The 55,651-nt window shown below is 67.9% G+C and carries 54 protein-coding genes; 14 read left to right on the top strand and 40 right to left on the bottom strand.

Annotated features, from left to right (window positions below):
* Positions 1–246: 246 nt before the first annotated feature.
* Positions 247–1,773 carry a fumarate hydratase gene (locus AC07M8_RS01725; RefSeq protein ID WP_495172727.1) on the bottom strand — a complete coding sequence of 509 codons (1,527 nt, stop codon included), beginning with the start codon at positions 1,771–1,773 and terminating at the stop codon, positions 247–249.
* A gap of 607 nt (positions 1,774–2,380) precedes the next feature.
* On the opposite strand from AC07M8_RS01725, the gene AC07M8_RS01720 reads away from it, so the two are divergent.
* The 3 genes from AC07M8_RS01720 (at position 2,381) to AC07M8_RS01710 (ending at position 8,237) form a co-directional block, all read left to right on the top strand.
* Positions 2,381–5,023 carry an EAL domain-containing protein gene (locus tag AC07M8_RS01720; protein WP_495172726.1) on the top strand — a complete coding sequence of 881 codons (2,643 nt, stop codon included), beginning with the start codon at positions 2,381–2,383 and terminating at the stop codon, positions 5,021–5,023.
* Between the two features lie 207 nt (positions 5,024–5,230).
* Complete coding sequence (locus AC07M8_RS01715) at positions 5,231–5,926, top strand: PAS domain-containing protein (protein WP_495172725.1); 696 nt, start codon at positions 5,231–5,233, stop codon at positions 5,924–5,926.
* A gap of 388 nt (positions 5,927–6,314) precedes the next feature.
* On the top strand, positions 6,315–8,237 hold the full coding sequence (locus tag AC07M8_RS01710) for a ribonucleoside-diphosphate reductase subunit alpha (protein WP_495172724.1): 1,923 nt from the start codon (positions 6,315–6,317) through the stop codon (positions 8,235–8,237).
* Positions 8,238–8,500: 263 nt separating this feature from the next.
* On the opposite strand, the gene AC07M8_RS01705 is transcribed toward AC07M8_RS01710, so the two are convergent.
* On the bottom strand, positions 8,501–8,752 hold the full coding sequence (locus tag AC07M8_RS01705; RefSeq protein WP_495172723.1) for a DUF2171 domain-containing protein: 252 nt from the start codon (positions 8,750–8,752) through the stop codon (positions 8,501–8,503).
* A 101-nt stretch (positions 8,753–8,853) separates the two neighbouring features.
* Between AC07M8_RS01705 and AC07M8_RS01700 the strand changes: the two genes are divergently transcribed.
* The 6 genes from AC07M8_RS01700 to AC07M8_RS01675 all read left to right on the top strand — a co-directional run bounded on the left by AC07M8_RS01700 (position 8,854) and on the right by AC07M8_RS01675 (position 12,497).
* Positions 8,854–9,054, top strand: coding sequence for a hypothetical protein (locus AC07M8_RS01700; protein WP_495172722.1), 201 nt, complete (start codon positions 8,854–8,856; stop codon positions 9,052–9,054).
* Positions 9,051–9,290 carry a hypothetical protein gene (locus tag AC07M8_RS01695; protein ID WP_495172721.1) on the top strand — a complete coding sequence of 80 codons (240 nt, stop codon included), beginning with the start codon at positions 9,051–9,053 and terminating at the stop codon, positions 9,288–9,290. Before AC07M8_RS01700 ends, AC07M8_RS01695 begins: the two co-directional genes overlap by 4 nt.
* A gap of 17 nt (positions 9,291–9,307) precedes the next feature.
* Entirely contained in the window at positions 9,308–10,363 is a 1,056-nt protein-coding gene (locus AC07M8_RS01690) for a ribonucleotide-diphosphate reductase subunit beta (RefSeq protein WP_495172720.1), read from the top strand.
* A gap of 544 nt (positions 10,364–10,907) precedes the next feature.
* Entirely contained in the window at positions 10,908–11,351 is a 444-nt protein-coding gene (locus AC07M8_RS01685) for a hypothetical protein (RefSeq protein ID WP_495172719.1), read from the top strand.
* A 295-nt stretch (positions 11,352–11,646) separates the two neighbouring features.
* Positions 11,647–11,868: a hypothetical protein gene (locus AC07M8_RS01680; protein WP_495172718.1), complete on the top strand. Its 222-nt coding sequence runs from the start codon at positions 11,647–11,649 to the stop codon at positions 11,866–11,868.
* Between the two features lie 68 nt (positions 11,869–11,936).
* Complete coding sequence (locus tag AC07M8_RS01675) at positions 11,937–12,497, top strand: hypothetical protein (protein ID WP_495172717.1); 561 nt, start codon at positions 11,937–11,939, stop codon at positions 12,495–12,497.
* 227 nt (positions 12,498–12,724) lie between these two features.
* On the opposite strand, the gene AC07M8_RS01670 is transcribed toward AC07M8_RS01675, so the two are convergent.
* The 5 genes from AC07M8_RS01670 to AC07M8_RS01650 form a co-directional block, all read right to left on the bottom strand.
* A complete protein-coding gene (locus AC07M8_RS01670) occupies positions 12,725–13,075 on the bottom strand; it encodes an HNH endonuclease family protein (RefSeq protein WP_267397383.1) in 351 nt (116 codons plus the stop codon).
* 144 nt (positions 13,076–13,219) lie between these two features.
* Positions 13,220–13,882 (bottom strand): outer membrane protein, encoded by a 663-nt coding sequence (locus AC07M8_RS01665; RefSeq protein ID WP_495172716.1) that lies wholly within the window; start codon positions 13,880–13,882, stop codon positions 13,220–13,222.
* A 258-nt stretch (positions 13,883–14,140) separates the two neighbouring features.
* A complete protein-coding gene (locus AC07M8_RS01660) occupies positions 14,141–14,845 on the bottom strand; it encodes a hypothetical protein (RefSeq protein WP_495172715.1) in 705 nt (234 codons plus the stop codon).
* 110 nt (positions 14,846–14,955) lie between these two features.
* Positions 14,956–15,309, bottom strand: coding sequence for a DNA primase (locus AC07M8_RS01655; protein WP_495172714.1), 354 nt, complete (start codon positions 15,307–15,309; stop codon positions 14,956–14,958).
* Positions 15,310–15,382: 73 nt separating this feature from the next.
* Complete coding sequence (locus AC07M8_RS01650; RefSeq protein ID WP_495172713.1) at positions 15,383–16,618, bottom strand: multidrug effflux MFS transporter; 1,236 nt, start codon at positions 16,616–16,618, stop codon at positions 15,383–15,385.
* Positions 16,619–16,723: 105 nt separating this feature from the next.
* Between AC07M8_RS01650 and AC07M8_RS01645 the strand changes: the two genes are divergently transcribed.
* Entirely contained in the window at positions 16,724–17,206 is a 483-nt protein-coding gene (locus AC07M8_RS01645; protein WP_495172712.1) for a hypothetical protein, read from the top strand.
* On the opposite strand, the gene AC07M8_RS01640 is transcribed toward AC07M8_RS01645, so the two are convergent.
* Positions 17,203–17,664, bottom strand: a complete 462-nt coding sequence (locus tag AC07M8_RS01640) for a peroxiredoxin (protein ID WP_495172711.1) — start codon at positions 17,662–17,664, stop codon at positions 17,203–17,205. The genes AC07M8_RS01645 and AC07M8_RS01640 overlap by 4 nt on opposite strands.
* Positions 17,664–20,351, bottom strand: coding sequence for a bifunctional [glutamine synthetase] adenylyltransferase/[glutamine synthetase]-adenylyl-L-tyrosine phosphorylase (locus AC07M8_RS01635; protein ID WP_495172710.1), 2,688 nt, complete (start codon positions 20,349–20,351; stop codon positions 17,664–17,666). The genes AC07M8_RS01640 and AC07M8_RS01635 overlap by 1 nt, the downstream gene beginning before the upstream one ends.
* 81 nt (positions 20,352–20,432) lie before the next feature.
* On the opposite strand from AC07M8_RS01635, the gene AC07M8_RS01630 reads away from it, so the two are divergent.
* Positions 20,433–20,603, top strand: a complete 171-nt coding sequence (locus AC07M8_RS01630) for a hypothetical protein (protein ID WP_495172709.1) — start codon at positions 20,433–20,435, stop codon at positions 20,601–20,603.
* 60 nt (positions 20,604–20,663) lie between these two features.
* Here AC07M8_RS01630 and AC07M8_RS01625 read toward each other — a convergent pair whose 3' ends face one another.
* The 3 genes from AC07M8_RS01625 to AC07M8_RS01615 form a co-directional block, all read right to left on the bottom strand.
* Complete coding sequence (locus tag AC07M8_RS01625) at positions 20,664–21,314, bottom strand: sigma-70 family RNA polymerase sigma factor (protein ID WP_267397367.1); 651 nt, start codon at positions 21,312–21,314, stop codon at positions 20,664–20,666.
* Between the two features lie 98 nt (positions 21,315–21,412).
* Positions 21,413–21,550, bottom strand: a complete 138-nt coding sequence (locus tag AC07M8_RS01620; protein ID WP_495172708.1) for a hypothetical protein — start codon at positions 21,548–21,550, stop codon at positions 21,413–21,415.
* A 46-nt stretch (positions 21,551–21,596) separates the two neighbouring features.
* A complete protein-coding gene (locus AC07M8_RS01615) occupies positions 21,597–22,403 on the bottom strand; it encodes a response regulator (RefSeq protein WP_495172707.1) in 807 nt (268 codons plus the stop codon).
* Positions 22,404–22,678: 275 nt separating this feature from the next.
* On the opposite strand from AC07M8_RS01615, the gene AC07M8_RS01610 reads away from it, so the two are divergent.
* From AC07M8_RS01610 to AC07M8_RS01600, 3 genes are all read left to right on the top strand, one after another.
* Positions 22,679–22,846 carry a NepR family anti-sigma factor gene (locus AC07M8_RS01610; RefSeq protein WP_267397364.1) on the top strand — a complete coding sequence of 56 codons (168 nt, stop codon included), beginning with the start codon at positions 22,679–22,681 and terminating at the stop codon, positions 22,844–22,846.
* 74 nt (positions 22,847–22,920) lie between these two features.
* Positions 22,921–24,468 carry a sensor histidine kinase gene (locus AC07M8_RS01605; RefSeq protein WP_495172706.1) on the top strand — a complete coding sequence of 516 codons (1,548 nt, stop codon included), beginning with the start codon at positions 22,921–22,923 and terminating at the stop codon, positions 24,466–24,468.
* A 286-nt stretch (positions 24,469–24,754) separates the two neighbouring features.
* The gene (locus AC07M8_RS01600; RefSeq protein WP_267397691.1) at positions 24,755–24,889 is read left to right on the top strand and encodes an entericidin A/B family lipoprotein; all 135 of its coding nucleotides are present in this window, start codon (positions 24,755–24,757) and stop codon (positions 24,887–24,889) included.
* Between the two features lie 114 nt (positions 24,890–25,003).
* Here the strand turns inward: AC07M8_RS01600 and tatC are convergent, their stop codons facing one another.
* From tatC to AC07M8_RS01460, 28 genes are all read right to left on the bottom strand, one after another.
* Positions 25,004–25,783 carry a twin-arginine translocase subunit TatC gene (gene tatC / locus AC07M8_RS01595; RefSeq protein ID WP_495172705.1) on the bottom strand — a complete coding sequence of 260 codons (780 nt, stop codon included), beginning with the start codon at positions 25,781–25,783 and terminating at the stop codon, positions 25,004–25,006.
* The gene (gene tatB, locus AC07M8_RS01590; protein WP_495172704.1) at positions 25,780–26,226 is read right to left on the bottom strand and encodes a Sec-independent protein translocase protein TatB; all 447 of its coding nucleotides are present in this window, start codon (positions 26,224–26,226) and stop codon (positions 25,780–25,782) included. Before tatB ends, tatC begins: the two co-directional genes overlap by 4 nt.
* A gap of 28 nt (positions 26,227–26,254) precedes the next feature.
* Positions 26,255–26,491 carry a Sec-independent protein translocase subunit TatA gene (locus AC07M8_RS01585; protein ID WP_267397696.1) on the bottom strand — a complete coding sequence of 79 codons (237 nt, stop codon included), beginning with the start codon at positions 26,489–26,491 and terminating at the stop codon, positions 26,255–26,257.
* Between the two features lie 27 nt (positions 26,492–26,518).
* Entirely contained in the window at positions 26,519–27,106 is a 588-nt protein-coding gene (scpB, locus tag AC07M8_RS01580; protein ID WP_495172703.1) for an SMC-Scp complex subunit ScpB, read from the bottom strand.
* Complete coding sequence (locus AC07M8_RS01575) at positions 27,103–27,831, bottom strand: segregation and condensation protein A (protein ID WP_495172702.1); 729 nt, start codon at positions 27,829–27,831, stop codon at positions 27,103–27,105. The genes scpB and AC07M8_RS01575 overlap by 4 nt, the downstream gene beginning before the upstream one ends.
* A gap of 189 nt (positions 27,832–28,020) precedes the next feature.
* Positions 28,021–29,022, bottom strand: coding sequence for a beta-N-acetylhexosaminidase (gene nagZ / locus AC07M8_RS01570; protein ID WP_495172701.1), 1,002 nt, complete (start codon positions 29,020–29,022; stop codon positions 28,021–28,023).
* 80 nt (positions 29,023–29,102) lie between these two features.
* A complete protein-coding gene (locus tag AC07M8_RS01565; RefSeq protein WP_495172700.1) occupies positions 29,103–29,822 on the bottom strand; it encodes an SPOR domain-containing protein in 720 nt (239 codons plus the stop codon).
* The gene (argS, locus tag AC07M8_RS01560) at positions 29,822–31,546 is read right to left on the bottom strand and encodes an arginine--tRNA ligase (protein WP_495172699.1); all 1,725 of its coding nucleotides are present in this window, start codon (positions 31,544–31,546) and stop codon (positions 29,822–29,824) included. The genes AC07M8_RS01565 and argS overlap by 1 nt, the downstream gene beginning before the upstream one ends.
* 157 nt (positions 31,547–31,703) lie before the next feature.
* The gene (locus AC07M8_RS01555; RefSeq protein WP_495172698.1) at positions 31,704–32,870 is read right to left on the bottom strand and encodes a deoxyguanosinetriphosphate triphosphohydrolase; all 1,167 of its coding nucleotides are present in this window, start codon (positions 32,868–32,870) and stop codon (positions 31,704–31,706) included.
* Entirely contained in the window at positions 32,867–34,909 is a 2,043-nt protein-coding gene (locus AC07M8_RS01550) for an SPOR domain-containing protein (RefSeq protein ID WP_495172697.1), read from the bottom strand. The genes AC07M8_RS01555 and AC07M8_RS01550 overlap by 4 nt, the downstream gene beginning before the upstream one ends.
* A gap of 162 nt (positions 34,910–35,071) precedes the next feature.
* Positions 35,072–36,637: a cell division protein FtsZ gene (ftsZ, locus tag AC07M8_RS01545; RefSeq protein ID WP_495172696.1), complete on the bottom strand. Its 1,566-nt coding sequence runs from the start codon at positions 36,635–36,637 to the stop codon at positions 35,072–35,074.
* Between the two features lie 111 nt (positions 36,638–36,748).
* Positions 36,749–38,011 carry a cell division protein FtsA gene (gene ftsA / locus AC07M8_RS01540; protein ID WP_267397293.1) on the bottom strand — a complete coding sequence of 421 codons (1,263 nt, stop codon included), beginning with the start codon at positions 38,009–38,011 and terminating at the stop codon, positions 36,749–36,751.
* A complete protein-coding gene (locus AC07M8_RS01535; RefSeq protein WP_495172695.1) occupies positions 38,011–38,940 on the bottom strand; it encodes a cell division protein FtsQ/DivIB in 930 nt (309 codons plus the stop codon). The genes ftsA and AC07M8_RS01535 overlap by 1 nt, the downstream gene beginning before the upstream one ends.
* On the bottom strand, positions 38,937–39,860 hold the full coding sequence (locus AC07M8_RS01530) for a D-alanine--D-alanine ligase (RefSeq protein WP_495173127.1): 924 nt from the start codon (positions 39,858–39,860) through the stop codon (positions 38,937–38,939). The genes AC07M8_RS01535 and AC07M8_RS01530 overlap by 4 nt, the downstream gene beginning before the upstream one ends.
* Positions 39,861–39,968: 108 nt before the next feature.
* Positions 39,969–40,916 carry a UDP-N-acetylmuramate dehydrogenase gene (murB, locus tag AC07M8_RS01525; protein WP_495172694.1) on the bottom strand — a complete coding sequence of 316 codons (948 nt, stop codon included), beginning with the start codon at positions 40,914–40,916 and terminating at the stop codon, positions 39,969–39,971.
* The gene (murC, locus tag AC07M8_RS01520; protein WP_495172693.1) at positions 40,865–42,292 is read right to left on the bottom strand and encodes a UDP-N-acetylmuramate--L-alanine ligase; all 1,428 of its coding nucleotides are present in this window, start codon (positions 42,290–42,292) and stop codon (positions 40,865–40,867) included. The genes murB and murC overlap by 52 nt, the downstream gene beginning before the upstream one ends.
* Positions 42,289–43,455: an undecaprenyldiphospho-muramoylpentapeptide beta-N-acetylglucosaminyltransferase gene (gene murG, locus AC07M8_RS01515; RefSeq protein ID WP_495172692.1), complete on the bottom strand. Its 1,167-nt coding sequence runs from the start codon at positions 43,453–43,455 to the stop codon at positions 42,289–42,291. The genes murC and murG overlap by 4 nt, the downstream gene beginning before the upstream one ends.
* On the bottom strand, positions 43,440–44,672 hold the full coding sequence (locus AC07M8_RS01510) for an FtsW/RodA/SpoVE family cell cycle protein (protein WP_495172691.1): 1,233 nt from the start codon (positions 44,670–44,672) through the stop codon (positions 43,440–43,442). Before AC07M8_RS01510 ends, murG begins: the two co-directional genes overlap by 16 nt.
* Complete coding sequence (gene murD, locus AC07M8_RS01505; RefSeq protein ID WP_495172690.1) at positions 44,669–45,964, bottom strand: UDP-N-acetylmuramoyl-L-alanine--D-glutamate ligase; 1,296 nt, start codon at positions 45,962–45,964, stop codon at positions 44,669–44,671. The genes AC07M8_RS01510 and murD overlap by 4 nt, the downstream gene beginning before the upstream one ends.
* On the bottom strand, positions 45,961–47,031 hold the full coding sequence (mraY, locus tag AC07M8_RS01500) for a phospho-N-acetylmuramoyl-pentapeptide-transferase (RefSeq protein ID WP_495172689.1): 1,071 nt from the start codon (positions 47,029–47,031) through the stop codon (positions 45,961–45,963). The genes murD and mraY overlap by 4 nt, the downstream gene beginning before the upstream one ends.
* A complete protein-coding gene (locus AC07M8_RS01495) occupies positions 47,032–48,402 on the bottom strand; it encodes a UDP-N-acetylmuramoyl-tripeptide--D-alanyl-D-alanine ligase (RefSeq protein WP_495172688.1) in 1,371 nt (456 codons plus the stop codon).
* 28 nt (positions 48,403–48,430) lie between these two features.
* The gene (locus tag AC07M8_RS01490) at positions 48,431–49,858 is read right to left on the bottom strand and encodes a UDP-N-acetylmuramoyl-L-alanyl-D-glutamate--2,6-diaminopimelate ligase (RefSeq protein ID WP_495173126.1); all 1,428 of its coding nucleotides are present in this window, start codon (positions 49,856–49,858) and stop codon (positions 48,431–48,433) included.
* A gap of 10 nt (positions 49,859–49,868) precedes the next feature.
* Positions 49,869–51,584, bottom strand: a complete 1,716-nt coding sequence (locus tag AC07M8_RS01485; RefSeq protein ID WP_495172687.1) for a peptidoglycan D,D-transpeptidase FtsI family protein — start codon at positions 51,582–51,584, stop codon at positions 49,869–49,871.
* Positions 51,581–52,204, bottom strand: coding sequence for a hypothetical protein (locus tag AC07M8_RS01480; RefSeq protein ID WP_495172686.1), 624 nt, complete (start codon positions 52,202–52,204; stop codon positions 51,581–51,583). The genes AC07M8_RS01485 and AC07M8_RS01480 overlap by 4 nt, the downstream gene beginning before the upstream one ends.
* Entirely contained in the window at positions 52,201–53,166 is a 966-nt protein-coding gene (rsmH, locus tag AC07M8_RS01475; RefSeq protein WP_495172685.1) for a 16S rRNA (cytosine(1402)-N(4))-methyltransferase RsmH, read from the bottom strand. Before rsmH ends, AC07M8_RS01480 begins: the two co-directional genes overlap by 4 nt.
* Entirely contained in the window at positions 53,163–53,663 is a 501-nt protein-coding gene (locus AC07M8_RS01470; RefSeq protein ID WP_495172684.1) for a division/cell wall cluster transcriptional repressor MraZ, read from the bottom strand. Before AC07M8_RS01470 ends, rsmH begins: the two co-directional genes overlap by 4 nt.
* A 294-nt stretch (positions 53,664–53,957) precedes the next feature.
* A complete protein-coding gene (locus AC07M8_RS01465) occupies positions 53,958–54,230 on the bottom strand; it encodes a hypothetical protein (RefSeq protein ID WP_267397313.1) in 273 nt (90 codons plus the stop codon).
* A 151-nt stretch (positions 54,231–54,381) separates the two neighbouring features.
* Positions 54,382–55,380, bottom strand: a complete 999-nt coding sequence (locus AC07M8_RS01460; protein WP_495172683.1) for a cysteine synthase A — start codon at positions 55,378–55,380, stop codon at positions 54,382–54,384.
* Between the last annotated feature and the right edge of the window lie 271 nt (positions 55,381–55,651).

Below are 55,651 nucleotides of genomic sequence, written 5' to 3'. Positions count from 1 at the left end.
GGGGTCGGTTCAGTTCGTTCGGGGGACGCGCCGCTAAGTCCGCCGGGTTGGCGCGGAGGGTATCTTCCCTCAATCAACGCGTGAACTCACAGGACAAGCGGTCCGCATGGTCCTCCGGGCTGGAGCTCTCCGGCCGCTGACCATGTTAGGGGGTTGTCGAGCTGCCGACAGGCGCTCGGCAACCTCTTTTCATATCTGGCGCTGGCGCCGCCGCTCGATAGCTCCAGCGACGGCAACCGGCCGGGGTCACGCCCCGACCAGCAAGCCTTCCCGCGCGATCTTCTCGCGCCACACCAGCGGCGCGAGCTGGTGTACGTTCTGCCCCGCGGCATCCACCGCCACCGTCACCGGGAAGTCGCTCACCTCGAATTCGTAGATCGCCTCCATGCCGAGATCGGCAAAGCCGACCACGCGGCTGCCCTTGATCGCGCGCGCGACCAGATAGGCGGCGCCGCCCACCGCCATCAGATAGGCGGACTTCGCCTCGGCGATCGCCTCGGTCGCCGCCGGCCCGCGCTCGGCCTTGCCGACCATCGCCAGCAGCCCCTGGTCGAGCATCATCCGCGTGAACTTGTCCATCCGCGTCGCCGTGGTCGGCCCCGCCGGCCCGACCACTTCCTCGCCGACCGGATCGACCGGCCCGACATAATAGATCACCCGGCCCTTGAACTCGACCGGCAGCTCTTCGCCACGCGCGAGCATGTCGGCGATGCGCTTGTGCGCCGCATCGCGCCCGGTGAGCATCTTGCCGTTCAGCAGCAGCCGGTCGCCATGCTTCCAGCCCTGCACCACCTCGGGCGTCAGCGTGTCGAGATCGACCCGAATCGCCGCCTTGTCGGGTGTCCAATTTACGTCGGGCCATTCCTCGAGCCGCGGCGCCTCGAGATAGGCCGGGCCGGAGCCATCCAAGGCGAAATGCGCATGCCGGGTCGCGGCGCAATTGGGGATCATCGCCACCGGTTTGGAGGCGGCATGGGTCGGCCAGTCGACGATCTTGACGTCGAGAATGGTGGAGAGTCCGCCGAGCCCCTGCGCACCGATGCCCAGCGCATTGACCTTGTCGAAGATCTCGATGCGCAACGCCTCCAGGTCGTTCTTCGGGCCGCGCTGCTTCAGCTGCGCCATGTCGATCGGGCCCATCAGCGATTCCTTGGCGAGCAGCATCGCCTTTTCCGCGGTGCCGCCGATGCCGATGCCGAGCATGCCCGGCGGGCACCAGCCCGCGCCCATCTGCGGGATCATCTCGAGCACCCAGTCGACGATCGAGTCGCTCGGGTTCATCATCTTGAACTTGGACTTGTTCTCCGAGCCGCCGCCTTTGGCCGCGACATCGATCGACACCGTGGTGCCCGGCACCATCTCGACGTGGAGCACGCTCGGCGTGTTGTCGCGGGTATTGCGGCGGGTAAACGCCGGATCGGCGAGGATCGAGGCGCGCAGCTTGTTTTCCGGATGCAGATAGGCGCGGCGCACGCCCTCGTCGACGACCTCCTGCAGGCTGCGGCTGCCGTCCGCGAACCGGCAATCCTGGCCCCATTTGATGAATATGGTGACGATGCCGGTGTCCTGGCAAATCGGCCGATGCCCCTCGGCGCACATCCGGCTGTTGGTGAGGATCTGCGCGATCGCGTCCTTCGCCGCCGGGCTCTGCTCGGCCTGATACGCGGTGCCGAGTGCACGGATGTAATCCATCGGATGATAGTAGCTGATGAACTGCAGCGCGTCGGCGACGCTTTCGATCAGATCGGCTTCGCGGATGATGACGGTGGACAAGCGACGGACTCCTTTGCCGAGCGCCTCTACCGCAGCAGGCCGCGGACCGCCAACCCTGCCACCGGCGGGACATGCTTAACGCCGACGTGGCGGACTACGGTAGCGCCGGCGTTCGTCCGGTAAGGGTCGGTTAGCCCTCTTCCACCCTGCCCTGCCGGGCGACGCCATCCAGCAGTCCCGGCGCATAGCTCCATGTCGACGTCCAGCTGAGCGATAGAGCCTGCGGCTGCCGCCGCGGGATCTCGCTTGTGATCGGCCAAACCGCCACGCCGCACCCGCCGCCGGTGAACAACTAGCGGTTTGCGCTCGCCATGCTTTTACCAAGATGCATCAAGCAGTATTTGAGACATCAAATTTCTTTAAGCTGCGTAAGCGGATGGTCGCCTACGCCAAGCTTGATCGATCGCCAGCATCAACGCCGCTGTGGCCGGCGCCGGATGCGTAGGACGGGCGCCACCGATGATTGGCTGATCACCTCTCTCCGGCGATGGCGATCGTCGCCTGGCTACGCCCGCGCTCGCCACTGACATGGCACTGCAGATTTCATGGTTCATTAACCACGAGATTGAACCATTTTAGCAATCATACCGTCGCTACCGTCCGCGCCATGCCTGCCGCTGCCGATCACCTGGATACCGACCCCGCTGCGGGAATGGGCATGGCGCGGCTGCTCGGCCTCCGCCACGAGATCGCCGAGGAAGTCGCCCATGCGCATGCGGTGCGGCTCGACGCTGCCGGGGGCATGTGGCCGTTCGCGATGGCGGCGCAGGCGATTGCCTGCGCGGTGCTGGTCGGTTCGGCGATTGCCGGCGGGATGGGCGGCTTTGCCGGGGCGATGGCGATCCATGTCGGCTTTCTCGTCGCCTTGTCCGCTACCGCCTACGGCTTCCTCGTCCTCCCCGCAGCGCGCCACTGGCCCGCGCACGACCGCACCCGCGGGCTGGCGCTCTGCGCCACCGGCATTGCCGCGGCACTGCTGTCGTTGCTGTGGGCGTCGACCCGCTTCGCCATGGGCCCCACCCAGCTCGGCTGCTTCGTGGCCGTCGCCGGCGCGATCGGCATCACTTCGCTGACCATCCACCAGGTCCGAGCCGCCACGCTTGGCTTCGCGCTCGGGCTGGTGATCATGCTCGCCATCCTGTCCAACGGTTGGCTGCCGAGCAGCATCGCCCTATTCTTCTTCCTTGGGCTCGCCGTCGCGACCCTGCGCCTCGCCCGCCACGACATCGGCGCGGTGATGATCCGCAACCGCGAGACGAGCGACGGCAAGCTCGCCGCCAAGATGATCGCCGAATTCGAGGGCCAGGGCACCGGCTGGTTCTGGGAGGCCGATCGCCAGGGCCGCCTCACCTATCTCTCCGCCAAGGTCGCCGCCGAGCTCGCCCAGACCGGCCCGCATCCGCTTGGCCGGACGATCACCGACATCTTCCGCATGGACAGCGCTGCGCCGGGCACCGAGCGTACGCTGGCCTTCCACATGTCATCGCGCACCTCGTTCCACGATTATTCGGTATGCGCCGCCTGTGATGCGGACACCGAACGCTGGTGGTCGATTTCCGGCCGCCCGGTGGTCGACGATCTCGGCCGCTTCCAGGGCTTCATCGGTTCGGGCACCGATCTCACCGAAAAGCGCAAGTCCGAAGCCGAAATCACCCGCCTGGCGCTGTTCGACAGCCTTACTGGCCTCGCCAACCGCCAGCGCATGCGGATCAGCCTCGACAAGACGCTGCTCCACCAGGTCGGTCCCTATCGCCCGGCGAGCCTGTTCCTGCTCGATCTCGATCGCTTCAAGGCGGTCAACGATACGCTCGGCCACCAGGCCGGCGATGCCTTGCTCAAGCAGGTCGCCCAGCGGCTCCAGCGCGGCGTCGGCGAGACGGGGCTGGTCGGGCGGATCGGCGGCGACGAATTCCAGGTGCTGCTCCCCGGGATCGACGCGCGCGATACGCTGTCAACCCTCGCCCGCGACCTCATCGCCTCGCTATCGCAGCCCTATTTCGTCAGCGGCGCCTCGGTCTCGATCGGCTGCTCGATCGGCATCGCCATCGCGCCGCGCCACGGCGAGGATGCGGAGACGCTGATCCGCAACGCCGATCTCGCGCTCTACGCCGCCAAGGCCGAGGGGCGCGGCGTCCATTGCTTCTTCTCGGACGAGATGCTCGCCGGCGCCAAGAGCCGCAAGCAGTTGGAAGACGACATCCGCACCGCGCTCGCGGATGGCAGCTTCCATCTCGTCTACCAGCCGGTGGTCTCCACCCGCGATACCGAGATCGTCGGCTATGAGGCGCTGCTGCGCTGGGATCATCCGACGCGGGGCCCCGTATCGCCATCCGATTTCATCCCGGTCGCCGAGGAATGCGGGATGATCGAGGCGCTCGGCGAATGGGCCCTGCGCACCGCGTGCCACGAGGCGGCGAGCTGGCCGCGCGCGGTGCGGGTCGCGGTCAACGTCTCGCCGATCCAGTTCGCCAATCCGGCGCTGCCGGCGCTGGTCACGTCGGCGCTCGCCAGCGCCGGCCTGCCGCCACGCCGGCTGGAGCTCGAGATCACCGAGGGTGTGTTCCTCGACGAGACGCAATCATCCGACGCGATGTTCAAGGCGCTTAAGGGCATCGGCGTCCGCCTCGCGCTCGACGATTTCGGCACCGGCTATTCCAGCCTCGGCTATCTGCGCACCGCGCCGTTCGACAAGATCAAGATCGACCAGTCCTTCGTGCGCGGTGCCGCCCAGCCAGGCAACCGCAACGCCGCGATCATCAAGGCGATCGTCACCCTCGCCGATACGCTCGATATGGAGACTACCGCCGAAGGCGTCGAGATCCAGGACGAGATCGATCTGGTTCGCGCGCTGGGGTGCAGCCATATCCAAGGCTTCGTCTATGGCCGCGGCATTCGCGCCGAGGCCGTCGCCGCGCAGCTCGGCGGGGATGGCACCGTGGCCGCCACCGGCCACAAGATCAGCCGCGCGCCGCGCACCAAGATGCTGCGCTCGGCGCGGATCACGATCGGTGACGCCGAGGGCGACGTGCGCATTCGCGACATTTCGGCAACCGGCGCGATGATCGACGGCATCGCGATCGACGGTAATGCCGCCGGGCTCGACGTCCAGATCGAGCTGCTCGAGAACCAGATGTTCTCGGCGCGGATCGCCTGGGCGGCGGGCGGCCGCGCGGGGCTGGAGTTTGCGGAGGGCTTCAATCTCGAGCGCCTCAATCAGCAACCCGGCCGGATCATGCGCCGGGCCAGCTGAACCCGATTCCGGCGACGCCGGCAGCATGCTCCCGCGATTGTCAAATGCCGTCTAAGTTCGTCTTAATCGGCGATGAATTGCAGATCGGTACTTGATCCAATTTGGATTCTGGTATTCCCTTGTTGCAGCCATGGGAGTGGCCTCGACAATCGCTCACCGACCTCGGCGTCGTCGGTGGGCACGACAGGTTGGCAAGTGAGGGCTGAAATGGACAAGACGTCGCGGGTCGAGATCGACAGTCGCGGGACGATCGTTCGAGTGGACCCATCCTTTTGCGCGATGATGCGCGATACGCCCGATCGCCTGATCGGCACCCCTATGCTGATCCTCACCGCGCCTGCCGATCACGTCAAATGCACCTCGTTGTTCGTGCGGCTGGTCGATCAGGGTGTCGCCTTCGCCACGGTCAAGCGACTGATCCGCCGTGACATGTCGCACATCTGGATCTTCAGCCGCGGCGAGGAGACGGCGGGGGAGAATGGCGAGCGCCGCTTCACGCTGTCGATCCGCGAAAGCGCGGCGCCGGTGCCGCGGCGCGATCCGGGCAAGCTGCTCCACGCCACTCGCTTCATGATCGCGGCCCGCCGCCAACGCCGAGCGATCTTTTCAAGCCCGCTGTTCACCGATCACGCCTGGGACATGATCAGCCTCGCCTATGTCGCCGAGGCCGAGGGCACGGTGCTGACCGTGGCCGATCTCGCTGCCGAAACCGGCCTCACCACCGCCAGCCTGTTGCGCTGGGTCCAGGCCTTGCGCGCCGAGGAGCTGCTCGAGGTCGAAGGCGACGATCGCGCCGCGCAGGATATGTCGATCCGGCTATCGGCCCTGGGTCATCGCAAGTTCGAGGAGCATATCGGCAAGCTGGTGAACTGGGAGCCGGACAAGGACGTGCTCGTCAGCTGATCGCCACCCCCAGCCGCTGGTGGCCGCGACGCCGGTCGTCGCGACCGCCACAAAATATTTTCGTTCCCGCCCCGTTCTCTTGCGGATCGCGTAAGCCGCAGAAGTCCGCGCGTCGCCCGGCGTGCTGCGCGGCCTGGGTCGGCGTCACCCCTGCCCGGCACCTGCCCAGTCGCATTAACTTCTTGCGGCCCGCGCGGCTTTGCCACAATTTGTAGCGGTAGAACTCGGGAGTGAGCCCTACTGCTGGTAAGAACAGGCTGCACCCCGGTGGCGCGGCAGCGAACGATGCGCGCATGGCGCTGAAAATGTTCGCATTTTGTTCTGCACCAATGGTAGCATCGGGCCCGCCGCCGATTCGAACGGACCGGGAACGAAGTGGAGCGTTTCGATGGATTTCAGGGATATGCAGGACAGCGCCATGAACACTGATACGATCGACGCCTCCGCGGCGCCCGCCTCCACCGCCGCCGCGCCCGAGCATGACAGCAAGGCAATCCGCCCGCAGCCCTATCCGGTCGAGGTTGATCACAGCCGCGACGCGCTGCTCACCGATTTCGGCAAGGATACGCTCAACGATCGCTATTTGCTGCCTGGCGAGAACTATCAGGACCTCTTCGTCCGCGTCGCCTCCGCCTACGCCGACAACGCCGCCCACGCGCAGCGGCTTTATGACTATATTTCAAAGCTTTGGTTCATGCCGGCGACCCCGGTGCTGTCGAACGGCGGCACCGGCCGCGGCCTGCCGATCTCCTGCTACCTCAATTCGGTGCCCGACAGCCTCAACGGCATCGTCGACACCTGGAACGAGAATGTCTGGCTCGCCTCGCGCGGCGGCGGCATCGGCACCTATTGGGGCAACGTCCGCGGCATCGGCGAGCCGGTCGGGCTCAACGGCAAGACCAGCGGCATCATCCCCTTTGTCCGGGTCATGGACAGCCTGACGCTCGCGATCAGCCAGGGTTCGCTGCGCCGCGGGTCGGCAGCCTGTTATCTCGACATCTCGCACCCCGAGATCGAGGAATTCCTCGAGATCCGCAAACCCAGCGGCGACTTCAACCGCAAGGCCTTGAACCTCCACCACGGCGTGCTGCTCACCGATGCCTTTATGGAGGCCGTCCGCGATGGCGCCGAGTGGAACCTGCTCAGCCCCAAGGACGGCGCGGTCCGCGCCACGCTCGACGCGCGCTCGCTGTTCCAGAAGCTCGTCGAGACCCGCCTGCAGACCGGCGAGCCCTACATCGTCTTCGCCGATCACGTGAACAAGGCGATGCCGGCGCACCATCGCGAGCTCGGCCTCAAGGTGTCGACCTCCAACCTCTGCTCCGAAATCACCCTGCCGACGGGGCGCGATCATCTCGGCAACGATCGCACCGCGGTCTGCTGCCTGTCATCGCTCAACCTCGAGACCTGGGATCAGTGGAAGGACGACAAGCTGTTCATCGAGGACGTGATGCGCTTCCTCGACAATGTCCTCCAGGATTATATCGATCGCCACGAGCCGGGCATGGAGCGCGCCGCTTACTCCGCTGGCCGCGAGCGCTCGGTGGGCCTCGGCGTGATGGGCTTCCACTCCTTCCTCCAGGCGCGCGGGCTGCCGTTCGAGGGCGCGATGGCCAAGTCGTGGAACCTCAGGATGTTCAAGCACATCAGCGCGCAGGCCAACCAGGCGTCGATGACGCTCGCCGCCGAGCGCGGGCCGTGCCCCGATGCCGCCGACGTCGGCGCGATGGAGCGGTTCAGCTGCAAGATGGCGATCGCGCCGACCGCGTCGATCTCGATCATCTGCGGCGGCACCTCGGCGTGCATCGAGCCGATCCCCGCCAACATCTACACTCACAAGACGCTGTCGGGCAGCTTCTCGGTCAAGAACCCGTATCTCGAGAAGCTGCTCAACGAGAAGAGCAAGAACTCGGATGCGGTGTGGAACTCGATCCTCGAGCAGGGCGGCTCGGTCCAGCACCTCGACGTCCTCTCGGCCGAGGAAAAGGATTGCTACAAGACCAGCTTCGAGATCGACCAGCGCTGGCTGCTCGAGCTCGCCGGCGATCGCACCCCGTTCATCGACCAGGCGCAGTCGCTCAACCTGTTCATCCCCGCCGATGTCGAGAAATGGGACCTGCTGATGCTCCACTTCCGCGCCTGGGAGCTCGGCATCAAGTCGCTCTATTACCTGCGGTCGAAGTCGGTCCAGCGCGCCGGTTTCGCCGGCTCAGAGGGCCAGGGTGGTGTCGAGGCCGATAACACCCTCGCCGCGCCGAGCTTCGCGATGGGCGAGAGCACCGATTACGACGAGTGCCTGGCCTGCCAGTAAGATGAGGCCCCGGCCCCTCTCCCTTCCGGGAGAGGGCGGGAGCCGCGCCGCGGCGGAAGGATGAGGGGAGGTTGGGAAGAATGGCCACGCGACGGCAACTGCCCGCCGGCTCCGTCATCCGCGCGCGCGCTGGTGGCAACGCCGCCATCACCGTGACCGTCCCCAACGCAAAAGGGCTGCCGATGACCGGCAGCCCCCTCACTCTACCCCGGCCGGCGGCCGCGGGTCGCTCCCTCCCCCACCAGGGGAGAGGGAGGAGCGGATCACTCCGCTTCTTCGAACATGTCCACGGCGTTCTGCGCGGTGGCCGAGAGGCGCACGGTGTCGCCCTCGACTTCAGCGACCAGGCCGGCCGGGAGGTAGTGGTGCTTGCCGCCCTGGCCGTCTTCGGTCGACGGGCTGTCGTTCTTGGTGAGCTTGATGCGCTCGCCGTCGAGATGATCGACGGTGCCGACATGGACGCCGTCGGCGCCGATAACCTTCATATGCTCCTTGATGGCGCTGTGATCGTGCATGCTATGTCTCCTGTGATGGGGTCGGGGGTGAAACGAGCCCGCGCCCGAATGGATGCATCGCCCGGTCGCGGCGCGTCAACATCGTGGGCGAAGGCGGCGTGATGACGCTCCAGGTCGCGATCATGGCCGCGGTCGCCGCGGTCTTCACCCTCGCCGGGGCGTGGCTGCTGCTCGAGCTGCGCCGCCCCCAGGCGCCGGCGCGCGTCTATGTCTACCGCATGGTCGGGATCATGGCGCTCGCTGCCGGCGTGGTGCTCGGCTTTTCCGCCGCCGCCCTGCAGCAATGGAGCATCGAATCATGACCAACGGCGGCATCCTTCTCGTCGTCGGCGTCTTCCTCTGTGTCAGCGAGGTCGGCATGGGCGCCTATATCGCCGCCAACGCCGAGCGGTTCGTCGGCACCTCGGACAAGTCGCCGCAGTCGCTGCGCAAGGTCGCCCGCGTCATGATGGCCGGCGGCCCGGTCATCCTCCTCGTCTTCGCCGCGCTCGCCTTCGGGCTGGTGCCGGCCGCCACCATCACCCCCATCACCCTGTAAGTCCCCGGAGTAACCCCATGTCCCTCCTCGAAGCCCGCAAGCAGTATAAGCCGTTCGAATATCCCTGGGCGTTCGAATTCTGGAAGCGCCAGCAGCAGCTCCACTGGCTGCCGGAGGAAGTGCCGCTCGGCGAGGATTGCCGCGACTGGGCGCAGAAGCTGTCGGATCACGAGCGCAACCTGCTCACCCAGATCTTCCGCTTCTTCACCCAGGCCGATGTCGAGGTGCAGGATTGCTACCACGAGAAATACGGCCGCGTGTTCAAGCCGACCGAGGTCAAGATGATGCTGACCGCGTTCAGCAACATGGAGACGGTGCACATCGCCGCCTACAGCCACCTGCTCGACACCATCGGCATGCCCGAGAGCGAATATGGCGCCTTCCTCGAATATGCCGAGATGAAGGAAAAGCATGATTACATGCAGAACTTCGGCGTCGACAATGATCAAGACATTGCCCGCACGCTGGCGATGTTCGGCGGCTTCACCGAGGGCGTCCAGCTCTTCGCCAGCTTCGCGATGCTGATGAACTTCCCGCGCTTCAACAAGATGAAGGGCATGGGCCAGATCGTCACCTGGTCGATCCGCGACGAGAGCCTGCATTGCGAGGGCATCATCAAGATGTTCCACACCTTCTGCCACGAGCGCCAGTGCCTCACCAAGGCGGTGAAGGACGACATCGCCGACGTCTGCCAGACGACGATCCGCCTCGAGGACAATTTCATCGACCTCGCGTTCGAGATGGGCCCGGTCAACGGCATGACCCCCAAGGAGATCAAGAAGTACATCCGCTACATCGCCGACTGGCGGATGGGGCAATTGGGCCTCAAGCCGATCTACATGATCGACGAGCACCCCCTGCCCTGGCTGGCGCCGATGCTCAACGGCGTCGAGCACGCCAATTTCTTCGAACAGCGCGCCACCGAATATTCCAAGGCCGCGACTAAGGGCCAGTGGAACGACGTCTGGTCGTCGTTCGACCAGCGCCAGAAGGCCAAGGTGATCAAGCCGGCGAACGAGGAACTGCGCGAGAGCGGGGATATGTTCTCGGCGGCTGGGGTGGCGGCGGAGTAACGCTCCAGTAGTATCGTAAAAGGATTTAAACTCTGCGCGACCTTGCTCAGCTAGCCGCCTCTCCAAATGGAGCCCTGCTTAACCAGCTTGTTGGACTAGCAGGGCTTCTACTGGCCATCATCGGCTTTGGAATTACGCTGTGGCAAATTCGCAGTATCAGGACAGTTGCCGACGCTCAACGGGACGCCATAACTGGACTTAGCTTCCGCTTATCACAACTTGATGTCATAGCGGAATGCACGAAGGCGGAAGGCGCTTTGGGTGAACTTAAAAAGCATGTACTAACAGGCGGCTCGGACATTCCAATTGCAGTATTTCATGACTTAGCGACTGCGTTCGTCAACATCTCAGAAGGCTCAACAGGAATTTCCCATGACCTAAGAATAAGGATAAGGTCTGCTATTTCCAATATTAACAAGCTCGCCGCCCCGACGTCACGCCAACGAATGGAAGATAGACCAGCAGGTAAACAACTGGCAACCGTACGGGAATACCATGGCTTAATCGTTGCGATACGCGCGCAGGTTCATGAGGGTCATTCATTATGAGCACCACATTTGAAAAACTTCGTGGGCTTGTCGAAACGCTATATATTAATACCGAAAGCGGGAAGATTGATTGGAGCTTATCCAACGATAAAAATTACGTATGGACAAGTATTGGTGGATTTAGAGTTGAATTGACCGAAGAGTCCGCTAACTTCGAAACGGATATACGCATTACCGTTTATAATGAGGCAGGCGATCAGGTAGACACATTTTCTGATAGCTACTTTCGCGGCCAAAGTCCATCAAAAATTAGCCTAAACAACTACTTTTCGGTAATGGCAACTCTTCTTGAGATGGCAAAGCGTCAAGCAAGTGGCGCTGACGCGGCCATCGATGTCATATTGAAGTCACTTGGAGGAACACCAATTTTCAATAGTCCGAAACCTGCGGGGTTCACGGCTGGATCTGAAATGGATTTGGACGATGATGTTCCATTCTAAGACGAAGCCACTTGTTCCATCATGTCGCCTCGAACTCACGGCGGCGTGTCTCTGCAGCTGGCGAATTAAGGCCGGCACGCTACCTCAAACAGCAGCATAGCGCCCGGTTCGAGGAGCTTTACTTGCCCTTCCAGCGCTTCGCGCCCCTCCTGCTACGAGCGGGAAGAGAAGCCGCAGACGGCGACGAGTAAGAACAGGGCAGCGGAGCCGGCGACAAAGCCCGGGTCTGACACCGCTTCCCTCTTAACCCTCTCCCGCAACACCCCTGCAACCGCCGCCATGCCATGCCCGCCCCATGCTCCCCTCCCCCCGCATCTTCCGCAGCCGCTGGACGGCGCTGATCTGGGCCGGCGGGATCGTCTGGGCCGCGGTGGACATCGCCGGCTCCTCATCCACCAAGCCCGCCGGCAACCACACCGCAGCGGTGCAGAACGGGCAGACCGGCCTCACCGATCCGCTCGGCGACCCGGTCGACGCTGCCGATCTCAAGACCATCGCCAATCTGGTCGATCAATAAAGCGCTGTCCTACACGAACCGATATGGTTACGTGGTGCGGCTCCATCTCACGTCAGAGGAGCCTTGCCATGCCACACGCCAAGCCTGCAGACCCCCTCGCCGACTATCGTCCCGTCAGCCTCGCGCCGCGCCGCGACGGCTGGACCGCCGAGCGCCAGCGCCTTTTCCTCCAGACGCTCGCCGAAACCGGCTGCATCTCCACCGCCTGCGACGAGGTCGACATGACCCCGCGCTCGGCCTATCGGCTGCGCGCCCATCCCAATGGCGCGCTGTTCGCGCGCGCCTGGGATGCGGCCTTGCTGATCGCCACCGGACGGCTGATGACACTCGCGTTCGAGCGCGCGATCAACGGCATCCCCAAATCGATCTGGCGCGACGGCAAGCTGGTCTCCGAGACCCGCCAGCCCTCCGAGCGGCTGATGATGTTCCTGCTCACCCACCTCATGCCCGATCGCTTCGGCGGCCAGCCGATGATGAACCGCCGCGGCGATCATCGCGTCGCCAGCGCCACCGCACAGCTGCCGGGCGCGCTGGAGAAACTCGCCGACGTCGCGCCGGCGCTCTGCCCCAGCGAGGATCTGTGCGCGTCCGATTACGAAGCGCAGCCGCCGGCGAACGAAGTCGCCTGAGCTCGCCGGGTAGGTGAGACTTTCGTGTGACCTTCGGCAGATTTCCGCGGTTTTCGGCGTCACGCAACAGGGGAGTGATCCTCACCCAACCGTTCGCCCTGAGCCTGTCGAAGGGCCTGAGACTCACCGCGCTTCGACAAGCTCAGCACGAACGGATCGGTACGGCTGACCGACTGGAGCTCTGGTCCACACACTGGCCACAACATGGGGTCGAGCTTTGCCCCGCCCTAGCGCTCCCGCCCCGCACGGCTGGTCGGCGCATGAAAATCGGCCGGCTTGTCGGCGATCCAGGCGAGGAACCGCGCCATCGCCGGCTGCGCGCGGAGCACCGCCGGGTCGGCGAGCGTCCGCGCCAGGTCGACGTTGGCGAACAGCGCGTGGATGGTGCGGTGGCAGATCGGATGGACCGGCGCGGTGATCCGGCCGCCCTGCGACTTGGGGACGAGATGATGCCACTCAACCCGCGCGCCGAGCGGCCGCTCGCACAAGGCGCACACCGCATCGTTTGCCGCCGCGCGCCGTGCGGCGAGCGCCTCGGCCTCGGCCAATCCCGCCTTGCGTTTCACCCGTCCTGCCATCGCCACCGATGTAGGAAAGCTGTCGCGGTTTGCGACCGCCCTGCGCACCCGCCAACCGACCGCCTCGGCATTCCGGTCACGAAAAAGGGGCGGGAAACGGCCCGCAGCCGCCTCCCGCCCCTCAACGTTCTCAGCCGGTTGGGCTTAGAAGTGGGTCACCAGGCCCGCCATCGGGCGGAAGCTGTGTGCGCTGCCGAAGGTCGAAACCTCGGTGCGGATACGGAAGCCCGAACGACCGGTGATGCCGCCGAGACCGATGTCCTTGGGGCCGAACTCGGCGCCGATGCCATAGGTCACGTCGTTATAGTCAGGGCTGTCCTTGCCGAAGCGGTCGAAGTTGACCCACTGGTAGCCGACCTTGCCGTAGAACAGGCCGCTGTCGCCAGCGCGGAAGCCGAAGCGGCCCGCGGCGCCATATTCCCAGTCGATGTCGCCCGACACGCTCTTGGCCACATTGCCTTCGGCGCCGACGAACACCGGCCCGAGCGGGACGTTGAAGCCGACGATGCCCTGCACCAGCGCGCCATCGAGCTTATAGCCGCGACGGATCGTGCCGTTGGCGTTCACCGCCTGCGGGATGCCGGCGGGGTTGCGCTCGTTGTCGAACTGCTCCCAGCCGCCCATCACGGCGACATAGGGATCGATGCCGAATGCACGGCTGCCGTCCGGCGCCTTGGGAGCATCGTCCATGCGCTGCGAGCTGTCGCTCTGCGCGGTGGTGGCGTCGGTCGAGGACATGTCCTGCGCATAAGCGGGGACGGCAAAGGCCACGGCTGCAACGGCAGCCGCGAGGGTGAGCTTACGCATGATGTATTGAACCTTGTATTGCCTAAACGCGGGCGGCGTCGGCGTTACTCGCTGCCAGCCCAGGTCCGCTCTAACTGCGGGTGCGGGCCTTTGTTGCATTGCGAAGACAATGACAAGGGAACAATCACGCGGGTGTGGCCAAAGAGCAACGGTTGCTGTCCGCCCCATGAACGAACCGTGGCGACACCATGGCGATCGTGCGGCAGATGCTGCCATGCTGATGGCGTCAGGCCTTGTTGTCAGCCTTTCTCAACGGGTTCAATGTTGATCCGCAGCGGTGTTCGACGCTGCGACGGCATCCGCCGTCTCCGTCTGCGAGCCCGCAGGCTTGCCGACCGCAGCCAGATCGGCCGATTGGATCGCCCAACCATGATCAGCTGGATCGGGGGTGTCGATGCCGTTTGCGACGCGGTGCAGCACGATCGGACCGGCGAGCGCGAGCCGCCGGCCGGTCTTCAGCCGCGCGGCCACGCGTACCGGCACGGTGATGTAGCGTTGCCCTGCCCCGGCATCCGCATCGAACGGTATACCGACGCTGAGCTGGTAGCGCGCATAACCGGCGAAGCTCGCGGCGAAGGCGGCGAGGCTCATCCCGGAGGCGCGGCCGTGGCCCTGCCACATCGCCCAGGCGGCGCGATAATCGCCGGCGGCGATCGCCGCGCCATAACGCCGCACCAGCGCTGCGGCATCGGCCGGGCCGGGCTCAATGGGCTGAGTGGTCGCCGGCGCGGATTCGGCCGCACTTGGCGTGCCGGATGGCGCGACAGCGGGGGCTGGTGCCGCTGCCGCGCGATCGCGCCGCGCCGCCGCCGCGCCGCGCTGATCGGCATCGCTGGCGGCGGCATAGCGCGCGACCGTCGCCTCGGCCTGGTTGGCAGCCCCGGCCAGATCGGGCGCGTTATCGGGGCCGCCGCCGCCCGAGCAGGCGGCCAGGCCGAGCAGGGAAAGCAGGACGCCACGCATCCCGCTGCTTCTCGAAGAATGGACCATGCCGTGCACCCCGGCACCACGCCGATCGCCCGCCGTCGGCAGGCGTGCCGGCACCGGCGTTCGCCTGCGGCGGACCCAGGGGATCAGGGCTTCAACGCGACATCGTCGGCGTCGTCGAGGTCCTCATCGTCATCGTCGTCCTCAGCGTCGTCATCGTCGAAGCCGTCCTGGGCATCGTCTTCGTCGATATCGTCCTCGTCCATGGTCACCGTCGGGTCGCTTTCGCCCACCTCTTCGGAATCCATGTCGAGATCGTCGATATTCTCGTCCTCGCCGTCGTCGTCGCCGAGGTCGGGATCGAGATCAGTCAATACCAGCCCATCGGTCGGGCCGTTGCGCGTCGCCTCGAGGATCTCGGCGCGCTGGCTCTCGTCATAGCCTTCCTCGTCATACCCGTCGTCGCCGGGGCCGTGGCCCGTCACCTGATGTCCGCCCATGATCGCCTCCTGATTGGCCGCTGTGTTGATCAAGTGCGAACGGCGGGCGCGGGCGCAGGTTCCGCCGCGGCGGTTACTGGGGTCGGTAGAGCCGCCCCCGCTCGGTCACCGCGACCAGCCCGAGCGCGCACAGCCCGGCGATCAGGAAGCCCGCGGCAAGCGGCGCGGTGCTGCCGTCATAGGCCTGGCCGATCACCACGCCGATGATCGCGCCGAAGGTCACGCTGGTAAAGCCCTGGACGCTCGAGGCGGTGCCGGCGATCGCGCCCATATTCTCCATCGCCATCGACGAGAAGTTGGAGGTGGCCAGGCCAAAGCAACCCATCGTCACCGCCTGCAGCGCCACGAAGGTCCACAGCGACTCATACCCGCCCAGCGCCACCGCGAGGTGGAGCCCGCTCATCACGATCAGCACGGTCAGCGCGCTGTGGCTGATCAGCCGGGTGCCGAGCCGCATCACCAGCCGGGCGTTGGCTAGGTTCGCCGCCGCCATCAGCGAGGCGGTCACCGCGAACATCACCGCCAGCAGCCGCGGCCGGCCAAAGGTGTCGAACATGATCTGCTGGATCGAGTTGAGATAGCCGTACAGCGCCCCCATCAACATGGTCGAGGCGAGCATGTAGCCCACCGACCAGCGATCGGTCAGCGTCGTCCGCCACCCGTTGACGATCCGGGCCGGCGACAGCGGCAGCACCCGCTCGGCGGTCAGCGTCTCGGGCATCCGCAGGAAAAACCAGGTCCACACCGCCAGCGTGATCCCGGCGATCGTCCAGAAGATCCCCCGCCAATTGGCGAACAGCAGCACCGTCTGCCCGAAAGCGGGGGCGAGCACGGGGACGATCATGAACACCATGAACGCGATCGACATCACCCGCGCCATCGCCCGGCCGTGGTAGCAATCCCGCACCAGCGCCACCGTCGCCACCCGCGTCGCCGCGACAAATGCGCCGCCGATCACCCGCGCGGTGAGCAGCAGCACGAAGCTACCCGACAGCGCCGCGGCGACATTGGCGATGGCGTAGCCACCGAGCGACCACAGCAGCACCGTGCGCCGGCCGTAGCGATCCGCCAGCGGGCCGTGGACGAGTTGCGCGACACCGAATCCGAGCACGAAGGCGGTGACGATGAACTGCCGTTTGTTCTCCAGATCGATTCCCAGCGCATGGCCCATCGCCGGCAGTGCCGGCAGCATCGAATCGATGCCGAGCGCGCCGAGCGACATCAGCGAGGCGACCAGCGCGACGAACTCGGCAAAGCCAATCGGCGCGCCGGGTGGCTCGGGGGAGGTAGTGGCAGGCACAACGGTCATGCCGACCGCCCTAGCCGGTCGAGCCGAGCTTCGGCACCCCGCTTGATCATCGGCATGGCCATGCTACACTGTATTGCCTCCACAACACACAAGCGGGATCCTGCCATGCGCCACTTGCTCCTCGTTGCCGCCGCCGCGCTGCCGCTCGCCGCCTGCCATCAGCCGGAGCAGGGCACATCGGTGACGATCAACACCGATGACGGCAACACCCTCGCCGCGGTCGATGGCACCTCCGGCGACGTCAAGTTCGACATCCCGGGCTTCGCCGGGCAGATCAAGCTGCCCAAGATCCAGCTCGATGCCAGCGACTTCGACCTTAACGGCGTCCGCCTCTATCCCGGCTCGACGATCGATGGCGTCAACGTTGCCAGCGGCAAGGATGACGGCGTCACCATCGCCTTCACCAGCCCGGCCACTGCAGACCAGGTCCGCGGCTGGTTTCAGGAGCGGCTCGGCAAGGTCGGCTTCACCGTGGCGCAGGACGGCGACGACCTGGTCGGCACCACCGACGAGCACAAGCCGTTTCGCCTTACCCTCGCCAACCAGGGCAGCGGCCACGCCAAGGGCAAGATAGTGCTAGGCAGCTAAGCCGGCAAATCTTGGGCGACGTCGAGGACCGCCTGGGCATGCCCGGCCACCCTCACCTTGCGCCAGGCCCGCACCAGCGTGCCGTCGGTGCCGAACAGGAAGGTCGCTCGCTCCAGCCCCATATAGGTGCGGCCGTACAGCTGCTTCTCGCCCCACACGCCAAACGCCTCGGCTGCCGCGCCGCTCTCGTCGCTCGCGAGCGTCACGCCGAGGTCATGCTTGGCGACGAACTTGGCGTGGCTCGCGGGCGAATCCTTGGACAACCCCAGCACCGTCGCTCCAGCTGCTGCGAAATCGGCAGCGAGCGCGGTGAAATCCTGCGCTTCACGGGTGCAGCCGCTCGTGTCGTCCTTGGGGTAGAAATAGATCACCGCCGGGGTCGGCAGATCGCGCAGGCGCAGCGGACTGCCGTCCTGCGCGGTCACCACCACATCCGGCATTGCGGCACCCTGATCCATCAATTCGCTCCAACCATCTGCTGCCAGGCGCGGCTAACCTCGTCTCGGGTCCGCGACAAGGCAGCCATCACCGCCGGCCAGTCCTCCAGCTTCAACGCGCGGGCGATCAACGCCTGGGTGGCGGGCGGCGGCACGGCGGTGTCGGGCGCGACCAGCCGCACCACCACCAGCAGCCGCGTCAGCAGGTCATGAGCCCCACCGAGCGTCACCGACATCAGCCCCGCCGCCGCGAGTTGCTCGATCGCGCGGCCAAGGTTCGGGTCGAGGCCGGTCCGGTGAACGAGTTGCGCGACGTGAACGGCGAATTCGAGATCCACCAATCCGCCCGGCAACAGCTTGGCATCGAGCGGCCCGGTGGGTGGCTTGTGCGCGGCCATCTCGGCGCGCATCGCGATCGCATCGGCGGCGATGTCGCGTGGCGGGCGATCGCCCGAGAGAACCGCGTTGATGACCGCGGTCACCGCCTCTCGCGCCGCGACCGTTCCGAACACCACCCGCGCGCGGGTCAGCGCCATATGCTCCCAGGTCCAGGCGCCCTCGCGCTGATAGCGGGCGAAGGAGTCCGTCGAGACGACGAGCGGCCCCTGGCTGCCCGACGGACGCAGCCGCGTGTCTACCGCGTAGAGCGGCCCCGCCGCCGTCGCCACCGACAATGCAGCGGTGATCCGCTGGGCGAGCCGGGTATAGTAAAGCGTCGCGCCGAGTGGCTTGGCGCCATCGGACTCGGCGATGAAATCGCCGGTGAACAGATAGACGAGATCGAGGTCGGACGCGTGGGTGAGCACCCCGCCGCCCATCCGGCCATAAGCGAGGATCACCAACTCGCTATCCGGCACCCGGCCGTGCTGGCGCGCGAACTCGTCGGCCGTGGCCGCCGCGAGCACGTCGATCGCCGCCTCGGCGACCCGCGCGTGGCCTGCCGCTACCGCCAGCGGATCGGCGGCGCCCGCGACGATCTGCGTGCCGAGTGCGAACCGCTTGTCGCCCACCACGCGGCGAACATGATCGAGCCGCGCCTGATAATCGACCGCTTCGCCGCCGCGCATCTCGTCGGCAAGGGCCGCGATCTCCCCCATCGGCTCCAGCGCGCTCGCGTCGATCAGGCTATCCAGCAGCGCGGGCTGTCGGCCCAGCGCATCGGCGAGCGGCGCGGCGTGGCTCAAGATCTGCGCGAGCCAGCTTGCCAGTCCCGGCCGCGCCTCGAGCAACCGGAAGATGTTGATCGCGCTGGACAGCCGGCTGAGCACCGCATCGAGCCGGAGCAGCGCTGCGCCGGGATCGGGCGCCGCGGCGAGCGCGGGCATCAAGACCGGCAGCACGGCCTCCAGCGCCTCGCGGGCTGGCGCACTGCGCAATGCCGGATAGGTGCCGCCACGCCAGGTCGCGATCCGCTGCGCGGCCGCCGCACCATCGGTGAACCCCGCCTGTTGCAGCCGTTCGGCAAGAAGGTCGGTGGCGAGCGGCATCGTCCCGTTCTCGTCACGCTCCTCCCCCTCATCCAAACCATCGTAGAGCCGCGCTACCGCTGCGACGGGCGGCGCGAGCAGCGCGATCAACGCGGTACCGTCGGCAACCCCGTGCAGGCGGGCGACCTGATCGAGCGCGTCGCCCGACGGAAGGCTGTGGGTCTGGCGATCGTCGATCATCTGCACGCGATGCTCGATCGTCCGTAGCAGCGCATAAGCGTGACTCAGGGTCGCGGCGTCGCCGGGATCGATCCATCCGGCACTCGCCAGCGCCGCCAGCGCGTCCCGCGTCGCCGGCGCGCGCAGGGCAGGTTCGCGACCACCGTGGATCAACTGATGGATTTGCGCGAAGAACTCGATTTCGCGGATACCCCCGCGACCGCGCTTGAGATCAAACCCGGCGCCGAGCCTCTGCCCCTTGGCATAGTGATCGCGAATCCGGCGGGTAAGGTCGCGGATCTCGGCCATGGTGCCGAAGTCGAGCGCGCGACGCCATACGAACGGCTGGATGGCACCGAGGAAGTAGCTGCCGAGCTTGAGATCCCCGGCAGCAGCCCGCGCGCGGATGAACGCCGCACGTTCCCAGGTCAGCGCCTGCGATTCGTAATAACTGATCGCGGCCTCCACCGGGAGCACGATCGGCGTCACCTCGGGCGATGGCCGCAGGCGCAGGTCCACCCGCAGCACATAGCCGTCGGCATCACGCGCCTGAAGCAGCTCGACTACCCGGCGGCCGATCCGCACCGCGGCCTCTTCGGGCTCCTCTCGCGATCGTCGCGGCAAGGTCGCCGGATCGAACACCAGGATCGGATCGATGTCGGACGAATAATTGAGTTCTCGGCTGCCCTGCTTGCCGAGCGCGATCGCCGCCAGGCCCTTCGGTTCGGCATCGGGTGACCGCTCGAGGATGGCGGTGCGGATCGCCTCGCCGAGCGCACGATCGGCGAAGTCGCTGAGCGCCGCGGTGACCGCGGTAAGATCGAGCAGGCCGGCAAGATCGCCGATCGCCACGGTCAAGGCCAGCGCTCGCCGTTGCAGGCGCAGCCGCCGCGCCGCCGGCATCGCAGCCTCCGCGCTGTTTGCGGCAAGATCGAGCGAGCCGGCGCTCAGTTGCGCAGCGATGGCGGGCTCACGATCAAGCAGCATCGACAGGAAAGGTGCATAGGCCCGCGCCCGCTCGAGCGCCTGGCCGATCCGCGCCGCTTCACCGGTGATGATCATGCCGCCTCCTGCTCAGGCAGCCTAGCTGACCGCGAACCGTCATGCGACGAAACGTTTCGTCCTATCGATCGTTCTGACCGCATGACCAACAACGCGTACATCGAGGGACAGCCCCGCCGCGGCGACTTCGTCGTCCGCCAGCCCCGCCGCACCGATGTGATGGGCCACACCCTGCGCGGGGTATTCGGTGACCTGCCGACGCCGGCAGACATGCTCGCGCTGCTGAAGCGTCTGGAACGGGTCACCCACTGACCGAACGGTAAAGGTGATCGGCGGAGCTGGCGTAACACCGGCTCGACCAATCGTCCGTGTTCAGTGACCGCGGCTCAATTCGTCGACTTCGCCCATGATCGTGTCGAGCGCGGTCTTGCTCGCATCCACCTCATGATCGCGGCGTGACGGCAACGATCCATCGCTGAGAATCGTCTCCAGCGCAACCCGGCCGCGGGCAACCCGGCTCTTGATCGTGCCGACCGCCACCTGGCAGATGTCGGCCGCTTCTTCATAGGCGAAGCCACCGGCGCCGACCAGGATCAGGGCCTCGCGCTGCGGCTGCGGCAGATGCATCAGCGCCCGCTGCATGTCGCCGAGTTCGACGTGGCGATCCTGGCTCGCCGGCGCCGCGAGGATACGATCGGCGACCAGATCGTCCCACTCGCCCTTGAACCGCGCGCGGCGCATCTGCGAGAGATACAGATTGCGCAGGATGATGAAGGTCCAGGCCCGCATGTTGGTACCGGCCTGGAAGCGCTGGCGCGCCGCCCATGCCTTGAGCAACGTCTCCTGCACGAGATCGTCAGCGAGATCGCGGCTGCCCGACAGCGAGCGGCCGAAAGCGCGGAGGTGGGGAATGACTTGCGCCAGCTGCTTTTTGAACTCGGGATCGGACAGCGCGACATGCTCTACGGGCGCAGCGGGCGTCTCGTCTTCGTCGTCGTAATCAAGCGGAGCGGGCTGAGTCATGCAAATCCGTTCGAGACCGGGGACATTAGCGTACCGCCTGCAAGCAGACATAGGACGACCCAGGTATAATTTCCAGTGAAGCGGGCAGAAACCCTGCGTTACCTGAGGATCAGGAACGCGAAGATGACGATGACCAGCACGAGCGACACGCCGAGGATGTAGCGGGTCATCCCCGGCGTTGCGCCGGCACGGGCTTCGGTGGTGCTCAGGTGCACCGTGTCATCGGGGTCAGCCATGGCCCCTTAAACGACCGAAACCCGTTTTGGGTCCGTAACCGTTCGCTTACATCGTTGCGGGGATGGTGCTTTCATCGAAGAACAAGGCCTGGCTGATCGCCGCCTTCACCGTCGAGCGCTGGAACGGCTTGGTGATGAGGAAGGTCGGCTCGGGCCGTTCGCCGGTGAGCAGCCGCTCGGGGAAGGCGGTGATGAAGATCACCGGTACCTCGAACTCGGCAAGGATGTCCTTGACCGCGTCGATGCCCGAGCTGTCATCGGCCAGCTGGATGTCGGCGAGCACCAGGCCGGGCCGGTCTTCCATCGCGAGCGCGACCGCTTCGTCGCGGGTCACGGCGACGCCGGTCACTTCATGGCCGAGGTCGCGGACGATCGTCTCGATATCCATCGCGATGATCGGCTCGTCCTCGATGATCAGCACGCGGGCGCGGGTCTGCTTCTCGATCTCGGCCAGCGCCTCGGACACCAGGGTCTCGACCTCGCTGGTGTCGACCTGGATCAGATAGGCGGCATCCTCGGGCGTAAACCCTTCCATCGCGGTCAGCAGCAGCGCCTGGCGCGACAGCGGCGTCATCCGCGCGAGCCGGGCACGGGCCACCGCCTCGCTGCTGTCGGCATCGCTCGCCGACGTCTGCTCTTCGCCGTCCGAGTTTGCCGACGACCAGATGCCCTGGAACATGCGGTAGAGGCCCAGCCGCGGATCGACATCGCGCGGGAACTGGTCGGGCGCGGCAACGATCGCCTCCAGCGTCGCCCGAACATATTTGTCGCCCTGAATCTGGCTGCCGGTAAGGGCACGGCCATAGCGCCGCAGGAAGGGAAGATGCGGTGCGAGTTGCTGTCCAAGCGACATGGGTCGTGTAAACTCCTGATGACCGGCTTATCGCCGGGCGGGCGCCCCATCTGCGCAGGGGCCCGCTTCATTGCAATGCGGTTTGTCGAATAACCCACCCGCCCCCACGGACATGCGGAATTTTCGCGCGGAGGTGGAACCATCGACAGCCAATTTGGTTTCACCGGCACTTCTATGCCAATGCACCGCCCATTATCGGCGGCGCGAAGCGTGCATGGTCGGTTATGTGTTGTTGCGTTTGATTGCCTGGATCGCCGGGCCACCAGGGGGACGAGTTGGATTTGGCCAGCGATAAGGACAAGATGACGCCTGCTAAGAAGTCGCCTGCCAAGGTCCAGAGCAAGGACCGCGACATGGGCTCTGCGTTGCGGTCGGCCTATCAGAAGACCGTCGACGAGACGGTGCCTGATGAAATGCTCGACCTCTTGAGCAAGCTCTCCTAGCAGGAGGCATGGCCTCCACTCCCGACGCTGTTCCGCCGTTCGCCCGTCGCCACGGGCCGGCTTCCGTTGCGGCCATGTCGCCCGTGTCCGCGCTATCTCGGCTGCCCACCGGCGCCAAGCTGTTCATTACCATCAGCATCGCCCTGCTCCTCCTTGCCCTGATCGCGATCGGGGCGACGCTGCAGACCGGGCGGGTCGCCGATGCTGATGCCCGCGCGCGGCTGCGCATTGCCGCCAATGAGAGCGCGCGCACCATTTCGATCGAGCTGATCGGCGACATGACCGCACTGCGCGTCGCGGTGAATGCGCTCCAGGCCGATTCGGCCGACGCGCCTAGCTGCGCCCGCGCGCAGGGCGTGTTCGCGCAGCAGGCCAGCACTGGCGCGCGCTTCTCGATCACCGATCGTGCCGGTCGGCTGCTGTGCGGCGACGCCCTCGAAGGCCAGGTGCCGGTCGACGGCAAGGGGCCGATCGCTGCCGCCATCGTGCCGGGCCGCGGACTGATCCTGTCGATCCCGGGCGTGCACCGCGGCCCCACCGCGCGTGCCTTCTTCCCGCAGACCTTCCTTGCCCAGCTTGCTACCCCCGCCAGCCGGGCAATGCCGCTCGCCAGCGCGCTCGAACAGGGCGATGAGACGCTGCAGCTGGCGACCATCGAGGATCTCGGCCCGCTCGATCGCAGCGAGACGGTGGAAACCGATCTCGGCATGGGCGACCTCAAGCTGCGGACCAGCATCCGCAGCGCGCCGATCACCTCGTCGTTCGTGGTCGCGCTCACCCTGCCGCTGCTGATGTGGGCCGCCGCCGCCGGCCTGTCGTGGCTGGTGGTCGATCGGCTGCTGATCCGGCCGTTGCGCCGGCTCCGCGCGAGCGTCGCGGCGTATACGCCGGGCGAGGTGATCGATCCCGGCACGCTCGGCCCGATGCCGGCGCAGGAGATCCGCGAGCTCGGTGAAACCTTCCGCGCGATCAGCCGCACCGTCGCGCTGCACGAGGCCGGACTCGCCGAGAGCGTGATCCGCCAGACCAAGCTCACCCGCGAGGTCCATCACCGGGTCAAGAACAACCTCCAGGTGATCGCCAGCCTGATTAACTTCCATGCCCGCGGCGCACCCAGTCCCGACGCTACCGCGGCCTATGCCTCGATCCAGCGCCGCGTCGACGCGCTCGCCGTGGTTCATCGCAACCATTTCGCCGAGATGGAGGACAATCGCGGGCTCAACCTGCGTCCGGTCATCGGCGAGCTCTCCTCCAATATCCGCGCCACCGCGCCGGAGGGCGCGAGCAGCATCGGTATCGCGCTCGACGTCGATCCCTATCTGGTCAATCAGGATGTCGCGGTCGCGGTCGCGTTCCTCGTCACCGAGATGATCGAACTGGCAATGAGCTGCGATCCCGCCGCGCAGATACGCGTTGCGGTCAAGCCGGCCGAGGTCGAAGGGCGCGCCCTGCTGCGGGTCGTGTCGCGCGCGTTGGTGGAGAGCGACGTGCTGCGCACCATGCTAACCACGCGCTACGGCCGGGTGATGGAGGGCCTGTCGCGCCAGCTCCGCTCGCCGCTGCATCACGATCCGCTCACCGGCGCCTATGAGATCGCGATCGCGGTGCTCGGGCGCGACTGAAAAACTTTCCAGCTTAGGCAGAAAGGCTGGAACCAGTCGGCGCCAAGCTCGTTTTTCATTCCGGATCGCGACCTTATGCCCCCCCGCTCTCGCGATCCACGACATAGGCCCGGAAGCACCCACCCTCCCCCCCCCGGTGGTGCTTCCGGGCCTTAATTCATCTCCCAGCTTTGATCTTCCCGGACGCTAGGGTGCGATGCGGCAAAAACCGGTTGCGCCGCCGGAACGAAAACGCTGCTCCGATCATTCCCATTGACGGCATTCATGCTCGTTCAGGAGGAATCTCATGCGTAAATTTGTTGGTCTGGCACTGGTCGCCGGCGCGCTCATGGTCAGCGCGTGCAACACCGTCAAGGGTGCAGGCCGCGATGTCAGCTCGGCAGGCGACGCGGTCGCTGGTGCGGCTGAAGGCGCCAAGTAAGCTGTTACCCGGCTGAACGAAAAAGCCCTCGCTTCCACCGGGAGCGAGGGCTTTTTTGTGCCCGATGGCCTGGCTAGCCGGCAGCGCCTGCCCGCCAATCGCGCGCCACCCGCGTCAGACGTCGGCGGTTTCGACCAGCGCGGCTTCTCGGGCGCGCTTGCGCTCAGTGAACCAGATCCCGATCAGCGCGGCCTCGTAGAGGATGCACAGCGGGATCGCGAGCAGCAGCTGCGAGCCGACATCGGGCGGCGTCAGCACCGCGGAGATCGCGAAGGCGGCAACGATCGAGTAGCGGCGCGCGCCGATCAGCTGCTGGCGGGTGACGATCCCGGCCCGCTCGAGCAGCATCAGCAAGACCGGCAGCAGGAAGGCGATGCCGAAGCCGAACAGGAACTGCATGATGAAGCGCAGATATTCGGCGATGTCGGGCAGCGCCTGGCGCTTCACGCCGCCGACCATGCCCGAATAACCAAGCAGGAAGTGCAGCGCCATCGGCACCGCGACAAAATAAGCCATCGACGCGCCGGCGATGAACAGCACCGGTGTCGCCAGCAGGAACGGCAGCAGCGCCCGCTTTTCCTTACGGTAGAGCCCCGGCGCGATGAACCGCCACAATTGGTTGGCGATCACCGGGAAGCTCAGCATCATCGCCGCGAAGAATGCGAGCTTCACCTCGGTGAAGAAACCGCCATAGACGGTGGTGAAGATCACTTCCTTCTGCCCGGCGTTGGACAGCGGCTTCAGCAGGAAGGCGAAGATCGGCTCGACGAAATACATCGCCACGCCGAAGCAGACGACGACCGACACGATGCAATAGAGCAGCCGCCGGCGCAGCTCGACCAGATGTTCGAGCAACGGCGCGCGGCTGGCGTCGATCTCGGCGTCGTCGCTCATGAGGGCGCCCCGTCAGGCGTGGGCGCAGGATGATCAACGGGCGCGGCGATCACCACCGGCTTCTCGACCATGATCGGCTGATCGGCATGCTGATCGGCCTGATCGGCCCGATGATCGGCTTCGTGATCGGCATGCTGATCGGCCAGCGGCGGGGTCGCGCCCACGGCAGGCTCGCCGTCGGCCGGCGCTGCGACGTCCGCTGCAGGCGCCGCATGCTCGCGCATGATCCGCTCATTCTCTGCCGCCCAGCGCTTTTCCATCTCTTCGAGTTCAGCCTCGCGCACCATGTTGTCGAAGCCTTCGCGAAACTGGCGCGCGACGCCGCGCGCCTTGCCGACCCAATAGCCGACGACCCGCATCGCCTTGGGCAGGTCCTTGGGTCCGATCACAACCAGCGCGACGAGCGCCACCACGAGGAATTCGGACGAATCGATACCGAACATGAGCGCCTAGCGTCGGAGCAGAAGGGACTTAGCGGTCGTCGCGCACGCGCTCGCCATCACGGTCGAACGCGGGCTCGGCGGACTTCTGCGCCTCGATGCGCGCCGATGGCTTGCGATCCTCGGCGTCTTCCTCGGCCATGCCCTTCTTGAAGTTCTTCACACCCTTGGCGACATCGCCCATCAGGTTCGAGAAACGACCGCCGCCAAGCAACAAGATGGCCACGACGGCAAGCACGAGAAGGTGAATCGGGCTGAAGCTGCCCATGGCATGTCTCCTGAAACGAAAGTCTGTCTAGTCCGTCTCGGTCGCCTTGGCCACCTCCAAAGCCGTGTCCGCCTCCATCATCGCCAGATCCACCGGGTCGAGCAGCCCCGCGGCCTTGAGGTCGGCGATTCCAGGCAGGTCGCGGCGGCTTTCCAGCCCGAAATGGGCCAGGAACCCGGGCGTGGTCGCGAACATCAGCGGCCGTCCGGGCACCTCGCGGCGGCCGGCGGGGCGCACCCAGCCGGCCTCCATCAGCACGTCGAGCGTGCCCTTGCTGATCTGCACCCCGCGGATCGCCTCGACCTCGGCGCGGGTGACGGGCTCGTGATAGGCGATGATCGCCAGCGTCTCGATCCCGGCGCGGCTGAGCTTGCGCGGTTCCTCGCGATCGCGGCGCAGCAGGTGCGCCATGTCCGCCGCCGTCTCGAAATGCCAGCGATCGCCACGGCGGACGATGCCGATGCCGCGTCCGGCATAGTCGCCGGTCAGCCGCGCCAAGGCCGCGCGCACGTCGCCCTCGCCGGCATGCGCGCGGATCGCTTCCACCGTCAGCGGCTCGGCGGCCGCGAACAGCACCGCCTCCACCGCGCGGACGAACTCGTCGGGTGGCGTCACCGCAACGCTCGCACATACAGCGGCGCGAACGGCGAGTGCTGGCGCAATTCCACCCGGCCCTGCTTGGCGAGCTCCAGCGCCGCCAGGAATGATGAGGCCAGCGCCGATTTGCGCAACCGGTCCGATCCGTCCGGCAGGAAGCTCTCGATTGTGCTCCAGTCGATCCGCGCCCCGATCAATGCCGAGATCCGCTCCAACGCCGCCTCCAGCGTGACCACTTCGCGATCGGCAACGACATGCATCACCGGCCTCGTCCGCGCGCTGATCCGGCCGTAGGCGGCGATCAGATCATAGATTTCCGCCTGCCACTGCGCCTTGCGTACCGTCCGCAACCCCTGAGGCGCATCGCGCACGAACACGTCGCGCCCTAGCCGGTCGCGCGCCATCAGCCGCGCGCCGGCCTCGCGCATCGCGCCGAGCCGCTCGAGCCGCAATTGCAGGCGCAGCGCCAGCTCCTCGGGGCTCGGCTCCTGCTCGGGATCGCGCGGCAGCAACAGCGCCGATTTGAGATAGGCCAGCCACGCCGCCATCACCAGATAATCGGCGGCGATCTCCAGCCGCAGCGCCTGCGCCCGCTCGATGAAGCCGAGATATTGCTCCACCAACGCGAGGATCGAGATCGCGCGCAAATCCACCTTCTGCGATCGCGCCAGCGCAAGCAGCAGGTCGAGCGGCCCTTCCCATCCCTCGATGTCGAGCGTCAGCGTGTCGGCGTCACTGGCCATGCGGCGTGTGTAGGGCGATCAGCGGACGATGGGCAACGGCATCGCTTGCCGCCCGCCACCACCATCTCTCATCCCTTGTCCGTCATCCTGAACTTGTTTCAGGATCCATGACCCCAAACGACCAGCAAGCGAGCGGCGAGCGCGGGCCATGGATGCTGAAACAAGTTCAGCATGACGACGGAAGTGAAATCAAGCCAGCAGCAGGAACTGGTCCCGCCGCGCAATCAGCGCGTCGAACTCACCTTGCGGGGCCCCGCGGCCGGCCATTGCCCGCTCCAGCCGCGCGCGCGCCACAGCGCTGATCTCGCCTAGTCGGCCGGCGATCTCGACCATCTCGTCCATCCGCGCCCAGCAGTCGAGCACCAGGTCGCAGCCGGCGGCGATCGCCGCGGCGGCCTTGTCCCCCGCGGTCCCGCTCAGCGCCTTCATGTCGATGTCGTCGGTCATCAGCAGCCCGTCGAAGCCGATCTGGCCGCGGATCACCTGCTCGATGACGATCGGCGACAGCGTCGCCGGCCGCTCGGCGTCCCAGGCCTGGAACACGATGTGCGAGGTCATCCCCATCGACGCGTGGGCAAGGGTGCGGAACGGTTCGACATCCACCTCGAGGTCGGCGGCAGGTGCGGTGACGGTCGGCAGGTCGTAATGGCTGTCGAGCTGCGAGCGGCCATGCCCGGGCATGTGCTTGACGACACCGATCACACCGCCCGCCGCCAGCCCTTCGAGCATCGCCCGCCCCAGCGCCGCGACCTGCATCGGCTCGCTGCCATAGGCTCGGCAGGCAACTGCCTCGGTGGTGTCGGGTTGGACGACGTCGAGCAGCGGCGCGCAATTCACGGTGATGCCGACCTCGCTCAGCATCAGCCCCAGCGCCTGGCCATTGGCGCGCATCGCCTGGATCGCCGACATCGGCGCCTGCTTGTAGAGTTCGTCGAACGCCGGCCCCGCCGGGAACGCAGGCCATGCCGGCGGCCCCATCCGCGCCACCCGGCCGCCTTCCTGGTCGATCAGGATCGGCAGCTCGTCACGCCCGCTCAACGCGCGCAGCGAATCGGTCAGCGCCCTGACCTGGTCACGATTCTCGATATTGCGCTTGAACAGGATGTAGCCCGCAGGCTCCACCTCGGCGAAGAAGGCGCGTTCCGCTGGCGTAAGCGCGAGGCCCGAGAGGCCGAAGATGACTGGCTTCATGCCGCCCGGCCTAGCCTAGTCGAGCGGCGCGGCCAAACATCCTCTATCCTGATGCGCGCTACGCCGCCCGATGGCGCGGTTCAGCTCGCGACGAAGCAGCTTTCGCCCGCCACCCGCAGCCGCCCGCAGATATCCGCCGCCTGGTTGGCGCTGCCGGCATTGACCCGCAGCCGGTACAAGGTCCGCCCGCCGGTCGCGACCGGCTGCACCGATTTGCCGAGCGGCGCGAGGTAGCTGAAGCGCTTGGCGAATCCGTTCCAGGCCGCATTGGCGACCGTCTCGCTCGGATAGGCGCCGAGCTGGACCAGCGAGCCGCCACCGGCAACCGTGGCGGCGTGATTGCGCGCCACCGCCACCGGTGCAGTGGCGACCAGCCGCCCGCCCGACGCGGGTACCTGGGCGACCGCGTTGCTGCCGCCGGTGCCCGCCGGCTTGGCCCCGGGGGTCACCCGGTGGCCATCGACCGGCTTCTCGGGGACGGCGTTGAGATCGATCGCACCATTGCCCGCCTTGCCGGCGCTGGTCGCGATCGCGGCATCGCCTTCGCCCTTCACCTTGAGCCCGCCGGGATCGTCGGGCTTGATCTTATAGTCGCCGTCCTGCGCGGCGATGATCTCCCCGTCCGCAACCTTGTGGGTCTGCAGCTTGTAGATGCCAAACACGATCGCGGCGAGCACGGCGAGGCCGACCACGACCAGCGCGATCACCTTGCCGATCGGCGGGCCCTCGTCCTCGTCCGGCTCGACGGTCTCGAGCCAGGGCAGCCGGTCCTCTTCGCGCAGATCCAGTCCCTCGGCCATCACTTCATCTCCGACACCGCTACCACGCCCATAATAGCGAGCCCGTTATGAATAATCTGCGCAACGGCCGACGCCAAGAACAGACGTGCGCGAGTCGCCTCGGCATCGTCGACCACCAGGAAGCGCCGGTCCGGGCTGTCGTTGCCGACGTTCCACAAGGCATGGAAGGCGGCAGCCAAGTCGTAGAGATAAAACGCAATCCGGTGCGGCTCGCGCGCCGTCGCGGCGGTCTCGACCACCCGCGGAAACTGCGCCGCGAGCTTCACCAGCGCGAGCTCCTCCGTATCAAGGCGGGACAGGTCGGCCGCGCCCGCGGTGATCCCCGCCTCGGCGGTGCGCCGGTGCAGCGAGGCGACCCGCGCATGCGCATATTGCACGTAGAACACCGTATTGTCCTTGGACGCCTCCACCACCTTGGCGAAATCGAAGTCCATCTGCGCATCCGAGCGGCGGGTGAGCATGGTGAAGCGCACCACGTCCTTGCCGACCTCGCGGACGACATCGGCGAGCGTCACGAAATTGCCCGCGCGCTTGGACATCTTGACCGGCTCGCCGCCGCGCAGCAGCCGCACCATCTGGACGAGCTTGACGTCGAAGCGAGTCTTGCCGCCGGTCAGCGCCGCCACCGCGGCGACGATCCGCTTGACGGTGCCGGCATGGTCGGCGCCCCAGATGTCGATCAGCTGATCCGCAGTCTGGCTCTTCTGGAAGTGGTAAGCGAGATCGGCGCCGAAATAGGTCCATTGGCCATTCGACTTCTTGATCGGCCGGTCCTGGTCGTCGCCAAACGCGGTGGAGCGGAACAGCGGCAGCTCCACCGGCTCCCAATCGTCGGGCGTCTCGCCCTTGGGCGCCTCGAGCACGCCGTCATAGATCAGCCCGCGCGCGCGCAGCTCGGCCTCCGCCGCCTCGGGCTTGCCCTCGGCCTGCAGCGCGGCCTCGGACGAGAACAGATCGTGGTGGATGCCGAGCAGCGCGAGATCGCTGCGGATCATCACCATCATCGCCGCCACCGCGCGGGTGCGGAACAGCGCCAGCCACTCGGACTCGGGCGCATCGACAAAGCGATCCCCGAATTCGGCGGCGAGGGCCTGCCCCACCGGCACCAGATAATCGCCCGGGTACAGCCCCTCGGGGATGGCGATCGTCTCGCCCAGCGCCTCGCGGTAGCGCAGGTGCACCGAGCGCGCGAGCACGTCGACCTGCCCGCCGGCATCGTTGACATAATATTCGCGGATCACCGTGTGGCCGGCGAATTCGAGCAGGCTCGCCAGCGCATCGCCCACCACCGCGCCGCGACAATGGCCCATGTGCATCGGCCCGGTCGGGTTGGCGGATACATATTCGATGTTGACGGTCACCCCCGCGCCCTGGGTCGAGCGGCCGTAATCGGCGCCGGCCGCCTCGATCGCGGACAGCTCGGCGCGCCACGCATCGTCGATCAGGCGCAGGTTGATGAACCCCGGCCCGGCCACGCTGACCTCGGCGACCTCATCGAGCCTGCGCAATTCGGCCGACAGCGCCTCGGCCAGCGCGCGCGGGTTGGTCCCGGCCGGCTTGGCCAGCACCATCGCGGCATTGGTGGCGAGATCGCCATGGCTGGTGTCGCGCGGCGGCTCCACCGTCACGTTGTTGCGGTCCAGCCCCTCGGGGAGCGAACCGGCAGCGACCAAGGCGTCGAGCGCCGCATCCAGATGCGCGGCGAAGCGGGTATAAAGCGTCATCCGGCGGCCCTAGCCCAAGGGGCGGCACGGTGCAAAACGTGCGCGTGCGCTCCCCTCGTCATCCCGGCGACTGCTGGGATCTCCAAGCCGCAAGGCGTGACCGGAGCCGCAAGAGACCCAAGCGTCCGCGGGAGTAACGGCCCGACGACGGTCTGGCCTAGAACCCGTCCGGCAGATCGATCGGCCCCACCAGCTCGCGATAGCGCGCCACCGCGAACCGGTCGGTCATCCCGGCGATGAAATCGGCGATGTGCCGGCTCCGCCCGGGCTCGTCCTGCGGCACCTCGTCGCACCAGTCGCCGGTCATCGCACCCGGGTCCGCGCCATAGGCGGCGAACAGCCCGGTGACGATGCCATGCGCCGCGTCCGCCGCGGCGAGCTGGCGCGGGTGATGGTAGAGATTGGCGTACATGAAGCGCTTGAGGTCGCGCTCCTGCTCGCGCATCGCCGGCGAGAAGCCGCACAGCGCATGGCCCGCCGCGCGCACGTCCTCGGCGCTGCTCACGCCAGCCGCGGCCACCCGCCGCTGCGTTTCCTCGATCAGGTCGTTGACCATCACCCCGATCTGGCTGCGCACCAGCTCGCTCGCCAGCCGCTTGGGGGCGACATCGGGAAAGCGCGCGCGGGCCACGTCCCAGCCGGCAGCGACGATCGGCACCGCGAGCAGCTGGTCGAGCGTCAGCAGCCCCGCTCGCAGGCCGTCGTCGATGTCATGATTGTCGTAGGCGATGTCGTCAGCGATCGCGGCGACCTGCGCCTCCAGACTCGAATGGCCGAGCAGATCGAGCGGCAGCGCCGCATCCGCCGCTGCCAGCGCCCAGCCGGGGTGGCGCACCGGCCCGTTATGCTTGGCCAGGCCTTCGAGCGTTTCCCAGCTGAGGTTGAGCCCGTTCCACAACGGATACGGTCGCTCGATCTCCATCAGCGTGCGCAGCGTATGACCGTTGTGATCGAACCCGCCGGCGCCCGCGAGCGCCGCCTTCAGCGCATCCTCGCCGGCATGGCCGAACGGCGGGTGGCCGATGTCGTGCGCCAGGCACAGCGCCTCGGTGAGATCCTCGTTGAGCCCCAGCACCCGCGCGATCGTCCGGCCGATCTGCGCCACCTCCAGGCTATGGGTCAGCCGCACGCGGAAATGGTCGCCGTCGGGCGCCATGAACACCTGCGTCTTGTGGCGCAGCCGGCGGAAGCTGATCGAGTGGATGATTCGGTCGCGATCGCGCTGGAAGGCGTCGCGCGGGCCGCGGGTGGACCCGTTCTGTTCTTCGTGAAGGCGACCTCTGCTGCGCGCCGGGTCCGAAGCCCAGGGCGCAGCAGCGCTCATTTGGCGGGCAATCGCTTGACTGGCTGGCCGGCGTCGCTGGTGAAGGAGAAGGAAGACACCCCCGCCTTGGTCAGCTGGTTGACGAAGGCGCGCGCCTCGGCATCGGTCTTGAACGGTCCGGCGAGCACGCGGTTGGTGGCGCGCAGCGGCGTCGTCCAGCCCTGGCGACCGGCAAAGGCCGCGGGTGCCTTAACCTTCACCGAGGCCCAGGCCTTGGGCAGATCGCCTTCATAGGCGCCGCCAGCGACCTGCACCCAGATTCGCTCGGGGTTGGCGCGCGCGAGCTTGCGCTCCTCGGCCTCTTCCTTGGCCGCGGCCGCCTTTTCCTCATCGGCTGCCTTCTTGGCCGCCAGCGCCTTCTTGTCGGCCACCGCCTTGCGATCGGCCGCACGCTTCGCCGCGGCGTTCTTGGCGGCAAGCGCCTTTTCGGCAAGCGCATCGCGCGCTTCCTTGGCCTTGGCCTCGGCGAGCACCCGCGCGGCATCGTCCGTCGGCGCCGGTGACGGGGCCGACGCCCTCACCGGCTCGCCGACGCCGAGCTCGGATGCCGGGATCGACAGCCCGGCAATGATCCGCGCCAGCACCAGGTTCTCGGTATCGCGCACCGCGGCCGCATGCTCCGCCGGCGACGGCGTGGTGTCGGTCGCAACCGGCGGCGGGGCAGCCGGCGTCGGTGCCACCACCGACGCCGGCGCGGCCGCCGGGGTGTTGGCCAGCACCGTCGGCCCCGGCACGACCGTGGCGGCGGTGCTCGGCGACGACGCCGCGATCCCACCGTTCTGGCTTGCCACCAACGCCGGCCGCGTCGGCACGGCACTCGGCTGCACGGCCGTAACCGCGGGCGGCCGGCTGAAGGTCACCGCCGGCGTCGGCTGGCTGCTCGGCACCATCGCGACCGGCGGGCCCGGCGTCGGCACCCGCGCTTGTGTCGTCGTTGATGGTGATGCGGTCGCCACCGTCGTGGTCGTCGTCGCCGCCATCTGTGGCGGCAGCGGCTGGACCATCAGCGGCGCGCTGGCGCTCGCCGCGGGCCGGGTCTCGCGAACGGCAGCGGGCGCGGGCAACGGCTGCACCTGCGCCAGCACCGGCGGCGGGGTCGGAACCGACTGCGTGGGCGCCGCCTGCACGGGCGTCGTCTGGACCGGAGTCGCCGCGGCGAGCGCCGTCCGGCCCGGCCGGGCGCGGCCACGACGGTCCTTCTTGCCTGTCGCGGGGGCCACGGCGGTGGTGGCGGCGAGCAAGACCGGCTGCGGCTCCGGCGCGAGCGCAGCCAGCGGCGGCACCAGCCGCGCGTCGGCGAGCCGCTCCGGGGTGGAATGGACCTCGCCGAAATGCACCGCAAAGGCGCGGTCGGTCGCGGGCAGCGACGGCAGCCGCTGGAAGAACGGCTGCAGCCCCCCGGCCATGCCCGGCGGCAGCATGGTGGTGGCGATCTTCTCCGCACCCGCCGTATCGCCGCCCATCGCCAGCACGAAGGCGCGGATCCGCCAGGCGCTGCGATCGCTGCCGCGCAGCAATGGGTCGAGCTGTTCCAGCGCCGCGTCGCGCTTGCCCGAGATGCCGAGCGACAGCGCATAGCGCTTCGTGATCTCGGCATCCGGCCCGGCCTTCAACGCCAGCCGGTAGTCGCGCTGGGCGCGCTCCTGCTCGCCGATCAGGTCATAGGCGAGGCCGCGGTCGGCGGCAAAGGCGCTCGGCGCCAGCCCCGCGGCCTCGGCCTGGGCGAAATAGCGCAGCGCCTCGCCGGGGCGCTCGGAGCGGACCAGGATCGATCCCTGCCCCGCCTTGATCCGCGGATTGCCCGGCGAGACCTTCTCCGCCCGTGCGAACAGCGACGCCGCGCCGCTCAGATCGCCCAGCCCCAGCGACAGCTCGCCCGCCGAGATCAGCGCGTTCACGTCGCGCGGGTTCACCGCCAGCGCGCGCATCTGCTCGGCCAGCCGGTCGGCATCGGTGGTGCCGGGCAGCGGCTGCACCATCGCCTGGGCGAGGAGTGGCGCCGGAGCGAGGGCGAGAAAGACCGGGATCAAGAAGCGCATGGGGACCGGCGACATAGAAACGAGCCCGCCTGAACCGGCAATGTCCGGCCGGCGATCACGCGGTGAATGGAGGCGCGGCAACGACGAACATGCCGCCGCCGGCACACACCGGGCCGAACCGACCTCGCCCCGGCCACAAGGGCCGGGGCGACGGGCTGGTGCTTACTGGTTGTTCTGGCGATGCAGGAAGCGCGGGATGTCGAGCGGCTCCTTGCCGTCGCCCTCGCCGTCCTCGCGCGCCGCGCCGCGGGCGGCGTTGGACATGCGCTCGAACAGCGTGCCGCCGAGCTTGACGCGTGGCTGCGCCACCGGCTCGGCCGCGGGGGCCTCGTTACCCGGCGCAAGCCAGCGACGACGCGCGCCACCCTCGTCGGCCGCGGGGGTCGGCACCGGCCGTGCTGCCGCCGCGGGCTGGCCGGCGCTGGCAAACGGTTTGGGCTGCTGCGGCACCATCGTCTCGGCGCCGAGCACCAGTTCGTCGTCCGCAGCGGCGCCATGGCTCGCTTCCGGCTGAATCTCGTCCGCGGCCGACAGGTCGAACGGCTCGACCTCGGGCTGCGGTGCCGCGGCCGGTTGGAACGCGACCGCCGGCTTGGGTGCCGATACGGGTGCGGCGGCTGCCGGGGCAGCTGCCGGCGGCGTCGCCGCTGCCGGCTCGGCCGGCGCGCTCGGGCGGAACGAGGTGTTATCGTCGGTCTTGCGGCCCATGCCGAAGCTGAACGACTTGGTCGTCTCGGCACCTGGCGGCGTCACCGGGCGCTCCTGCGCCTCGATGCCGGTGGCGACCACGCTGACGCGGATCTTGCCCTCGAGCTCGGGATTAAACGCCGAGCCCCAGATGATGTTGGCATCGGGATCGACCAGGTCGCGGATGTGGTTGGCGGCCTCGTCCACCTCGAGCAGGCGCATGTCGTCGCCGCCGGTGATCGAGATGATCACGCCCTTGGCGCCCTGCATGCTGACGCCGTCGAGCAGCGGGTTGGCGATCGCCTTCTGCGCGGCCTCGAGCGCGCGGTTGTCGCCGCTCGCCTCGCCGGTGCCCATCATCGCCTTGCCCATCTCCTGCATCACGGAGCGGACGTCGGCGAAGTCGAGGTTGATCAGGCCGGGCATCACCATCAGGTCGGTGATGCCGCGCACACCCTGCTGCAGCACCTCGTCGGCCATCTCGAACGCTTCCTTGAAGGTCGTGTTCGCATTGGCGATCAGGAAGAGATTCTGGTTGGGGATGACGATCAGCGTGTCGACATACTTCTGCAGCTCCTCGATGCCGCCGTCGGCGCTCTTGGCGCGGCGGTTGCCCTCGAAGCTGAACGGCTTGGTGACCACACCCACCGTCAGGATGCCCATGTCGCGGGCGGCCTTGGCGATAACCGGCGCGGCACCGGTGCCGGTGCCGCCGCCCATGCCCGCGGCGATGAAGCACATGTGTGCGCCCTCGAGCCGCTTGGCGAGATCATCGATCGTCTCTTCCGCCGCCGCGCGGCCGATCTCGGGGCGCGATCCGGCGCCCAGCCCTTGCGTGATCTTGGCGCCGAGCTGGATGCGCTGCGGCGCGATCGAGCTCTTGAGGGCCTGCGCATCGGTGTTCGCCACCAGGAAATCGACCCCCTGGACGTCGGCGCGCATCATGTTGGCGATGGCGTTGCCGCCGGCTCCGCCGACACCGATCACCGCGATACGCGGCGTCAGCTCGTCGACCTCGGGAGTGATGAATTCGATGCTCATGGCCTAAACTTTCTCCGCCCCACCCGGTGATCGACGCCGGGGCTCAATTAACCTTTTGCCTCAATGGGTCGCGCTGTACCACTGAAAACACATGCGCAACGTCACCAAAGTTCAATAATTCGCGCGCGCCGCCTGGATCAACTTTCGCATCATGCCCATGCCCTTCTGACGATGAACGGTTTGTGGCTGGGCGGCGATGCCGCGCAGGTCGATCGGGTCGGTCGCGGCATAGAAGGCCAGGCCCGCCAGCGTCGCGAATGCCGGGCCGCCATGTGCCTCCGGCAGCGCGGTCAGCCCACGCGGTCGGCCGATCCGCACCGAGCGGCCGAGCGCCTGCTGCGCATAGTCGGCGATGCCCTTCAGCTCGGCGCCGCCGCCGGTCAGCACCACCTGGCGGCCTACCGGCCCTTCGAACTTGAGCTGCGCCAGCGCCTTGCGGATCTCGCCGATCTGATGCTCCAGCCGCTGGCGGACGACGCCGATCAGCTGCGCCTTGGTGATCTGCATGCCGCCATGCTCGTCGTCCTCGGCGGCGATCGGCATCACCGGGATCATCTCGTGGTTGTCGCGCGGCGACGCATTGGCCGAGCCGTGGAAGCATTTCATCCGCTCCGCCTGCGCGCGGCGGGTGCCGAAGGCGGAGGCGATGTCGTCGGTGATGTCCTGCCCGCCCATCGCCAGCGAGCACAGGCCGACTAGCATGCCGCCGGCGAAGAGCGAGACGTTGGTGATCCCCGCGCCGAGCTCCACCAGCGCGACGCCGAGCTCGCGCTCTTCCTCGCTGAGGCAGGCGAGCCCGGTCGCCACCGGCGAGGCGATGATCGACTTCACCTCGAGATGCGCCGAGCGCACGCACAGGTCGAGGTTGCGCACCGGCGAGCCGTCGGCGGCGACGACATGGATGTGGACGCCGAGCCGGTCGGCATGCAGCCCGAGCGGCTTCTTGACCCCGGTCAGCCCGTCGAGCGTGTACAGCGCCGGCTGCGCGTGGAGCACCATCCGCCCCTGCGGGTCGATCGAGTTGCGCCCCGCGGCGAGCAGCGCGTCGATGTCCTGCTGCTCGACACGATGGCCGCCGAGCTCGAACTCGACCTCGGCAACATCGCTGACGAGCCCACCGGCGGAGAAGCCCACCCAGACATTTTCAATATTAATTCCGGCGATCCGCTCGGCCTGCTCCACCGCCTCGCGCACCGCCGCCTCGGTCGCGCCCATGTCGGCGATGTAGCCGCGTTTGACGCCGCGGCTCTCGCGCTGGCCGGTGCCGAGCACGATCAGCTCGCCGCCGTCGCCCTTCTGCGCGATCATCGCCGATACCTTCGACGAGCCGATATCGAGCGCGGTGATCAGTCCTTCCGGTGCTACCTTCGCCATCAGCCTTCAACCCCGGGTTGAGTGTCAGTCGTCGTTGCCGCCGGTGCCGCGCTCTCGCTCGGCGTCGGCATCGCGCGGGCCATGTTAGCACCTGGCTTGCGCGCCACCAACTTCGCTGGATCACGCATGTCGAAGCGGATCCAGCCGCGCCCCAGCAGCGGTCGGGCGCCATCGAGCTCGGCGAACTTGAGCAACGCCGCCGGCGCGCCATCCTCCGGCAACGCCAGCGTTTCGCCGCTGTCGAAGGTGAGGTCCCAGCGCCGGTTGCCGATCCAGGTCGCGGCCTTGACCCGGGGTTTGAGCGCCGGCGCCGCGGCGAGCAGCGTCTGATAGCCCGGCTCCTGCCGGTCGGCGCCGGGGCCGATCACCAGCGGCAGATCGGGGATCGCGTCGGGCTGCACCGGCTCGAGCAGCACGCCCGAGGCATCGATCAGCGTCAGCTGGCCATTATCCTGCCACACCGCCGCCGGCGTCCGTTCGACGATGTCGACCAGCAGCGTATCCGGCAGCCGCCGCGACACATGCGCATCCGCGATCCAGCCATAGCGCAGCAGCTTCTGGCGCACCGATTCGAGGTCGACCAAGGGCATCGCCCGGCTCTGCTGGTCGAGCGCCACCGCATAGACGCTCATCCGGTCCATCCGCTTGAGGCCGGTGACCTCGATCTCCTCGACGCGAAACCCGGCCCGCCCCGCGCCCTCGGCGATCGCGGTGCCGATCATCCCGGGCACACCGATCCAGGTCACCCCGGCGAGCACCGCGGCGATGGCGACGCCGGTGAAGGTCCAGGTCGCCGCCTTGCGCAACGTTTCCTCGCTGACCGGCATCATGCCGACCAACCGGTCGAGCACCGACACCTTCTTCACCGGCTGCTTGCGCCGCGGCGCCGGGCGCTTGGGCGGCGGCCCGCGCTTGATGGTGCGGCTCACCCCCGCCGCTCCCGCGCCGCCGCGGCATCCGCCAGCGCTTCGTCGACGATCGCCTGGACCAGGTCGGGATAGCTCATGCCGACATGCTTCGCCTGTTCGGGCACGAGGCTCAAGGGGGTCATGCCCGGCTGGGTGTTGACCTCGAGCAGGAACAGCCCGTCCACCCCGCGTTCGTCGTCCCAGCGGAAATCGGAGCGCGACGCGCCCTTGCAGCCGAGCAGCCGGTGCGCCTCGAGCGCCACCGCCTTGCACGCCTCGGCGATCTCGTCGGGGATATCGGCCGGGCAGACATGCTCGGTGAGCCCGTCGGTGTACTTGGCGTCGAAATCATACCAGCCGTTCTTGGGCTTGAGTTCGGTGACGCCCAGCGCCCGCGTGCCCAGCACCGCCGTCGTCAGCTCGCGGCCGCGGACATAGGGTTCGGCAAGCAGCTCGTCGAACTCCTGCCACGGGCCTTGCACGTCGCGGCCGATCGGATTGCCGTAATTGCCGTCATCGGTGACGATCGCGACGCCCACCGACGAGCCCTCGTTGACGGGCTTGAGCACATAAGGCCGCTGCAGCGGATCGCGCTCGAAGATCTCGGCGGACTTGACGATCCGGCCGCCCGGCATCGGCACGCCGTGCGGCACCAGCACCTGCTTGGTCAGCACCTTGTCGATCGCCACCACCGAGGTTGCGAGCCCCGAATGGGTATAGGGGATTCCCATCAGGTCGAGCATGCCCTGGACGCTGCCATCCTCGCCGGGGGTGCCGTGGAGCGCGTTGAAGACGAGATCGGGCTGCGCCGCCGACAGCGCGCGCGCGACACCGCGATCCATGTCGATCCGCGTGACGCGATGGCCCAGGCTCTCGAGCGCATCGGCGACGCCCTTGCCGGACAGCAACGATACCTCGCGCTCGGCCGACCAGCCACCCATCAGCACCACGATGTGAAGGGCCTCAGTCACACGCACACTCCGTCACTCTGATAAAATCGTCGTTCCCGCATCCGCAGGAACCATCCACACCCAATCGCGCCACGCCGGTCACGCCGCCACCCCGATCCGCTGGATTTCCCACTCGAGCTCGACGCCGGACTGTGCCTTGACCCGCGCGCGCACATCCTCGCCCAGCGCTTCGATGTCCGCCGCGGCAGCGTTGCCCAGGTTGAGCAGGAAGTTACAATGCTTTTCCGAGACCTGCGCCTCGCCGCGGGTCAGCCCCCGGCAGCCGGCGGCATCGATCAGCGCCCAGGCCTTGTGCCCGTCGGGATTCTTGAAGGTCGAGCCGCCGGTGCGGCTGCGCAGCGGCTGCGAGGCCTCGCGCTCGGCGGCGATCCGGTCCATTTCGGCGCCGATCGTCGCCGGATCGCCCGGCGTCCCCGAAAACAACGCCTCGACCACCACCGCGCCCGCCGGCAGGTCCGAATGACGATAGGTATAGCCGAGCCGCGCCGCCGGCCAGGTCTCGATCCTGCCCTCGCGCGTCACCACCGTGACCTCGACCAGAATGTCGCTGGTATCGCGGCCATACGCACCCGCGTTCATCCGCACCGCACCACCCACCGTGCCGGGGATCCCGCGCAGGAACTCGAGCCCGGCGATCCCGGCGTCACGGACGGCGCTCGCGACGCTGATCCCCATCGCCGCGCCGCCCGCGCGCACCAGGCCATCGGCGACCGACACCTTGGCCATCGCCTTGGGCAGCCGCACCACCACGCCCGGCACCCCGCCGTCGCGAACGATCAGATTGGAGCCGACGCCCACCGGCAGCACCGGCACGGCGGGATCGAGCTCGCGCAGGAAGGCCGCAAGATCCTCGGCGTCGGCGGGCCGGAACAGCCACTCCGCCGGCCCGCCGGTGCGGAACCAGATGAAATCGGCAAGGCTGCCCTGCGGCTCGACCTTCCCCTTCGCCGCGGGAAGTGTCGCCGCCGCCGCGCTCACGCCGCCACCGGCTGGGCAGCGATCCCGTCCGCGAGCCCTGCCGCCCATTTGGTGATGTCACCCGCGCCCAGGCACACCACCATGTCGTCGGCGCGCAGCGTGCCCGCCAGCTCGGCCGCAAGCGAGTGCGCATCGGCGACCACCGCCGCCGAGCGATGCCCGCGCCGCTTCAACCCCTCGACCAAAGCCTCGGCGGAGACACCCTCTACCGGCGCCTCGCCCGCGGCATAGACAGGGGTCACCAGCACCCGGTCGGCATCGTTGAACGCGGTCTGGAAGTCCTCCATCAGGTTGCCGAGCCGCGAGTAGCGATGCGGCTGCACCACCGCGATCACCCTGCCCTGCGCGCCCTCACGCGCGGCCGCGAGCACCGCGCGGATCTCGACCGGATGATGGCCGTAATCGTCGATGATCGTCGCGCTGCCGCCATCGGTGACGGCGACCTCACCGACCTTGGTGAAGCGCCGCTTGACCCCGCCAAACTTTGAGAAGCCCTGCTGGATGGTCGCATCGTCGATCCCGAGCTCGAGCGCGACCCCGATCGCGGCGAGCGCGTTCTGGACATTGTGCCGCCCGGGCATCGGCAGCTCGATCCCCTCGATCGATCGCGTCGCGCCGTCGCGGCTGCGCACGATGCACTCGAAGCGATTGCCGCCCGGGATCGGCTGGACGTTGACGCCGCGCACGTCTGCTTGAGCGGAAAAGCCATAGGTCACCACCCGCCGGTCGCGCACCCGCGGCAGCACGTTCTGCACCTCGGGGTGATCGAGGCACAGCAGCGCCGCGCCATAGAAGGGCACATTCTCGACGAACTCGACAAACGCGTCCTTCACCGCGTCGAACGAGCCGTAGTGGTCGAGATGCTCGGGATCGATGTTGGTGACCACCGCAATCGTGCCGTCGAGCCGCAGGAAGCTGCCGTCGCTCTCGTCCGCCTCGACCACCATCCAGTCGCTCGCGCCGAGCCGCGCGTTAGAGCCGTAGGAATTGATGATGCCGCCGTTGATCACGGTCGGGTCCACCCCGCCGGCGTCGAGCAGCGCCGCGACCATCGACGTCGTCGTGGTCTTGCCGTGCGTTCCCGCCACCGCGACCGTCGACTTGAGCCGCATCAGCTCGGCGAGCATCTCGGCGCGCCGTACCACCGGCACCCGTCGTTCGAGCGCGGCCTCGACCTCGGGGTTGGTGCGCGTGATCGCGGTCGAGACCACCACCACCGCCGCATCGTCGACGTTGCTCGCGGCATGGCCGATCATCACCGGGATGCCCTTGTCGCGCAGCCCCTGCACCACATAGCCTTCGGCAACATCGGAGCCCTGTACCGTGTAGCCGAGGTTCTTCATCACCTCGGCAATGCCGGACATGCCGATCCCGCCGATGCCGACGAAGTGGATCGTGCCGATGTCGGTTGCGACCCCCTTCACGCGAACGCCGCCTTGGTCTGTGCCTTGCCGACCGGCAGCGGCGACGCGGGTGAGTCCAGGCTCTCGACCAGATCGGCGAGATCGCTCACCGCGCGTGGCCGACCGACGCTCTTGGCGCGGCCTGCGGCATTTTCCAGCGCGGTCGGGTCGAGCCCCAGCTTCTGCATCTGCTTGGCGAGCTCGACCGCGGTGAACTCCGGCTGGGCGATGGTGCGCGCACCGCCCGCCTGAGTCACCTCGCGCGCGTTGACGGTCTGGTGGTCGTCGGTCGCGCTCGGCAGCGGCACCAGGATCGCGGGGCGCCCGGCGGCGGTCAGCTCGGCGATCGTCGAGGCACCCGCGCGCGCGATCACCAGATGCGCCCAGGCGAGCTGCTCGGGCATGTCGGGCAGATAGGTGGCGAGCTCGGCCGGGATCTGGTGCTCGGCATATTTCGCCCGCACCGCATCGATATCCTCGATCCGCGCCTGGTGCGTCACCTGCAGCCGGCGACGGAAGGTGACCGGCAGCATCGCAAGGCCATCGGGCACCACCTGGCTGAGGATGCTCGCGCCCTGGCTGCCGCCGGTGACGAGCACGCGGAAGATGCCGTCTTCCTCGAGCAACGGATAGGGCTTGGCGCGCAGCGCAAGCACCGCCTCGCGCACTGGATTGCCGACGAGATGCGATTTGGCGAAGAACTTCGGCGCCAGCCGCAGCGTCTGGCGATAGGAAGTGGCGATCGCCCCCACCCGGCTCGCAACCAGGCGATTGACCCGGCCGAGCACCGCATTCTGCTCGTGCACCAAGGTCGGGATGTTGTCGGCGAACGCCGCCATCAGCGCCGGCAGCGCCGGATAGCCGCCAAAGCCGATCACCGCGGCGGGCTTGAACGTCCGGTACAGTTCGCGTGCCATCGCGCGGCCGCGCAGCATCTCGCGCGCCGCGCCCGGCCAGCCCTGCGGCCGCTTTACCTGGAAGCGACCCGCCGGCAGCACATGGGTTTGCACGCCCCCAACACCCTCGGCGAACAGCTCGGGGAAGCGCACCCCGCGCGCGTCGCTGACCAGTGCCACCCGGTGGCCGCGGCGGATCAATTCCCCCGCCAGCGCCGCGGCGGGAACCATGTGCCCCCCGGTGCCGCCGGCGGCGAGAACGTAATGCTTGCTCACTGTGTGCCCCATTTCACCACATACGGGCTGCGCGTCAGGAACGGGTTGCGCCGCGTGAACGCGAGCAGCAGCCCCATGCCGATCGACAGCGCGATCATCGACGAGCCGCCATAGCTGATGAACGGCAGCGTCATCCCCTTGGACGGAGCGAGGCCCGTGTTCACCGCCATGCTCACCAGCGCCTGCGCGCCGAATTGCACGGCAAGACCGGAGGCGGCAAGCAGCTTGAACTCATCCTGCTCGTCGAGCAGCTTGACGAACACGCGCACGACGATGGCGAGGAACACCAGCGCGACGATCATGCACGCGATCAGCCCGAATTCCTCGCCGATCACCGAGAAGATGTAATCGGTATGCGCTTCGGGCAGCCCGAACTTGGCGACGCCGCCGCCAGGCCCCGTGCCGGTCAGCCCGCCGGCGGTGATCGTCGCATGCGCGGCATTGGTCTGGAAGTGATCGCCCGCGCCCTCGCCATCGATCCCGGGAAACAGGAACGCATCGATCCGCGAGCGCGCCACGCCATAGAACAGATAGGCGCAGGCGAGCCCGATCGGCACCATCGCGACGATCCCGGCAAGCACCCGCATCGGCGTGCCCGCGATCATCAGCAGCGCCAGCCACACCGTGCAGAAGATCACCGTCTGGCCGAAATCGGGCTGCAGCATCAGCAGCACCGCGATCAGCGCGGTCATCGCGCCGGTGATCACCACCGTCGGCAGCTCCTGGTCCTTGGCCTTGAGCGACAGCAGCCAGGCGACGGTGACGATGAAGAAGGGTTTCAGGAACTCCGACGGCTGCAGCTGCGCAAAGCCATAGCCGATCCAGCGCCGCGCGCCGTTGATGCTCGCGCCGACGAACGGCGTCAGCGCCAGCAGCACGACGAGCACGGCCGTGCCGACCAGCGCCAGCCGCCGCGCCAGCGGCACCGGCAGCATCGAGACGCCGAACAGCACCGGCAGCGACACGCCCACCCAGATCAGCTGCCGCCAGAAGTAATAGAGCGGCGCGAAATGGCGGTGCTCGCCCGAATAGCGCACCGCGGTCGCCGGGCTCGCCGCCGCCACCGAGACCAGCCCGATCGCGATCAGGAACAGCGTCAGCAGCAGCAGCATCCGGTCGATGTCCCAGAACCAGGTGCCGAGCGGCGACCGATCGCCGCGGCCGCCCCGTCGCCGGACCTTGGCGATCAGCGAATCGCCCTCGATCGTCCCTGCCCGCGCATCGGTCATGCCAGCGCCTCCACCGCGGCGCGGAACGCGTCGCCCCGTTGCTCATAGTCGCGAAACTGGTCGAAGCTGGCGCAGGCCGGCGACAGCAGCACCGTGTCGCCCGGCCGCGCGGCGGCGGCGGCATGGCGCACCGCCGCCTCCAGCGTCACCGCTTGCTCGACGACGGGCACCTGCCCGCGAAGCAGCGCGGCGAACCGCGGCCCTGCCTCGCCGATCGTATAGGCGGCGGCGACATGGGAAAAGTAGGGCGCGCAGGCGTCGAGATCGTCGCTCTTGGCACGGCCGCCGACGATCCAATGCACCCGCGCGAATGCGCCGAGCGCGGGCGCGGTGCTCTCGGCGTTGGTCGCCTTGCTGTCGTCGACATAGGCGACGCCGGCGATCTCGCCGATCCGCTCCATCCGGTGCGGCAGGCCGGTAAAGCTCGCCAGCCCGCGATCGATTGCGGCCTCGGCGACGCCCAGCGCCTTGGCGACCGCGATCGCCGCCAGCGCGTTCTGGGCATTGTGCGGCCCCTGCAGCGCCGGCCAGGCGCCCTGGAACATGCACACGCCCGGCGCGATCTTGGTGAGATGCTCGCCGCGCGCCGACAGCGTCCGCGCGATCGCGGCCGAGGGCGCATCACCGATCCCTATAACCGCATCGTGATCGGCCGCCTGCATCGCAAACAGCCGCGCCTTGGAGGCGGCATAGCCCTCGAACCCGTCGTAGCGGTCGAGATGGTCGGGGGTGATGTTGAGCAGCACCGCGACGTCGCAGTCCAGCGTCAGGGTGAGATCGATCTGGTAGCTCGACAGCTCGAGCACATAGACCCCGCCCTCGGCGAGCGGCGCTTGGCCGAGGATCGGCAGCCCGATGTTGCCGCCCATCAGCGTCGGCACGCCGGCGCTCTCGAGGATGTGGTGGACCAGCGCAGTGGTGGTCGACTTGCCGTTGGTGCCGGTGATCCCCACCACCTTGTGGGCGGGCAGCTCCGCGCGGGCTTGGGCAAACAACTCGATGTCGCCGATCACCGGCACCCCGGCGGCCCGCGCCCGCGTCACCACCACATGGCCATCGAGGGGAACGCCCGGCGACACCACCAGCCCGGCCGCGCCGTCGAGCTGCAGCTTTTCGAGGTCGTGGACCATCACGCCGTCGATCCGCCCTGCCCGCTCGCGCGCGCCGGGGTCGGTGTCCCAGGCGACGACATGCGCCCCCGCCGCCGCCAGCGCCTTCGCGGTCGACAGCCCCGATCGGGCGAGCCCGAGCACCGCGTAGCGCTGCCCGCTCCAGGCGCGGCTGGTGATCACCGCAGTTTCAACGTCGAGAGGCCGGCGAGCGCCAGCACCAGGCTGACGATCCAGAAGCGGATCACCACGGTCGGCTCGCTCCAGCCCAGTTGCTCGAAATGATGGTGGATCGGCGCCATGCGGAACACCCTCTTGCCGGTGCGCTTGTAGAAGAACACCTGGATGATCACCGACAAGGCCTCGACCACGAACAGGCCGCCGATGATCCCGAGCACGATCTCATGGTGCGCGACCACCGAGATCGTGCCGAGCGCGCCGCCGAGCGCGAGGCTGCCGGTGTCGCCCATGAACACCGCCGCGGGCGGCGCGTTGAACCACAGGAAGGCAAGGCCGGCGCCGATCACCGCGCCGCAGAAGATCGCCAGCTCGCCCGCGCCCGGCACGTGCGGGATGCCGAGGTATGTCGCGAACTTCGCGTTGCCGGCGAGATAGGCGATCAGCATGAAGGCGACGCTGGCGATGATCACCGGCATCGTCGCGAGGCCGTCGAGCCCGTCGGTGAGGTTCACCGCATTGCCGAAGGCGACGATCGTGAACGCACCGAAGATCGGGAAGGCATAGCCGAGGTTGAGATAGACGCCGTCGGTAAAGGGCAGGAACAGGTGCGGCCCGTTCTGGCCCATGATGATCCACGAGGCGATGCCGGCGATGGCGAACTCCAGCAGCAGCCGCACCCGCCCGGGCACGCCGGCGGTGCTCGCCTTCTTCACCTTGTCGTAATCGTCGAGGAAGCCGATCGCGCCGAAGCCGAGGGTCACGAACAGGCACGCCCATACATAAGGGTTGCTGAGATCCATCCAGATCAGGATCGCCAACACCATCGAGGTGAGGATCATCAGCCCGCCCATCGTCGGCGTGCCGCGCTTGGCGAGATGGGTCTGCGGCCCGTCGGCGCGGATCGGCTGCCCCTTGCCCTGGCGCACGCGGAGCCAGCCGATGAACTTGGGCCCGATGATCAGCCCGATCAGCAGCGCCGTCGCCACCGCCGCGCCCGAGCGAAAGGACTGGTAGCGGATGAGGTTGAGCACATGGGGAAAACCCAGATGCGCGGCGATCCAATATAGCATCTACGTCGTTCCGCCCTTGAGCCCCGCAATGACGCGCGACAGCCCCACCCCATTCGATCCCTTGACGAGCACCGCGTCTCCCGGGCCGAGCAGCCCCCGGATCCGGGCCAGCGCCGTCGCAGCATCGGGCACATGGACGACATTGATTCGATGCTCAAGCGTTTCGGCCAGCGGCGCCATCGCTTCACCGACCAGCACTGCCGTCTCGACGCGCGCGGCGAGGATCGGCTCGGCGAGGCCCGCATGATAATCGGCCGAGGCAGCGCCGAGCTCGCGCATCTCGCCGAGCACCGCCAGGTGCCGGCCCGGCTCGGCGCCGAGCACCGCCAGCGTTGCGCGCATCGACGAGGGATTGGCGTTGTAGCTTTCGTCGATCACCAGCGCCTCGCCCTCCGTGACCGGCACGGTGAACCGCGCGCCGCGCCCGGCGAGCCCGCCGAGATCGGCGAGCGCCAGCCCGGCGAGGCCGAGATCGCCGCCGGCGGCGTCCACCGCCGCGATCACCGCCAGCGCGTTGGACACCCAGTGCATCCCCGGCTGCGACAGCGTGAAGGAGAGCTCGCGCTCGCCCACCCGCGCGGTGACGAACGAGGCCCCGCTCGGCAGCCGCATCGACTCGAGCGCCCGCACGTCGGCGCCCTTGTCGAGCCCGAAGGTAACGATCCGGCCGGCATGCGGCGTCGCCGCGGCGATCAGCCGGTCGCGATGCGGGCTGTCGAAGGGGACGATCGCGACTCCACCGGGCTCTAGGCCCTGGAAGATCTCGCCCTTGGCATCGGCGATCGCGCTTTCGTCGGGAAAGAAGGCGGTGTGCGCGGGCGCGATCGCGGTGATGATCGCGATGTGCGGGCGCACCAGCCGGGTCAGCGCCGCCAGCTCGCCGGCATGGTTCATCCCCATCTCGAACACGCCGAACCGCGCGGTCCGCAGCATCCGGGCGAGGCTCAGCGGCACGCCGGTATGATTGTTGTAGCTCTTGACCGAGCGGTGCACCTCGCCCGGTGCGCCGCGATCGAGCGCCGCGAACAGCGCCTCCTTGGCGCTGGTCTTGCCGACCGAACCCGTGACGCCGATGATCCGCGCTTCGCTCCGCGCCCGGCTGGCCCGGCCGAGATCGTTGAGCGCCGCAAACGTATTGGCAACGCGAACATGCGGGTGCGGGCTGGCCTGGCTGACGATCGCGCCCGCGGCCCCCTGTGCGAACGCCCCGTCGAGGAAGCGATGGCCATCGGTGCTCTCGCCGGTCAGCGCCACGAACAGGTCGCCCGGGCCGACCTCGCGGCTGTCGAAGGCGACCCCGGCGACGGCGAAGTCGGCCGAGGCGTTGCCGTTGGTCGCCGTCGCGATCTCGGCGGCGGTCCACAAGGTCATGCGGTAACATCCGGACGGGGGGCTGCGCTCACGCCGCATACTCCCGCGCGACCGAGACATCGTCAAACGGCAACACCAGATCGCCGACGATCTGCCCCTGCTCGTGCCCCTTGCCCGCGATCAGCACGATGTCTTCCGGCCCCGCCTCGCCGATCGCCGCTGCGATCGCCGCGCGCCGGTCGCCGATCTCGCGGGCGCCGATCGCGCCGGCCAGCACATCGGCGCGGATCGCTGCGGCATCCTCGCTGCGCGGGTTGTCGTCGGTGACGATCACCACGTCCGCCAGCGCCACCGCCGCGGCCCCCATCGGCTCGCGCTTGCCCTGGTCGCGGTCGCCACCGGCGCCGAACGCGACGATCAGCCGCCCGCCGACATGCGGCCGCAGCGCCGCGATCGCCGCCTCCAGCGCATCGGGGGTGTGCGCATAATCGACATAGACTGGCGCACCGCTGCGCGCGATCGCCGCCCGCTCCAGCCGACCGCGCACCGGCTGCAGCCGCGCGAGATTGGCGATCGTGCCGGCGACATCGCCGCCGGTGGCGATCACCAGCCCGGCCGCGACCAGCGCGTTGGCGGCCTGATAGGCGCCGATCAGCGGCAGCTTGACGCGATAGCTCTGCCCCTCCGCCTCAATCGTCAGCCCCTGGCCGAGCAGCGTCGGCTCGCGCTCCACCAGTCGCAGCGTCTGGCCACGCTCGCCGACGGTGAGCAGCCGGTTGCCGCGCTCATGCGCCAGATCGATCACTCGCGGCGAGCGCTCGTCGTCCGCCCACACTACAGCGGCGCCATCCAGGCTCAGCACCTCGGAGAACAGCCGCACCTTGGCGGTGAAATAGGCCGCCATGTCGCCATGATAGTCGAGATGGTCGCGGCTGAGATTGGTGAAGGCCGCCGCCGACACCTTGAGCCCCTCGGTGCGATATTGCGTCAGCCCGTGGCTCGATGCCTCGAAGGCGAGATGCGTCACGCCTTCGCGCGCGAGCCCCGCGACGTTGGAAAGGAAGGTGACGACGTCGGGGGTGGTCAGCCCGGTGGTCACCTGCTCGTCGGCGGTGGTGACGCCGAGCGTGCCGATCGAGGCGGCGTGATGCCCCGCCATCCGCCACAATTGCCGGGTCATCTCGACGGTGGAGGTCTTGCCGTTGGTCCCGGTCACGGCGACGGCGATCGCCGGGAATGGCGCGAAGAAGGCTGCGGCGAGCTGTGCGAACTTCTCGCGCGGATTGTCGGCGGCGATCGCCACCGCCCCCTCGACCGCGACGCCCGGCCGGGTCACCACCGCGATCGCGCCGGCGCGCACCGCCTCGGCGATATAGTTCTCGCCATTCACCCGCGCGCCGTGGAAGGCGCCGAAGATCGTGCCTGGTGCGACCTTGCGGTGATCGATCGCGAAGCCGGTCACGGTCGCCTGTTCCCCCGCACCACCGGCGGCGTCGACCAACGCGCCCAGCTTCATCGCGCCGGCCTCAATGGCCATCCACCGGCGTTTCGCCGGGCGCCTGCCACAGCAACGGTGTGATGTCGGAGACATCGATGTCGCGCCGGGCATCGGGGACCACGCCCAGCGTCGCGCCGATCCGCGAGATGGTCCGGCCGACCACCGGGGCGGCATTCCATGCGGCGGTCTTCCACCCACCCGTCTCCTTGGTACCCTGCGGCGAATCGAGCATCGCCAGCACCACATAGCGCGGTGCGTCCATCGGGAAAGCCGCCGCGAAGGTCGCGACGTTGCGCGAATGGTCGTAGCCGCCCGCCACCGCAGCCTCGGCGGTGCCGGTCTTGCCGCCGACGCGATAGCCCGGCGCATCGCCCTTGCGCCCGGTGCCGCGCAGCACGATCAGCCGCAGCATCTGCCGCATCCGCGCGCTGGTGCCCTCGCTGATCACCCGCCGCCCTTGCGCGGCATGGCCCGGCTCCACCTTCATCAGCGTCGCCGGCCGCCAGATCCCGCCGTTGACCAGCGCGGCATAGGCGCTGGCGAGGTGCAGCGGCGTCACCGCGATGCCATGGCCGTAGGCGGTGGTCATCGTCGTCGTCCGCGCCCAATAGGTCGGCCACAGCGGCCGGCCCTTCTCGCGCAACTCGATATCGGGCTTGGTGTCGAAGCCGAGCTTGCGGAACATCGTCTGCATCCGCTCCGGCCCCACCTCGTCCGCCACCCGCGCCGTCGCGATGTTGGACGAATAGATCAGCGTCTCGGGCATGTTCAGCCAGCGCTTGGGATCGCCGCGCTCGTCGTGGATGGTGAAGCCGCCCACCTTGAGCGGGTGGGTCGCGTCGAACCGGCGCGCGAGCGAGGTGACGACGCCGGTGTCCATTGCTGTCGCCATCGTGATCGGCTTGAAGGTCGATCCCAGCTCGAACACGCTCTGGGTAGTGATGTTGCGCAGTTCGTTGACGCCGGACTTGCCGACGCGATTGGGGTTGAACGTCGGCAGCGACACCATCGCCAGCACCTCGCCGGTATCGACGTCGAGCACGATGCCGCCGCCGCCGCGCGCCTGGAAAGTGCCCATCGCCCGACCGAGCTCGCTCTCCATCGCCGCCTGCACGCGGGTGTCGATCGACAGAGCGATCGGCTTGCCTGCCTGCGCCGGATCGAGCAACCGCTCGTCGAGCACCCGCTCCATACCGCTCATGCCGTGGCCGTCGGTGGAGAGGAAGCCGAGCGCATGGGCGGCAAGCGTCGCCTCGGGGTAGAGCCGCTGGGTCTCGCGCGCGAACACGATCGCCGGCTCGCCGATCGCATTGACCTGCTCCACCAGCGCCGGCGAGGCGCGGCGCTGCAGATAGGCGAAGCTCGCGCTGCGGGTCAGCTGGCCGTAGAACCACGCCTGGTCGCCGCGATCGGGCATCAGCGCGGCGAGCTTGGCGGCGATCTCCATCTTGTCGCCGATGATCTTCTTGGGGTGGACCGCGATCGTCCAGGCATCGATCGTCCTCGCGAGCGGCGCGCCGTTGCGATCGACGATGTCGCCGCGCGCCTCCAGCGTCGCCACCCGTTCCTTGGCCTCCTCGCCCGAGAAGGCGGCGAGCATCGCCAGCCGGCCGATCACCACCAGGATCGCCGCCGCGAACAGCAGCATCAGCATCATCAGGCGGGTGTGCGACGTCGCCACCAGCGCATGACGCTGGGTGGCGCTACGGCGCTGGGCAATCGGTCGGGCGACGAGCGCGGTCACCGCAAGCGCCGCTCCGCGCGCGCACCGCTGAGGATGTCGCCGAGCGTGGTGTCGGAGAGCAGCTTGTTGTCGAGCATCGCCACCGCCTGCGGGCGCACCTTGGCGACCGCGGCGGCGCCGCGCGCGGCCTCGTTGAGCTTGGCGAGCATCGGCGCGCTCTTCTCCATCGCCACCGCCTTGATCACCGCGGGCTTGGCCTTAGGCATCGCCGCGGCGACCTGCAGCAGCGCCGGCTGCGGCGCGGCGGTCGGCAGCGGCACGGCGGCCGCGGTCGGCAGCGACGGCACCACCAGCGCTGCGGTCTGCAGGCCCGCGGCGCCGGTCTGGGTCACGTCGAGGCTGGCCAGTGCCGCCTCGCTGGAGACGAACTGGTCGGCGGTGGGCGACGCCAGCGCCAGCGTCTCGCCGTTCCACTTCTCGAGCTGGACGAGGTTGGCCCGCGTGTCGAACTCGGTCTCGAGCGCGCGGATGTCGCGCTGCGCCGAGGCGATCTTGTCGTCGACGCCTTCCAGCTTCTTGCGCTCCGCCGCGACCTGCAGCGACACGAGATAGAAGCCGAGCACGATCACGACGCACCCGCCGAACCAGCCCACTCCCCTCAACCGATACGCCGCGGTCATATGCTCACCTCCGTTGTGCCCCGATGGACCGGGTCCTGATCGGACCAGGCCGGCGCTGCCGTCCGCAGCGCCATCCGTAACGTCGCCGAGCGGCTGCGCGGGTTGCGCGCCAGCTCGGCCTCGCCGGCCCGCACCGCGCGGCCGACATCCTCGAAACTCGGTGCCGCCGCGGCAATCGCCTGCGGCAGATGACGGGAACCTGAAGGGGTGTTGCCGGAGCGCTCGCGCAGAAAGCGCTTCACCAGCCGGTCCTCGAGGCTGTGGAAGGTCACTACCGCGAGCCGCCCGCCGGGCTTCAGCACCCGCTCCGCGGCCGCCAGCCCGTCGGCCAGCTCGCCGAGCTCGCGATTGATGTGGATGCGGATCGCCTGGAAGGTCCGCGTCGCCGGGTCCTTCTTGTCGTGCGGCTTGTAGCCGAGCGCCTTGCGTACCACCCGGGCGAGCTCCGCGGTCCGCGTCAGCGGCCGCGCCGCGACGATCGCACGTGCCACCCGGCGCGACTTGGGCTCGTCGCCATAATGATAGATGACGTCGGCGATCTCAGCCTCGTCGGCCTCGTTGAGGAAATCGGCCGCGCTCATCCCCGCCTGGCTCATCCGCATGTCGAGCGGCCCGTCGGACTGGAACGAGAAGCCGCGCTCGGGCTGGTCGAGCTGCATCGACGATACGCCGATATCCATGGTCACGCCGTCGACCAGCTCGGCCAGCGCCGCTTCCATCCCGGAAAAGTCGCTATGGACCAGCGTCAGCCCGTCGAGCCCCGCGGCCTCGCCGGCGGCGATCGCATCGGGGTCGCGATCAAACGCGATCACCCGCGCGCCGCACCCGAGCATCGCTCGGGTGTAGCCGCCGGCGCCGAACGTCGCGTCGACCATCGTCTCGCCCGGGGCGGGAGCGAGCGCGGCGAGCACCTCGTCGAGCAGCACGGGGATGTGCGGGGCGTCAGTCTGTTCGGGGCTCACAGCGCGATCCCCTTTTCCTGGCAGTAATAATGGCAGGCCGCGACCATCTGCCGCGAGATGCCGGGGGTGGAGATCAGCGTCTTGGGATCCCAGATCTCGATATAGTCGAGCGTCCCCCAGAAGAAGGCGTTGCTGCCGATGTTGGCATAGAAGCGCGGAAAGCCCGGCATCACGAATCGGCCGGAGCCGTCGAACGGCACCGCTTCGCCATTGGCGCCGCCGCGCTTGATGTTGTGGTCGATCTTGCCGTCGGCCCCGCGCGACAGCGCAACGCGCTCGTTCAGCTCGCGCTTGAGCTCGGCAAGATAGGCGGGGTCATAGGCGATCAGGCAGGGCTGATCCTCATGGGTCGCGATGATGACGGTGCCGCCATCCTTGCCATCGGCCCGCGGGCTGTTGTCGGCTAGCGTACCGCGGAGCGCGTTGGGAATGGCCACCCGGCCCTTGTCGTCGACAAGAGCAAGACCATGTCCCTGATAGTCGCCCCTTTCTGCCACGCCCGTCTCACACCCTGGCGCACAGGATACCCCTCCGAAAAACGACCTGTCGTCGCCCTCCGGCCGCTGCGCAAAACGCAGACGGTGAGACCTGCCCCGCTGTTAACCCGTGTTACCAACGGGCCAGTGGGGACGCAACGGGATTTTTGGGGATAGCCGGGGAATTGCACCCGAATCTAGGTTAATAGGGCGGCGGCTTCGCCCGGAATCGATGCCGAAATTGAACAGCAACGATCTGAACATGCACGTTTTTCTCGCGCCGGTGGGGTCCCGTCCCGTGATTTCCCCGGAAAATCACTGGTTAACCGCCTGGCTGTTGCTGGTCGACGGTGCGACACCGAGTTCGGCGAGCGGTTCGCCGGTGCTCGGCGGGCTGTTAGAATTGGTTAGCGCGATATTTGCCACCACATTGGCCTGCGCGGATCCGGCGGTGGCAATCGGCTGCTCGCGCGTCGCCGAGCCGAGGATCGCGGATGCGATAGCGATGAGCAGGACCACCGCAGCGAGGCCGATCATCCCGACCTTGACCCGCTGCATTGTCTGAGAAGTGTCGCGAACGGCCTTCATATTGCCGGGCCTATCTAGCGACTCACCATGCGATTGTCGATGCATTGGTGGTTAATCGCGCCAAGGCGGTGTTCCAGCTCGGGAACCTTGAGCGGCAACGGTGGCGATGTCGGGTGGTGGCGGTCACTCACAACCGCATTTTGTTGAAACGTCACCCCAGCCCTTTTTCCGCCCGCCACGCCGGATTGTGCAAGGACGACAGATAGCGGAACCCCGTGTCGCACAGGATCGTCGCGATCCGCTTGCCAGGCCCGAGCTCGCGCGCCAGACGCACGGCGCCGGCGACGTTGATCCCCGACGACAGGCCGAGGCACAGCCCTTCCTCGTCAAGCAGCCGCCGTACCCAGTCGTAACCCTCGTCATCCGAAATCCGATATTGGGTGTCGATCGGCGCGCCCTCAAGATTGGCGGTGATCCGCCCCTGGCCGATCCCTTCGGCGACCGACGAGCCTTCCGAGCGCAATTCGCCATGCGCATAATAGTCGTAGAGGGCCGCGCCGTGCGGGTCGCTCAGCGCGATCCGCACCGCCTCGTCCTTAGCCTTCAACCCCAACCCCACACCGGCGAGCGTGCCACCGGTTCCTACCGCGCAGGTGAAGCCGTCGATCCGCCCGCCCATCTGCGCCCAGATCTCCTCCGCTGTGCCGACGATATGTGCGCGGCGGTTGGCGACATTGTCGAACTGGTTGGCCCAGATCGCATTGTCGCGCTCCTCGGCGATCCGCCGCGAGGTGTGCACGAAATGGTATGGGCTGGCGTAGGGAGCCGCTGGCACCAGCACCAGCTCGGCGCCGAGCGCGCGCAGCGTGTCCATCTTCTCGCGGCTCTGGGTCTCGGGCATGACGATGATCGTCTTGTAGCCCTTGGCATTGGCGACCAGCGCCAGGCCGATGCCGGTGTTGCCCGCGGTGCCCTCGACGATCGTGCCGCCCGGGGAGAGCACCCCGCGCTGCTCCGCATCCTCGACGATGAACAGCGCCGCCCGGTCCTTCACCGAGGCGCCTGGGTTGGCGAACTCGCATTTGCCGAAGATGTCGCAGCCGGTCGCCTCGCTCGGCCCCTTGAGGCGGACCAGCGGGGTGTTGCCGATCAGCGCGAGCGTGTCGGCGGTGGAAGCAGGATAGGCCGACAGCGGCGGATGGGTGGTCATCGCGGCTAAATGGCGTGCCGACCGGCTACCGGCAAGCGATCTAAGCTATGGCGGGGGCAAGCCGATCCGCGCTCGTCTGCGCTGCCGACAAGGAATGCCGCCGATATCGGCGCGGCGCGGCGCTTTCGGAGGCAATGTTCGTGAAACGATGGGACACAACGGTTTCGTCTCGCACGATATATCCTCAGCTTGTCGCACGATCGCCCGCGCCCGCAGCAAAGGTTTATGCCGTAGCGGCAAGCCTCCCTTGACGCTCCATGCTGCATGCGCG

The organism is Sphingomonas sp. GW821-FHT09E03 (genome assembly GCF_059416225.1).
The sequence above is the reverse complement of the archived record's forward strand: the minus strand, read 5'-3'. Positions and strand labels throughout refer to the sequence as shown.

Excerpts from the sequence above, each read along its gene's own strand:
- AC07M8_RS01720 (WP_495172726.1), top strand. The coding sequence starts at position 2,381 with ATGCCTGCCGCTGCCGATCACCTGGATACCGACCCCGCTGCGGGAATG.
- AC07M8_RS01715 (WP_495172725.1), top strand. The coding sequence starts at position 5,231 with ATGGACAAGACGTCGCGGGTCGAGATCGACAGTCGCGGGACGATCGTT.
- AC07M8_RS01710 (WP_495172724.1), top strand. The coding sequence starts at position 6,315 with ATGGATTTCAGGGATATGCAGGACAGCGCCATGAACACTGATACGATC.
- AC07M8_RS01705 (WP_495172723.1), bottom strand. The coding sequence starts at position 8,752 with ATGCACGATCACAGCGCCATCAAGGAGCATATGAAGGTTATCGGCGCC.
- AC07M8_RS01700 (WP_495172722.1), top strand. The coding sequence starts at position 8,854 with ATGACGCTCCAGGTCGCGATCATGGCCGCGGTCGCCGCGGTCTTCACC.
- AC07M8_RS01695 (WP_495172721.1), top strand. The coding sequence starts at position 9,051 with ATGACCAACGGCGGCATCCTTCTCGTCGTCGGCGTCTTCCTCTGTGTC.
- AC07M8_RS01690 (WP_495172720.1), top strand. The coding sequence starts at position 9,308 with ATGTCCCTCCTCGAAGCCCGCAAGCAGTATAAGCCGTTCGAATATCCC.
- AC07M8_RS01685 (WP_495172719.1), top strand. The coding sequence starts at position 10,908 with ATGAGCACCACATTTGAAAAACTTCGTGGGCTTGTCGAAACGCTATAT.
- AC07M8_RS01680 (WP_495172718.1), top strand. The coding sequence starts at position 11,647 with ATGCTCCCCTCCCCCCGCATCTTCCGCAGCCGCTGGACGGCGCTGATC.
- AC07M8_RS01675 (WP_495172717.1), top strand. The coding sequence starts at position 11,937 with ATGCCACACGCCAAGCCTGCAGACCCCCTCGCCGACTATCGTCCCGTC.
- AC07M8_RS01670 (WP_267397383.1), bottom strand. The coding sequence starts at position 13,075 with ATGGCAGGACGGGTGAAACGCAAGGCGGGATTGGCCGAGGCCGAGGCG.
- AC07M8_RS01665 (WP_495172716.1), bottom strand. The coding sequence starts at position 13,882 with ATGCGTAAGCTCACCCTCGCGGCTGCCGTTGCAGCCGTGGCCTTTGCC.
- AC07M8_RS01660 (WP_495172715.1), bottom strand. The coding sequence starts at position 14,845 with ATGCGTGGCGTCCTGCTTTCCCTGCTCGGCCTGGCCGCCTGCTCGGGC.
- AC07M8_RS01655 (WP_495172714.1), bottom strand. The coding sequence starts at position 15,309 with ATGGGCGGACATCAGGTGACGGGCCACGGCCCCGGCGACGACGGGTAT.
- AC07M8_RS01650 (WP_495172713.1), bottom strand. The coding sequence starts at position 16,618 with ATGACCGTTGTGCCTGCCACTACCTCCCCCGAGCCACCCGGCGCGCCG.
- AC07M8_RS01645 (WP_495172712.1), top strand. The coding sequence starts at position 16,724 with ATGCGCCACTTGCTCCTCGTTGCCGCCGCCGCGCTGCCGCTCGCCGCC.
- AC07M8_RS01640 (WP_495172711.1), bottom strand. The coding sequence starts at position 17,664 with ATGGATCAGGGTGCCGCAATGCCGGATGTGGTGGTGACCGCGCAGGAC.
- AC07M8_RS01635 (WP_495172710.1), bottom strand. The coding sequence starts at position 20,351 with ATGATCATCACCGGTGAAGCGGCGCGGATCGGCCAGGCGCTCGAGCGG.
- AC07M8_RS01630 (WP_495172709.1), top strand. The coding sequence starts at position 20,433 with ATGACCAACAACGCGTACATCGAGGGACAGCCCCGCCGCGGCGACTTC.
- AC07M8_RS01625 (WP_267397367.1), bottom strand. The coding sequence starts at position 21,314 with ATGACTCAGCCCGCTCCGCTTGATTACGACGACGAAGACGAGACGCCC.
- AC07M8_RS01620 (WP_495172708.1), bottom strand. The coding sequence starts at position 21,550 with ATGGCTGACCCCGATGACACGGTGCACCTGAGCACCACCGAAGCCCGT.
- AC07M8_RS01615 (WP_495172707.1), bottom strand. The coding sequence starts at position 22,403 with ATGTCGCTTGGACAGCAACTCGCACCGCATCTTCCCTTCCTGCGGCGC.
- AC07M8_RS01605 (WP_495172706.1), top strand. The coding sequence starts at position 22,921 with ATGTCGCCCGTGTCCGCGCTATCTCGGCTGCCCACCGGCGCCAAGCTG.
- AC07M8_RS01600 (WP_267397691.1), top strand. The coding sequence starts at position 24,755 with ATGCGTAAATTTGTTGGTCTGGCACTGGTCGCCGGCGCGCTCATGGTC.
- tatC (WP_495172705.1), bottom strand. The coding sequence starts at position 25,783 with ATGAGCGACGACGCCGAGATCGACGCCAGCCGCGCGCCGTTGCTCGAA.
- tatB (WP_495172704.1), bottom strand. The coding sequence starts at position 26,226 with ATGTTCGGTATCGATTCGTCCGAATTCCTCGTGGTGGCGCTCGTCGCG.
- AC07M8_RS01585 (WP_267397696.1), bottom strand. The coding sequence starts at position 26,491 with ATGGGCAGCTTCAGCCCGATTCACCTTCTCGTGCTTGCCGTCGTGGCC.
- AC07M8_RS01575 (WP_495172702.1), bottom strand. The coding sequence starts at position 27,831 with ATGGCCAGTGACGCCGACACGCTGACGCTCGACATCGAGGGATGGGAA.
- nagZ (WP_495172701.1), bottom strand. The coding sequence starts at position 29,022 with ATGAAGCCAGTCATCTTCGGCCTCTCGGGCCTCGCGCTTACGCCAGCG.
- AC07M8_RS01565 (WP_495172700.1), bottom strand. The coding sequence starts at position 29,822 with ATGGCCGAGGGACTGGATCTGCGCGAAGAGGACCGGCTGCCCTGGCTC.
- argS (WP_495172699.1), bottom strand. The coding sequence starts at position 31,546 with ATGACGCTTTATACCCGCTTCGCCGCGCATCTGGATGCGGCGCTCGAC.
- AC07M8_RS01555 (WP_495172698.1), bottom strand. The coding sequence starts at position 32,870 with ATGAGCGCTGCTGCGCCCTGGGCTTCGGACCCGGCGCGCAGCAGAGGT.
- AC07M8_RS01550 (WP_495172697.1), bottom strand. The coding sequence starts at position 34,909 with ATGCGCTTCTTGATCCCGGTCTTTCTCGCCCTCGCTCCGGCGCCACTC.
- ftsZ (WP_495172696.1), bottom strand. The coding sequence starts at position 36,637 with ATGAGCATCGAATTCATCACTCCCGAGGTCGACGAGCTGACGCCGCGT.
- ftsA (WP_267397293.1), bottom strand. The coding sequence starts at position 38,011 with ATGGCGAAGGTAGCACCGGAAGGACTGATCACCGCGCTCGATATCGGC.
- AC07M8_RS01530 (WP_495173127.1), bottom strand. The coding sequence starts at position 39,860 with ATGGGTGGCTGGTCGGCCGAGCGCGAGGTATCGTTGCTGTCCGGCAAG.
- murB (WP_495172694.1), bottom strand. The coding sequence starts at position 40,916 with ATGGGCGGCAGGGCTCGCGGACGGGATCGCTGCCCAGCCGGTGGCGGC.
- murG (WP_495172692.1), bottom strand. The coding sequence starts at position 43,455 with ATGGGGCACACAGTGAGCAAGCATTACGTTCTCGCCGCCGGCGGCACC.
- AC07M8_RS01510 (WP_495172691.1), bottom strand. The coding sequence starts at position 44,672 with ATGACCGATGCGCGGGCAGGGACGATCGAGGGCGATTCGCTGATCGCC.
- mraY (WP_495172689.1), bottom strand. The coding sequence starts at position 47,031 with ATGCTATATTGGATCGCCGCGCATCTGGGTTTTCCCCATGTGCTCAAC.
- AC07M8_RS01495 (WP_495172688.1), bottom strand. The coding sequence starts at position 48,402 with ATGACCTTGTGGACCGCCGCCGAGATCGCGACGGCGACCAACGGCAAC.
- AC07M8_RS01490 (WP_495173126.1), bottom strand. The coding sequence starts at position 49,858 with ATGAAGCTGGGCGCGTTGGTCGACGCCGCCGGTGGTGCGGGGGAACAG.
- AC07M8_RS01480 (WP_495172686.1), bottom strand. The coding sequence starts at position 52,204 with ATGACCGCGGCGTATCGGTTGAGGGGAGTGGGCTGGTTCGGCGGGTGC.
- AC07M8_RS01465 (WP_267397313.1), bottom strand. The coding sequence starts at position 54,230 with ATGAAGGCCGTTCGCGACACTTCTCAGACAATGCAGCGGGTCAAGGTC.
- AC07M8_RS01460 (WP_495172683.1), bottom strand. The coding sequence starts at position 55,380 with ATGACCACCCATCCGCCGCTGTCGGCCTATCCTGCTTCCACCGCCGAC.